55 protein-coding genes, 1 tRNA gene and 2 pseudogenes (2 of these 58 only partly in view) are annotated in these 55,844 nt (G+C 62.8%); 28 read left to right on the plus strand and 30 right to left on the minus strand.

The features are described 5' to 3' along the window. The 5 genes from ctaD to B0G77_RS08280 all read left to right on the plus strand — a co-directional run. On the plus strand, positions 1–336 hold the 3' end of the coding sequence (ctaD, locus tag B0G77_RS08265) for a cytochrome c oxidase subunit I (protein ID WP_133661689.1). Its footprint begins 1,278 nt before the window's first position; the window shows 336 of its 1,614 coding nt (coding positions 1,279–1,614); its start codon lies beyond the left edge, outside the window; it ends in the stop codon at positions 334–336. A 109-nt stretch (positions 337–445) separates the two neighbouring features. Then, entirely contained in the window at positions 446–580 is a 135-nt protein-coding gene (locus B0G77_RS44140) for a cytochrome oxidase small assembly protein (protein ID WP_243750956.1), read from the plus strand. 44 nt (positions 581–624) lie between these two features. After that, positions 625–1,248 (plus strand): cytochrome c oxidase assembly protein, encoded by a 624-nt coding sequence (locus B0G77_RS08270; protein WP_133661690.1) that lies wholly within the window; start codon positions 625–627, stop codon positions 1,246–1,248. Between the two features lie 39 nt (positions 1,249–1,287). Further along, positions 1,288–1,497: a DUF2970 domain-containing protein gene (locus B0G77_RS08275; protein WP_133661691.1), complete on the plus strand. Its 210-nt coding sequence runs from the start codon at positions 1,288–1,290 to the stop codon at positions 1,495–1,497. Between the two features lie 145 nt (positions 1,498–1,642). Further along, positions 1,643–2,500 carry a cytochrome c oxidase subunit 3 gene (locus B0G77_RS08280; protein ID WP_133661692.1) on the plus strand — a complete coding sequence of 286 codons (858 nt, stop codon included), beginning with the start codon at positions 1,643–1,645 and terminating at the stop codon, positions 2,498–2,500. Positions 2,501–2,716: 216 nt separating this feature from the next. On the opposite strand, the gene B0G77_RS08285 is transcribed toward B0G77_RS08280, so the two are convergent. Then, the gene (locus B0G77_RS08285) at positions 2,717–2,926 is read right to left on the minus strand and encodes a twin transmembrane helix small protein (RefSeq protein WP_133661693.1); all 210 of its coding nucleotides are present in this window, start codon (positions 2,924–2,926) and stop codon (positions 2,717–2,719) included. Between the two features lie 105 nt (positions 2,927–3,031). Here B0G77_RS08285 and B0G77_RS08290 point away from each other — a divergent pair, with 105 nt between their 5' ends. The 6 genes from B0G77_RS08290 (at position 3,032) to B0G77_RS08315 (ending at position 9,176) form a co-directional block, all read left to right on the plus strand. Next, a complete protein-coding gene (locus B0G77_RS08290) occupies positions 3,032–3,748 on the plus strand; it encodes an SURF1 family protein (RefSeq protein ID WP_133661694.1) in 717 nt (238 codons plus the stop codon). Positions 3,749–3,970: 222 nt separating this feature from the next. Next, the gene (locus B0G77_RS08295) at positions 3,971–4,519 is read left to right on the plus strand and encodes a cytochrome C oxidase subunit I (RefSeq protein WP_243751110.1); all 549 of its coding nucleotides are present in this window, start codon (positions 3,971–3,973) and stop codon (positions 4,517–4,519) included. A 54-nt stretch (positions 4,520–4,573) separates the two neighbouring features. Further along, positions 4,574–5,683, plus strand: coding sequence for a COX15/CtaA family protein (locus B0G77_RS08300; RefSeq protein WP_133661696.1), 1,110 nt, complete (start codon positions 4,574–4,576; stop codon positions 5,681–5,683). Between the two features lie 5 nt (positions 5,684–5,688). Beyond that, a complete protein-coding gene (cyoE, locus tag B0G77_RS08305; RefSeq protein WP_133661697.1) occupies positions 5,689–6,594 on the plus strand; it encodes a heme o synthase in 906 nt (301 codons plus the stop codon). A gap of 4 nt (positions 6,595–6,598) precedes the next feature. Next, positions 6,599–7,216 carry an SCO family protein gene (locus B0G77_RS08310; RefSeq protein WP_133661698.1) on the plus strand — a complete coding sequence of 206 codons (618 nt, stop codon included), beginning with the start codon at positions 6,599–6,601 and terminating at the stop codon, positions 7,214–7,216. 220 nt (positions 7,217–7,436) lie between these two features. Continuing rightward, positions 7,437–9,176, plus strand: a complete 1,740-nt coding sequence (locus B0G77_RS08315) for an IS1634 family transposase (RefSeq protein ID WP_133661699.1) — start codon at positions 7,437–7,439, stop codon at positions 9,174–9,176. A 70-nt stretch (positions 9,177–9,246) separates the two neighbouring features. Here the strand turns inward: B0G77_RS08315 and B0G77_RS08320 are convergent. Continuing rightward, a pseudogene (locus tag B0G77_RS08320) lies at positions 9,247–9,457 on the minus strand (YciI family protein); the annotation flags it as partial. A gap of 160 nt (positions 9,458–9,617) precedes the next feature. On the opposite strand from B0G77_RS08320, the gene B0G77_RS08325 reads away from it, so the two are divergent. The 3 genes from B0G77_RS08325 to chrA all read left to right on the plus strand — a co-directional run bounded on the left by B0G77_RS08325 (position 9,618) and on the right by chrA (position 13,847). Beyond that, entirely contained in the window at positions 9,618–11,387 is a 1,770-nt protein-coding gene (locus tag B0G77_RS08325) for a methyl-accepting chemotaxis protein (protein WP_133661700.1), read from the plus strand. Positions 11,388–11,660: 273 nt separating this feature from the next. After that, positions 11,661–12,473: a MetQ/NlpA family ABC transporter substrate-binding protein gene (locus B0G77_RS08330; RefSeq protein WP_133661701.1), complete on the plus strand. Its 813-nt coding sequence runs from the start codon at positions 11,661–11,663 to the stop codon at positions 12,471–12,473. Between the two features lie 171 nt (positions 12,474–12,644). Continuing rightward, the gene (gene chrA / locus B0G77_RS08335) at positions 12,645–13,847 is read left to right on the plus strand and encodes a chromate efflux transporter (RefSeq protein WP_133661702.1); all 1,203 of its coding nucleotides are present in this window, start codon (positions 12,645–12,647) and stop codon (positions 13,845–13,847) included. 33 nt (positions 13,848–13,880) lie between these two features. On the opposite strand, the gene B0G77_RS08340 is transcribed toward chrA, so the two are convergent. Next, positions 13,881–14,810 carry a bifunctional helix-turn-helix transcriptional regulator/GNAT family N-acetyltransferase gene (locus B0G77_RS08340; protein ID WP_133661703.1) on the minus strand — a complete coding sequence of 310 codons (930 nt, stop codon included), beginning with the start codon at positions 14,808–14,810 and terminating at the stop codon, positions 13,881–13,883. A gap of 377 nt (positions 14,811–15,187) precedes the next feature. Between B0G77_RS08340 and B0G77_RS08345 the strand changes: the two genes are divergently transcribed. The 5 genes from B0G77_RS08345 to nagE all read left to right on the plus strand — a co-directional run bounded on the left by B0G77_RS08345 (position 15,188) and on the right by nagE (position 22,570). Next, positions 15,188–15,922 carry a GntR family transcriptional regulator gene (locus tag B0G77_RS08345; RefSeq protein ID WP_133661704.1) on the plus strand — a complete coding sequence of 245 codons (735 nt, stop codon included), beginning with the start codon at positions 15,188–15,190 and terminating at the stop codon, positions 15,920–15,922. Positions 15,923–15,982: 60 nt separating this feature from the next. After that, the gene (gene nagA, locus B0G77_RS08350; protein ID WP_133661705.1) at positions 15,983–17,086 is read left to right on the plus strand and encodes an N-acetylglucosamine-6-phosphate deacetylase; all 1,104 of its coding nucleotides are present in this window, start codon (positions 15,983–15,985) and stop codon (positions 17,084–17,086) included. Continuing rightward, positions 17,070–18,086, plus strand: a complete 1,017-nt coding sequence (locus B0G77_RS08355; protein ID WP_208116405.1) for an SIS domain-containing protein — start codon at positions 17,070–17,072, stop codon at positions 18,084–18,086. Before nagA ends, B0G77_RS08355 begins: the two co-directional genes overlap by 17 nt. A 12-nt stretch (positions 18,087–18,098) precedes the next feature. Then, positions 18,099–20,684 carry a phosphoenolpyruvate--protein phosphotransferase gene (gene ptsP / locus B0G77_RS08360; protein ID WP_208116406.1) on the plus strand — a complete coding sequence of 862 codons (2,586 nt, stop codon included), beginning with the start codon at positions 18,099–18,101 and terminating at the stop codon, positions 20,682–20,684. A gap of 107 nt (positions 20,685–20,791) precedes the next feature. Beyond that, positions 20,792–22,570, plus strand: coding sequence for an N-acetylglucosamine-specific PTS transporter subunit IIBC (nagE, locus tag B0G77_RS08365; protein WP_133661707.1), 1,779 nt, complete (start codon positions 20,792–20,794; stop codon positions 22,568–22,570). Between the two features lie 95 nt (positions 22,571–22,665). On the opposite strand, the gene cydX is transcribed toward nagE, so the two are convergent. The 5 genes from cydX to rpoH form a co-directional block, all read right to left on the minus strand. Beyond that, positions 22,666–22,797: a cytochrome bd-I oxidase subunit CydX gene (gene cydX, locus B0G77_RS08370; RefSeq protein ID WP_133661708.1), complete on the minus strand. Its 132-nt coding sequence runs from the start codon at positions 22,795–22,797 to the stop codon at positions 22,666–22,668. A 61-nt stretch (positions 22,798–22,858) separates the two neighbouring features. After that, the gene (gene cydB / locus B0G77_RS08375; protein WP_133661709.1) at positions 22,859–23,995 is read right to left on the minus strand and encodes a cytochrome d ubiquinol oxidase subunit II; all 1,137 of its coding nucleotides are present in this window, start codon (positions 23,993–23,995) and stop codon (positions 22,859–22,861) included. A gap of 34 nt (positions 23,996–24,029) precedes the next feature. Beyond that, a complete protein-coding gene (locus B0G77_RS08380) occupies positions 24,030–25,622 on the minus strand; it encodes a cytochrome ubiquinol oxidase subunit I (protein WP_133661710.1) in 1,593 nt (530 codons plus the stop codon). Continuing rightward, positions 25,612–25,872: a cytochrome oxidase putative small subunit CydP gene (gene cydP, locus B0G77_RS08385; protein ID WP_133661711.1), complete on the minus strand. Its 261-nt coding sequence runs from the start codon at positions 25,870–25,872 to the stop codon at positions 25,612–25,614. The genes B0G77_RS08380 and cydP overlap by 11 nt, the downstream gene beginning before the upstream one ends. Positions 25,873–26,187: 315 nt before the next feature. Further along, positions 26,188–27,123, minus strand: coding sequence for an RNA polymerase sigma factor RpoH (gene rpoH / locus B0G77_RS08390; RefSeq protein ID WP_133661712.1), 936 nt, complete (start codon positions 27,121–27,123; stop codon positions 26,188–26,190). Between the two features lie 217 nt (positions 27,124–27,340). Between rpoH and B0G77_RS08395 the strand changes: the two are divergent. Together B0G77_RS08395 and B0G77_RS08400 are read left to right on the plus strand one after the other, a co-directional pair. Further along, positions 27,341–27,590, plus strand: a pseudogene (locus tag B0G77_RS08395) (acyloxyacyl hydrolase); the annotation flags it as partial. 49 nt (positions 27,591–27,639) lie between these two features. After that, on the plus strand, positions 27,640–28,026 hold the full coding sequence (locus tag B0G77_RS08400) for a nuclear transport factor 2 family protein (protein ID WP_133661713.1): 387 nt from the start codon (positions 27,640–27,642) through the stop codon (positions 28,024–28,026). 110 nt (positions 28,027–28,136) lie between these two features. On the opposite strand, the gene leuA is transcribed toward B0G77_RS08400, so the two are convergent. Then, positions 28,137–29,804 carry a 2-isopropylmalate synthase gene (gene leuA, locus B0G77_RS08405; protein ID WP_133661714.1) on the minus strand — a complete coding sequence of 556 codons (1,668 nt, stop codon included), beginning with the start codon at positions 29,802–29,804 and terminating at the stop codon, positions 28,137–28,139. A 509-nt stretch (positions 29,805–30,313) separates the two neighbouring features. Continuing rightward, positions 30,314–31,288 (minus strand): DNA-binding protein YbiB, encoded by a 975-nt coding sequence (ybiB, locus tag B0G77_RS08410; RefSeq protein ID WP_133661715.1) that lies wholly within the window; start codon positions 31,286–31,288, stop codon positions 30,314–30,316. Between the two features lie 282 nt (positions 31,289–31,570). Here ybiB and maiA point away from each other — a divergent pair, with 282 nt between their 5' ends. Then, entirely contained in the window at positions 31,571–32,215 is a 645-nt protein-coding gene (gene maiA / locus B0G77_RS08415) for a maleylacetoacetate isomerase (RefSeq protein ID WP_133661716.1), read from the plus strand. A gap of 93 nt (positions 32,216–32,308) precedes the next feature. Here the strand turns inward: maiA and ftsY are convergent, their stop codons facing one another. Then, a complete protein-coding gene (gene ftsY / locus B0G77_RS08420; RefSeq protein ID WP_133661717.1) occupies positions 32,309–33,514 on the minus strand; it encodes a signal recognition particle-docking protein FtsY in 1,206 nt (401 codons plus the stop codon). Positions 33,515–33,744: 230 nt separating this feature from the next. On the opposite strand from ftsY, the gene rsmD reads away from it, so the two are divergent. The 3 genes from rsmD (at position 33,745) to B0G77_RS08435 (ending at position 35,303) form a co-directional block, all read left to right on the plus strand. Continuing rightward, positions 33,745–34,362 (plus strand): 16S rRNA (guanine(966)-N(2))-methyltransferase RsmD, encoded by a 618-nt coding sequence (rsmD, locus tag B0G77_RS08425; protein ID WP_133661718.1) that lies wholly within the window; start codon positions 33,745–33,747, stop codon positions 34,360–34,362. A gap of 111 nt (positions 34,363–34,473) precedes the next feature. Next, complete coding sequence (gene coaD / locus B0G77_RS08430) at positions 34,474–34,980, plus strand: pantetheine-phosphate adenylyltransferase (protein WP_133661719.1); 507 nt, start codon at positions 34,474–34,476, stop codon at positions 34,978–34,980. A gap of 65 nt (positions 34,981–35,045) precedes the next feature. Beyond that, positions 35,046–35,303, plus strand: coding sequence for a YfhL family 4Fe-4S dicluster ferredoxin (locus tag B0G77_RS08435; protein WP_133661720.1), 258 nt, complete (start codon positions 35,046–35,048; stop codon positions 35,301–35,303). 96 nt (positions 35,304–35,399) lie between these two features. Here B0G77_RS08435 and hisC read toward each other — a convergent pair whose 3' ends face one another. From hisC to B0G77_RS08475, 8 genes are all read right to left on the minus strand, one after another. Next, positions 35,400–36,479, minus strand: a complete 1,080-nt coding sequence (gene hisC / locus B0G77_RS08440) for a histidinol-phosphate transaminase (RefSeq protein ID WP_133661721.1) — start codon at positions 36,477–36,479, stop codon at positions 35,400–35,402. 69 nt (positions 36,480–36,548) lie between these two features. Further along, positions 36,549–37,151 (minus strand): aminoacyl-tRNA hydrolase, encoded by a 603-nt coding sequence (pth, locus tag B0G77_RS08445; protein WP_133661722.1) that lies wholly within the window; start codon positions 37,149–37,151, stop codon positions 36,549–36,551. 128 nt (positions 37,152–37,279) lie between these two features. Further along, positions 37,280–37,897 (minus strand): 50S ribosomal protein L25/general stress protein Ctc, encoded by a 618-nt coding sequence (locus B0G77_RS08450; RefSeq protein WP_133661723.1) that lies wholly within the window; start codon positions 37,895–37,897, stop codon positions 37,280–37,282. Positions 37,898–38,047: 150 nt separating this feature from the next. Further along, positions 38,048–39,001 (minus strand): ribose-phosphate pyrophosphokinase, encoded by a 954-nt coding sequence (locus tag B0G77_RS08455; protein ID WP_133661724.1) that lies wholly within the window; start codon positions 38,999–39,001, stop codon positions 38,048–38,050. 45 nt (positions 39,002–39,046) lie between these two features. Then, positions 39,047–39,123: transfer RNA gene (locus B0G77_RS08460), tRNA-Gln, on the minus strand. Positions 39,124–39,175: 52 nt separating this feature from the next. Then, on the minus strand, positions 39,176–40,057 hold the full coding sequence (gene ispE, locus B0G77_RS08465; protein WP_133661725.1) for a 4-(cytidine 5'-diphospho)-2-C-methyl-D-erythritol kinase: 882 nt from the start codon (positions 40,055–40,057) through the stop codon (positions 39,176–39,178). 22 nt (positions 40,058–40,079) lie between these two features. After that, entirely contained in the window at positions 40,080–40,712 is a 633-nt protein-coding gene (gene lolB, locus B0G77_RS08470) for a lipoprotein insertase outer membrane protein LolB (protein ID WP_133661726.1), read from the minus strand. Continuing rightward, positions 40,712–42,553, minus strand: coding sequence for a tetratricopeptide repeat protein (locus B0G77_RS08475; protein ID WP_133661727.1), 1,842 nt, complete (start codon positions 42,551–42,553; stop codon positions 40,712–40,714). The genes lolB and B0G77_RS08475 overlap by 1 nt, the downstream gene beginning before the upstream one ends. Positions 42,554–42,640: 87 nt before the next feature. On the opposite strand from B0G77_RS08475, the gene mutM reads away from it, so the two are divergent. Together mutM and mutY are read left to right on the plus strand one after the other, a co-directional pair. Beyond that, a complete protein-coding gene (gene mutM, locus B0G77_RS08480; protein ID WP_133661728.1) occupies positions 42,641–43,471 on the plus strand; it encodes a bifunctional DNA-formamidopyrimidine glycosylase/DNA-(apurinic or apyrimidinic site) lyase in 831 nt (276 codons plus the stop codon). Further along, positions 43,471–44,559, plus strand: coding sequence for an A/G-specific adenine glycosylase (gene mutY, locus B0G77_RS08485; protein ID WP_208116407.1), 1,089 nt, complete (start codon positions 43,471–43,473; stop codon positions 44,557–44,559). The genes mutM and mutY overlap by 1 nt, the downstream gene beginning before the upstream one ends. Positions 44,560–44,570: 11 nt before the next feature. On the opposite strand, the gene B0G77_RS08490 is transcribed toward mutY, so the two are convergent. From B0G77_RS08490 to kdsD, 11 genes are all read right to left on the minus strand, one after another. Next, entirely contained in the window at positions 44,571–45,206 is a 636-nt protein-coding gene (locus tag B0G77_RS08490; protein WP_133661729.1) for an LON peptidase substrate-binding domain-containing protein, read from the minus strand. A 40-nt stretch (positions 45,207–45,246) separates the two neighbouring features. Then, on the minus strand, positions 45,247–46,140 hold the full coding sequence (gene rapZ / locus B0G77_RS08495) for an RNase adapter RapZ (protein ID WP_133661730.1): 894 nt from the start codon (positions 46,138–46,140) through the stop codon (positions 45,247–45,249). A gap of 86 nt (positions 46,141–46,226) precedes the next feature. Then, the gene (gene hprK, locus B0G77_RS08500; RefSeq protein ID WP_133661731.1) at positions 46,227–47,195 is read right to left on the minus strand and encodes an HPr(Ser) kinase/phosphatase; all 969 of its coding nucleotides are present in this window, start codon (positions 47,193–47,195) and stop codon (positions 46,227–46,229) included. 172 nt (positions 47,196–47,367) lie between these two features. Further along, positions 47,368–47,883, minus strand: a complete 516-nt coding sequence (locus B0G77_RS08505) for a PTS sugar transporter subunit IIA (RefSeq protein WP_133661732.1) — start codon at positions 47,881–47,883, stop codon at positions 47,368–47,370. Positions 47,884–48,135: 252 nt separating this feature from the next. Then, a complete protein-coding gene (gene raiA / locus B0G77_RS08510; protein WP_133661733.1) occupies positions 48,136–48,495 on the minus strand; it encodes a ribosome-associated translation inhibitor RaiA in 360 nt (119 codons plus the stop codon). 173 nt (positions 48,496–48,668) lie between these two features. Beyond that, a complete protein-coding gene (locus B0G77_RS08515; RefSeq protein ID WP_133661734.1) occupies positions 48,669–50,183 on the minus strand; it encodes an RNA polymerase factor sigma-54 in 1,515 nt (504 codons plus the stop codon). 192 nt (positions 50,184–50,375) lie between these two features. Continuing rightward, entirely contained in the window at positions 50,376–51,158 is a 783-nt protein-coding gene (gene lptB / locus B0G77_RS08520) for an LPS export ABC transporter ATP-binding protein (RefSeq protein WP_133661735.1), read from the minus strand. After that, a complete protein-coding gene (gene lptA, locus B0G77_RS08525; protein ID WP_133661736.1) occupies positions 51,155–51,853 on the minus strand; it encodes a lipopolysaccharide transport periplasmic protein LptA in 699 nt (232 codons plus the stop codon). The genes lptB and lptA overlap by 4 nt, the downstream gene beginning before the upstream one ends. 22 nt (positions 51,854–51,875) lie before the next feature. Then, positions 51,876–52,484 (minus strand): LPS export ABC transporter periplasmic protein LptC, encoded by a 609-nt coding sequence (gene lptC, locus B0G77_RS08530; protein WP_133661737.1) that lies wholly within the window; start codon positions 52,482–52,484, stop codon positions 51,876–51,878. Beyond that, positions 52,481–53,041, minus strand: a complete 561-nt coding sequence (locus tag B0G77_RS08535; RefSeq protein ID WP_243751111.1) for an HAD family hydrolase — start codon at positions 53,039–53,041, stop codon at positions 52,481–52,483. The genes lptC and B0G77_RS08535 overlap by 4 nt, the downstream gene beginning before the upstream one ends. Continuing rightward, positions 53,038–54,021 (minus strand): arabinose 5-phosphate isomerase KdsD, encoded by a 984-nt coding sequence (gene kdsD / locus B0G77_RS08540; protein WP_133661739.1) that lies wholly within the window; start codon positions 54,019–54,021, stop codon positions 53,038–53,040. Before kdsD ends, B0G77_RS08535 begins: the two co-directional genes overlap by 4 nt. 151 nt (positions 54,022–54,172) lie before the next feature. Between kdsD and B0G77_RS08545 the strand changes: the two genes are divergently transcribed. Further along, positions 54,173–55,844, plus strand: the 5' portion of a protein-coding gene (locus tag B0G77_RS08545; protein WP_133661740.1) for a monovalent cation:proton antiporter family protein. It continues 332 nt past the right edge of the window; the window shows 1,672 of its 2,004 coding nt (coding positions 1–1,672); its start codon is at positions 54,173–54,175; the stop codon falls past the right edge of the window.

Genomic DNA, 55,844 nt, shown 5'->3' on the forward strand with positions numbered 1-55,844 from the left:
GAGACGCGCGGCAAGATCCACTTCTGGGCGTCGATGATCTTCTTTAACCTTGCGTTCCTGCCGATGCACTTCGTCGGCCTCGCAGGTATGCCGCGTCGTTATGCGGACTATCCGGCGCAGTTCACTGACTGGAACCAGGTGATTTCGATCGGCGCGTTCGGCTTTGGCCTCGCGCAGGTGTACTTCCTGTTTGCGGTCGCGCTGCCTGCCTATCGTGGCGGTGGCGAGCTCGAGAAGGCGTCGGACAAGCCGTGGGATGGCGCGACGGGTCTCGAATGGACCGTGCCGAGCCCGGCTCCGTTCCACACGTTCGAAAACCCGCCGACGGTTGAATAATCGAAGTTAGCGGTGCCCGGTCCGGCGGCGATTCATCGACGTGCCGGACCGGGCAGACCGAAATCCAGCAGACGTACCCACGCATTTACGGAAGCAACCGAAAGTCAGCATGACCCGGAATTCACAAGAAAGACGTACACCCGAACAGATTCGTGCCGGCAACAAGCGCCTCGGCCTGATTCTGTTAGGCATCGCTGCTGTCTTTTTTGTGAGTGCAGTCATCAAGCAGTGTTTTTTTGCCTGACGGTTTGGCTTGAATCAGACCCGATGGTCTGTTGAGGAAGTTCGATGTCGCCGCAACCACCGGCCAGGGCCGACCGCGCTTTTAACCGCTCGATGCTGTTCAAGCTGGTTGTCGTGGCGTTCATGATGTTTGGGTTTGGATTCGCGCTGGTACCGATGTATCGCGCAATCTGCCAGATCACGGGCATCAACAACCTCGTGCAACGTGATGCAACGGTGCGCGAGGCGAAGAACACGCAGGTCGACATGAGCCGGACGATATCGATCGAGTTCGACGCGAACGCGCGCGGCCCGCTCGGTTTCAAGCCGGAGCAAAACAGCATGGATGTACATCCCGGCGAAGTGACGACGGTGATGTATCAGGTATCGAACGAGCAGCGCCACACGATTCAGGCGCAGGCCATTCCAAGCTACGCGCCGAAAGAAGCGACTGAGTACTTCAAGAAGATCGAATGCTTTTGTTTCACGCAGCAGACGCTCGCGGCGAATGAGACGAAACGGATGCCGGTGGTATTCGTCGTCGATCCAAAATTGCCGAAGGATGTGAAGACGATCACGTTGTCGTACACGTTCTTCGAACTGAATACACCCGCGCCGGCGACGCGTGGCACAGCAGCGGGGCAGGCGGCCAACGGCACGACCGCGGCAGCAGGCTCGAATCCCGCCTGACGGCATAGGCAGTACACCTGCAGGAAGAGGTCAGGGGTTATGGTGCAGAACGGCGGTAGTGGCAGGAAAGGCAGCTTCGGCCAGTCGATGAAGGCCGTGATGTGGTCGTTTCTCGGTGTGCGCAAGCGGCGCGATCTGGAAGCGGACGCGGCGCAACTGAACCCGCTCCACGTGATTATCGCGGCGCTGATCGGCGCGGCCATTTTCATCGGAATCCTGATTCTGATCGTGCGGGCCGTAGTGGGATAGCAGCGCGGGAATCAGGCGCTGAATGCAACAGGCAGGACGGGGCTGAAAGGCTCAGCTATAAGAGTGAAGCGGTGCGGTACCGACGCACCGTCGAAGATACAGCCGGAGCTTTCCGGAACAACTGGACTGAAGTGGAGAATCAAGAATGAGCGGTCAAAACGAGAGCCCGTACTATTTCGTACCGCATCCGTCGCGGCACCCGATCAGCGCGGCCCTTGGGCTGCTGGTCATGCTTGGGTCGCTGGCGGCATGGATCAACGGTGAGTCTTGGGCGCCCATTGGAGTGCTCGCTGGCCTGCTGTGGCTTCTCTTCACGCTGTGGCACTGGTTCGGTGACGCAATCTCCGAGTCGGAAAGCGGCATGTACGGCAAGCGGGTCGACACTTCGTACCGCTGGAGCATGAGCTGGTTCATCTTCTCCGAAGTGATGTTCTTTGGCGCGTTCTTCGGCGCATTGTTTTATGCACGCGAGATCGCGATGCATCAACTCGGCAGCCTCGACTACAAGCTGATCTGGCCGGACTTCTCGGCGGTGTGGCCGAACAACGGTCCGGCTTCACTTGTGTCGCAGTACAAGTCGATGCAGCCGTGGCCGGTGCCGACAATCAACACTGCGCTGCTGCTGTCGTCGGGCGCGACGCTGACCGTGTCGCACCATGCGCTGCGCGAAAATCATCGTGGCAAGGCGATTGCCTGGCTGGCCGCGACCCTCGTGCTCGGCGTCTCCTTCCTGTTCCTGCAGGGCTTCGAATACTTCCATGCGTATAACGAACTGAACCTGACGCTCGCGTCGGGCGTGTATGGCTCGACGTTCTTCCTGCTGACGGGCTTCCACGGTTTTCACGTGTTCCTCGGCGGCACGATGCTGGCAGTCGTGCTGGTGCGTCTGATCCGTGGTCACTTTACTGCGGAGCATCATTTCGCGTTCGAAGGCGCCGCATGGTACTGGCACTTTGTGGACGTCGTTTGGCTGGGGCTGTACGTCGTCGTCTACTGGTTGTAAGGCATACTGGATCGCTGCGTACCGGTGATTCGGTGTGCAGCGTGCCGTCTCACGTCCTGAAAGGTTCGAGCGGGACGTGCAGTGAGCGGTTCAAAGCAGGAAAGGATGCAAAAAGCAGGACGCAGAACTGATGCAGCGCCGCCCTCGACCCTGTCAGGGCGGCGTTTTCGCTTGGGAGACCCGCTCATCGCGCGGCCTTGCGAGTTTCAATGGCTTTCAGCGACCATAGGGAATGCCGGTCGACTGGATCCAGCCCATCCAGTGTGCGAACAGGATGAACAGGAACAGTGAAATCGACAGCCCCACGCGGGTCGCGAGCGACCAGACCATCCGCTTCGTCTTGCCCCGGTCGTGCATCATGAAATAGAGCGCCGAAGCCATGCTGGCGATGATGAGGACGAAAGCGATAGGAACGAGAATGTGCATGGAACCAGGTGGTAATCAGGAACGCGAACGCAAGATGATCATTATCTCACCGTGCGTTTGTCCATGCGTGCCTGTCGCAGGGCGGTTGTTGCCAGGTCGTGCGCAATGAAGATTCGCTTGCTGCCCGCGCTGCTGATTCTGATCGTCGTCGCCGTGACCGTGCGTCTCGGCTTTTGGCAGCGCGATCGCGCGCATCAAAAGGAAGCGCTGCAGGCGCACATCACGCAGTTTGAAAACGCACCGGCCCAGACGATCGGCGCCGCGCCGGTGGCGCTGAAAGATATTGAATTCCATCGCGTGCGCGCGGTCGGAAGCTTTGTGCCGAAACAGGTCGTATACCTCGACAATCGGCCGTATAACGACCAGCCGGGCTTTTACGTCGTGATGCCCTTTAAACTTCGCGACGGCGGCTACGTGCTCGTCAATCGGGGCTGGCTGCCGCGCAACATGAGCGAGCGCACGACCATCGGGCCATACGTCACGCCAAAGGGCGAAATCGAGATCGAAGGCATTGCGCGCGCGGACGCCAGCAAGGCTTATGAGCTCGGCCAAGGCGGGTCGGCCGCGCATCAGCAGATTCGCCAGAATCTCGACGTCCACGCATTTGCAGCCGAAACCGGTTTGCCGTTGCAACCGTTCGTGATCCAGCAGATCAGCGACGATGGCGACAAACTCGTGCGTGACTGGCCCACGCCGATTTCTGGCGTCGAACGCAACTATGGGTACATGTTGCAGTGGTGGGGTATGGCGGTCGCGGCGATCGCCTTCGGTCTGTACGCCGCCCGCCGCGCCGCGAGGAACGGGCACGCACCCAGCGCCTGAGCGTATCGAGCGCGGTATTTCAGGCGTTTTTCGAGCCGTTTTTCCGCCGATCTGCGGGAAAGCCGCGCAATCATTGAAAGAGGTTCAGTAGTGTCCACGCAATCTCCCCGTTCGCCGCAATCCGGCAAATCCGCTGACGCCGCCGCGTCGGCCCAAACCGCCCGCCGGAGCCAGGCCGCGAGCAGCAAAGGTTCGTGGCATCGCGGCCGCTGGACGCTACTCCTGATCGCACTTGTCTGCGCGGCGCCGGTGATCGTGTCCTACCTGACGTACTACGTCATCAAGCCGAAGGGTGGCACAACGAGCTACGGCACGCTCGTCGAACCGCAGCGTCCGATTCCCGATTCGTTCGTTGTGACCGGCGAGGACGGCAAGCCGATGAAGCTGGCGTCGCTGCGCGGCCGCTGGCTGCTGATTTCGGTCGACAGCAGCGCCTGCGACAAGGCCTGCGTCACCAAGCTGTATTTCATGCGGCAGATTCGTGTGACCCAGGCGGGCGAGCGCGAACGGCTCGTCAACGTATGGCTGCGCATGGACTCGGGCAGCGTGCCGGACGTCATCCAGCATGCCTACGGCGACACCGACATGCTGATCGCCGATCCCGCCGCAGTCGCCGCGTGGCTGCCCACGGAGAGCGGTACGAAGGTCACGGATCACATCTACATGGTCGATCCGAACGGCAACCTGATGATGCGTTTTCCCAAGGATCCCAATCCGAGCAAGATCAAGGGTGACGTCACGAAACTGCTCAAATGGTCGAGCATCGGGTGAGGCCGGGTCGGCTGGCGCCGCGCCAGCCCTGTTAATCGCGAGAAGGGTAGAGAGATGTTCGTATTGCAACTCGGCCTGATTGGCTTGTGCATTGCGCTGTTGCCGCTGTCTTACATATGGGTCAAGGCCGACGACAACAAATTCCGCAAGCTCGTCTGGGTCACGACATTCCTGACGCTCGATCTGGTGATGTTCGGCGGCTTCACACGGCTCACCGACTCCGGACTCGGCTGCCCGGACTGGCCCGGTTGCTACGGCACGTCGTCGCCGTTCATCGCGCATGCCGCGATCAGCGCCGCCTATCAGGCGATGCCGACAGGCCCGGTCAGCATGTCGAAGGCGTGGATCGAGATGATCCACCGCTATTTCGCAATGGCGATCGGCGTGCTGATCGTGGCGCAGACGGTGATTGCGTGGGCTGCGCGCTTTCGGCGCCGTCCGCTGCATGTTTCGCCGTGGTGGCCGATGTCGTTGCTCCTGTTGATCCTCGTGCAAGGTGCGTTCGGCGCATGGACGGTCACCATGAAGCTCCAGCCTGTGATCGTGACGATCCACCTGCTGCTGGGCCTCGCCCTACTCGGCGCGCTCGGCTGGCTGGCCGCGCGCCAGACGCCGCTCCCGGCGTACGAGCCCGAAGCGGCGCGCTGGCGCACGGCGGCGCTGGCCGGGCTAATCCTGCTGATCGTCCAGATTGCGCTTGGTGGATGGGTCAGCACGAATTACGCTGTACTCGCCTGTACCGAATTCCCGACCTGCAATGGCCAGTGGATCCCATCGATGGATTTCGGACATGGCTTCCACCTGTGGCGTGCCCTCGGAATGACGGGCGACGGTGACGTGATCACCCAGGACGCGCTCGTGGCCATTCACTGGACGCATCGCACCTTCGCCATGGTCGTCGTCGCGTATCTGGCCTGGTTTGCGCTGAAAATGCGCCGCTTCGAGTCGCTGCGGCGGCCGGCGAACGGCGTGCTGCTCGTGGTCGTGATCCAGTTCGTCACGGGCCTGTCGAACATCGTCCTGCAATGGCCGTTGCCCGTTGCAGTCGCCCATAACGGGGGCGCGGCAATCCTGCTGCTCTTGCTCGTTATGCTAAACTTTCGAATCGCTTATAGCCGTCCCGGCCGCGCCGTGTTGCCCGCGCGCGATGCCGCGCCAGCGTGACCCACATGGACAGCACAACTCTTCCCCAGACACCCGGTAGCCGGATCTCCCAATACATCGCGCTCACGAAGCCGCGTGTCACTCAGCTTGCCGTATTTTGTGCCGTGATCGGCATGTTCCTCTCGACGCCCGGCATGGTGCCGTGGACGGTGCTGATTGGCGGCACCATCGGCATCTGGCTGCTGGCAGGCGCTGCATTCGCGATCAACTGCCTCATGGAACAGAAAGTCGACGCGATGATGCGTCGTACCGCATGGCGTCCGTCCGCGCGCGGCGAAATCACCACCGTGCAGATCCTGACGTTCTCGGCGGTGCTCGGCGGCCTCGGCATGTGGACGCTCTACACATTCACCAACGCGCTGACGATGTGGCTCACCATCGCGACATTCGTCGGCTACGCGGTCGTCTATACGCTGCTGCTGAAACCGGCCACGCCGCAGAACATCGTGATCGGCGGGGCGTCGGGTGCGATGCCGCCGGCGCTGGGCTGGGCGGCTGTCACGGGCCATGTGCCCGGAGAAGCGTGGATCCTCGTGCTGATCATCTTCGTCTGGACGCCGCCGCATTTCTGGGCGCTCGCGCTCTATCGCCGCAAGGACTACGAAAACGCCGGCCTGCCGATGTTGCCGAACACCCACGGCGAGCAGTACACGCGGCTGCATATTCTTCTGTACACGGTGATCCTCTTCGCGGTCACGCTGATGCCGTTCATCTCGGGCATGAGCGGCTTCGTATACCTGGCGTCGGCGGTGCTGCTCGGCGCGATCTTCCTTGCGTACGCGTGGAAGATCTACCGGGAATATTCCGACGCGCTCGCGCGTAAGACCTTTCGTTACTCGATCGTTTATCTGTCGCTGCTGTTTGCAGCGCTGCTGATCGACCACTACGCACGTGCCCTGATCGGCGCGTAACACCATGCTCACATTCAGGCTTGCGCGCGCTGCGCGCCTCGCCGCGGTTGCCTGCGTGCTCGGCGGCGCGCTGTTCGTTGCGGGTTGCGGCAAACCGGCGCCTTCGTTCGATAACGTCGATATCACCGGGAACACGCAGTTCGGCAGCGACTTTTCGTTGCCCGACGCGAGCGGCAAGATACGCACGCTTGGCGATTTCAAGGGCAAGGTCGTCGTGCTGTTCTTCGGCTATACGCACTGCCCGGATGTCTGTCCGACGACGATGGCTGAACTCTCGCAGGCACTGCAGCAACTTGGACCGGAAGAAGCGAAGCGCGTGCAGGTGCTGTTTGTCACCGTCGATCCGGAGCGCGACACGCCCACATTGATGGGGCAATACGTGCCGGCGTTCAATCCAACGTTTATCGGCTTGCGTCCCGCGGACGAGGCTCAACTCGTCAAGGTGACGAAAGACTTCCGTGTGTACTACGCGAAAGTGCCGGGCAAGACGCCGGACAGCTATACGATGGATCACACCGCCGCTAGCTACGTGTTCGATCCGGACGGCAAGCTGCGGCTTTTTGCCCGCGACGGCCAGGGCGCTGCACCGTGGGTCCACGACATCAAACTGCTGCTCGACTGAGCCGCAGGTGGCCGGCGCGCAGCCCGGCCACCTCTTCTTTGCTCCGTCTTCACCGCTGGGCGTAGCGGCGGGTTTGCCGCTTAGGCCGAGCTTTGACTTCTCAAATAGCCGGAATCCGCATCAGTGCTGGGTTTCGGCTATTTTCTGGGACTATCATGTAGCCATGTAAATTAGTATTTTTATTTTGAAATTCTGCTGATATCTGCTTGAATCAGTGTTCATGTATATCGAACACGTCCCCAACCGCAACTCGCCGCCCGCCATCCTGCTGCGCGAGTCCTACCGCGACGGCAACAAGGTGAAGAAGCGCACCCTGGCCAACCTCTCGTCGCTGCCCGCCGAGGTCATCGAAGGCCTGAAGGTGCTGCTGCGCGGTGGCGTCGCAGTGCCCTCGGCCGAAGAGGCCTTCGTGATCGAGCGCAGCCTGCCGCACGGGCATGTGGCCGCGGTGCTGGGCGCGGCGCGTGCCTGCGGTGCCGGGCAGTGGTTTGCGCCTGCACCGGCCGCACTGCGCGCGGTGCTCATGGCGCTGCTGGTGGCGCGGGTGGTGTCACCCGCTTCGAAGCTCGCCACCCATCGCATGTTGCGCGACGAGACGGCGACCCACTCGTTGTCGCGCCTTCTGAACCTGGGGGACGTCGAACTCGAGCAGGCCTATGCCGCGCTCGACTGGCTGGGCGAGGCCCAGGAAGACATCGAGAAGCGCCTGGCGAGGAAGCATCTGGCCGGCAGCATGCTGGTGCTCTATGACCTCACGTCCACGTGGGTGACCGGAGACTGCTGCGAGCTTGCCGCGCGCGGCTACAGCCGCGATGGCAAGCGTGACGATCCACAGATCGTGTTCGGGCTGGTTTGCACTCCAGAAGGCTGTCCGGTGGCCGTCGAGGTGTTTGCCGGCAACACCGCCGATCCGGCTACCGTGGCTGCCCAGGTGGAGAAACTGAAGGACCGCTATGGCATCGGCAAGATCGCCTGGGTGGGCGACCGGGGCATGCTCACGCAGGCCCGCATCGACACGGTATTGCGCCCGGCGGGGCTGGACTGGGTGAGCAGCCTGCGCGCGCCGCAGGTGAGCGCGCTCGCCCAGGAGAAGGGGCCTTTCCAGCCCTCGCTCTTTGACGAGCGCAACCTGCTGGAGGTAACCAGCGAGGCGTTCCCCGGTGAGCGGCTCATCGTGTGCCGCAATCCGTTGCTGGCCGAGGAGCGGACCCGCAAACGCGAGGACTTGCTGCAGGCCACTGAAGCCGAGCTGGTGAAGATCGCCGAAGCGACCACGCGTGCCCGCAACCGCCTCAAGGGCGCCGATGCCATTGCCCTGCGCGTGGGCCGCGTCATCGACCACTACAGGATGGCCAAGCACTTCGAGCTGAGCTTCGCCGACGAGGGCTTCACGTGGACGCGCAAGGCCGATCAGATCCGGCAAGAGGCGGCGCTCGATGGCCTGTATGTGGTGCGCACCAGCGTGCCCGAACAGGACCTGCCGGCCGAAGCGGCCGTGACGGCGTACAAGGGCCTGGCGGTCGTGGAGCGCGCCTTCCGGTCGCTCAAGACAGTCGATCTGAACGTGCGCCCCATATTCCACTGGAACGCCGAGCGTGTACGGGCGCACGTCTTCCTGTGCATGCTCGCCTACTACGTCGAATGGCACATGCGCGAGACCTTGAAGCCGATGCTGTTTGACGATGAATACATCGAGCTCGCACGCGCAACCCGGCCCTCGCCCGTGGCCAAGGCACGGCGTTCTGACCAGGCAAAAGCCAAGGATGCCACGCGGCTTGGCGAGGACGGCTTGCCCGTCCATAGCTTCCGCACGCTGCTCGATGATCTGGCCACGCTCGCTTACAACGTCTGCCACACACCTCTGAACCCGGACGCAAAGATCGTGATGATCACGCGGCCTACACCCGTTCAGGAAAAGGCCTTCCGCCTGCTCAACATCAGCCCTGTCTGTACCCAGTAACCGACTCCCCCCGGCACGCGTAACCGCGGCAAATCAAAGACTTGCGCGCGCCGCGCGCTCAAAGTTCGGCTTAGGCAGACACCGGCGACCACAGTTTGAGCCCAGGTGCCAACCGGCGTCGCCTTGAATTCCACCACGTCGTATTGAGCCACCTTTTGCCGGGCGAAGGGATTGCTCGCGAGTATCGCGTCCAGTTGGGTTCGCTCGATCGCCGACGCCAGAATGATGCCGCCGTCACGCGGCACTTTCGGTCCTGCCGCAACGAACACGCCCGAGTCGAAGGTGCGCGCCTTTTCTCAATCTCCGCCTGGCAGACCAGCCGCAGCCGCTGACCGACCCGCATTGCTCAAGTCCACCCGGAATTCTGCCGTTATATCTCAGGCAATCGTTTGCGCCGACCTGGCGCGACACCGAAGAAACCACACGAAAGAGACCAATACAATGAGCAGGATGAGTCTGAATCGCAAGCTGTGGCTGTCGCTTGCGCTCGTATGGCTTGGGTTGCTGGGCGTCGGCCTGTGGAGCGCGGTCGAAACGCGCAGCACCATGCTGGCCGAGCGCAAGGCCGGCATGGTGAATCTTGTCGAGGCGGCGCAAGGCGTCGTCAACGGTTATTACGCGCTGTCGCAAAGCGGCAGGATGAGCGAACCCGACGCGCAGCGCGAAGCGCTCGCCCGTCTCGCGACGATGCGCTATGGCGAATCCGGCTATCTGTTCGTGATGGACTCGAAGCCGGTCGTCCTGATGCACCCGACCTTGCCGCAAATGAACGGCAAACCGGTCGGCGATTTCAAGGATCCGGACGGCAAGCTGCTGTATGTCGCGATCGTCGATGCTGCGAATGCAGGCGGCCGTGGCTTTGCGGAATATCGTGGCCGCCTGCCGCACAGCGAGACGGCGGTGCCGAAGATCAGCTACGTCGTGCGCTTCGCCCCGTGGGACTGGAACATCACGAGCGGCGTGTTTATCCGCGACATCGATACGACCTACTATGACACCCTGCTGGGCCACCTCGCTGTGGTGCTCGTGATCGGTGCGGTGATCTCGCTCGCGATGATCGTCATCATCCGCAATGTGCGCGGCAGCCTGGGCGGTGAGCCCGAACACGCGGCGCAGCTCGCGTCGAGCATCGCGAAGGGCGACCTGACACAGGTGATCGCGCTGCGCCCGCACGACTCGACCAGCATGATGTCAGCGATGAGCCAGATGCAGGCGCGCCTGCAACGGACCATCGCCGAGATCCGCCGGTCGGCGGAATCGATTGCGTCGGCGACAAAGCAGATTGCCGCGGGCAATGGCGACCTCTCGCAACGCACCGAACAACAGGCCGCCTCGCTGCAGGAAACGGCCGCGAGCATGGAGCAGCTCACCGCGACGGTGAAGCAGAACGCCGACAACGCACGCCAGGCGAGCGGCCTCGCGAACAGTGCCTCGGACATCGCGACGAAGGGGAACGACGTCGTCAGCCGCGTGATCGGCACGATGGGCGAGATCAACGAGAGTTCGCACAAGATCTCGGACATCATCGGCGTGATCGAAGGCATCGCGTTCCAGACGAATATCCTCGCACTGAATGCGGCGGTCGAAGCGGCTCGCGCGGGCGAGCAGGGCCGCGGCTTTGCGGTGGTGGCCGGCGAAGTTCGGAGCCTCGCCCAGCGTTCGGCGACCGCGGCGAAGGAAATCAAGCAGTTAATCGGCGATTCGGTGGAGCGCGTGAACAACGGTTCGGTGCTGGTCGAGCAGGCCGGCACGACGATGGGCGAGATCCTGCAGGCCGTGCGTCGCGTGACGGACATTATGGGCGAGATTGCAGCGGCGTCCGAAGAACAGAGCAGCGGCATCTCCCAGGTGGGTCGCGCGGTGACGCAGATGGACGAGGTCACGCAGCAGAATGCGGCGCTCGTCGAAGAAGCGGCAGCGGCCGCTGCCTCGTTGCAGGATCAGGCGGCGCGTCTGCGTGAGACGCTCAGCGCGTTTCGTGTCGACGAGCACGCGCGCCACAGGGAACCCTTTTCAGGCGCTCCGGCGAAGCCAACGAAATCGACGGCGAAACACGCTGCATTGCAGGCTTCGGGCGTGGCGGCTGCCAAACCCGCGGCTCGTCCCGTAGCACCAAAGGCGGCAGCACCGGCTCGCGCCGAACCGACCGCGCCGCCGCCAGTCGCCAACAGCCCCATTCGCGCATCCGCCGACGAGTGGACCACGTTCTGATTCCACTGTGAATCCACGGACGGCCTGCTCTCCGCAGGCCGTCCGCTGCCGCAAGCCTTACCTGCCACATCTCGCCCGGTGACCTCCGCGGCGATTCCCTGCCAGCCTTCGCGCACAGACAGCATACCGATATGCGATCGCGGTATTTCACTTCGCTGCGCGCCTATGAGACCATTTGCGGTTCAGCGGGCTGCAAAGACAGTCCCGCCGCGCCTCTCACTGAATCACCCAGCCAGAAAACCAGGCAAATCAGGCAACACAAGCGAGAAATACATGCAGCGCAGAAATATCCTCAAAGCCCTTTCCGTCGTGGCCGCCACGGCCGCGCTCGTCACCAGCTTCGGTGCACACGCCGACGACAAGGCCATCAAGGTCGGCACGATCGGCGGTCCCGATGCGCAGATCTGGTCGGTCGTCCAGAAAGCTGCGAAGCGCGATGGCCTGAACGTAAAGGTCGTCGAATTCAACGATTACGCACAACTGAACGCCGCGCTCGACGCGGGCGACCTCGATGCCAACAGCTTCCAGCACCAGCCGTATCTGGAAAGCCAGATCAAGCAGCGCGGTTACAGGATCGTCAACGTTGGTCTTACGTACATCTCGCCGCTCGGCGTCTACTCGAAGAAGCTGAAGTCCCTGAAGGATCTGCCGCAAGGTGCGAAGATCGCAGTGCCGAACGATCCGTCGAACGAAAACCGCGCGCTGCTGTTGCTGCAGTCGCAGGGCGTGATCAAGCTGAAGCCGGGTGCGGCCACGAATGGCAACAGCGCGACGCCGCTCGATGTCGCGGACAATCCGAAGAAGGTGAAGCTCTTCGAACTGGACGCGGCGCAACTGCCGCGCTCGCTGGCGGACGTCGACGCGGCCGTTACCAATACGAACTTCGCGCTGGCCGCTGGCCTGCAGCCGACGAAGGACGCGATCGCGCTCGAAGACGTGCATAGCCCTTATGCGAACCTGATCGCCGTGCGCACGCAGGACAAGGAAAAGCCATGGGTGAAGAAACTCGTCGCCGCGTATCAGTCGGAAGACGTGCGCCAGTTCATCAAGTCGGAGTTCAAGGGTTCGATGATCCCGTCGTTCTGACCGGCTGCGCACGATAGCTTGCGGTATGGACGCCATGGGAGACCGTGGCGTTTTTTTTTGACCGCGCAATCCGCGCCGTTTCGTTGTACAGACAGGCCGCGTGTCGATGGTGCGAGCGCTGCAACATTCGCGGCCGATAATCCATTACACCCGTTCGATATCGACAACCGCATGGCTTCCACGGCTCCGCCCGTTCGACTTTCCGCACCGCACATCTTCCTGATTTTTCTAAGGCTCGGGCTGACCTGCTTTGGCGGACCGGTCGCGCATATCGGCTTCTTTCGCGACGAGTTTGTCAAACGCCGCGCGTGGCTCAGTGACGAAGCTTTCGCCGACATCGTCGCGTTGTGCCAGTTCATGCCCGGACCCTCGAGCAGTCAGGTCGGAATCGCGCTCGGACTGAGGCAGGGTGGCTTGCCCGGCGCCGTCGCCGCATGGCTCGGTTTCACGTTGCCGTCGGCTGCGTTGCTGTGCGCGTTCGGCCTGGCGATGGCGCACTACGGAAACGCAGTCGGACATGGCTGGCTACAGGGCCTTCAACTCGTTGCGGTGGCCGTCGTGGCGCAGGCGCTGTGGAACATGGCGCGAACGCTTTGTCCCGATGCGCTGCGAATCACGATCGCAGCGATCGCGACCGCGCTGATGCTTGCGTTCAGTTCGCCGTTCGCACAGGTTGGCGTGCTGCTGGCCGGCGCTGTCGCCGGCTGGCTGCTGCGCGCTCACCTGCCCGAGCCGCGTGTGTCGGCGGATCAACACAGGATTGCTACACCTGCCCATTCGGCGGTCGCGCTGGTATCGTTCGTCGCGCTATTGTGCGTGCTGCCTGTGGTGGCGGCTGCGTCGGGAAGTTACGCGCTGAATCTCTTCAGCAGTTTCTTTCGCGTCGGCTCGCTTGTGTTTGGCGGTGGGCATGTGGTGCTGCCGTTGCTCGAGTCGGTTGTCGTGGGGTCAGGCTGGGTCAAGGCCGATGCGTTTATCGCCGGGTACGGCGCCGCACAGGCGGTGCCCGGACCGCTGTTCACCTTTGCGGCGTTTCTCGGCAGCGTGTCGAGCCGGCAGCCGGCAGGCGTTGCCGGCGCAGCGATCGCGGTCGTCGCGATCTTTCTGCCGTCGTTCCTGCTGGTGATCGGCGTGCTGCCATGGTGGGATAGTGTGCGCACGACGACCGGCGTCCGGTATGCGTTGATGGGGGTCAACGCGGCCGTCGTCGGGTTGCTGGCCGCAGCGTTATATTCACCGCTTTGGGTGAGCGCGATTCACAACGCAACCTGTCTTGTGCTCGCCGCGGTCGCGCTGCTCCTTCTGACGATGGCGCGTTTTCCGCCGTGGCTGGTGGTGGGAATGGCAGCGGCGCTCGGATACTTCGTGCTGTGATTTCGCGGCGCCACGCCGTACCGTCCACGGAGCCTATAACTCGCGTTCCCAACGCTCTATGGTGAGCTCGGAGCCGAAGCGTCGTTCGGGATTCGCCGCCGCGCAGGTAAAGCCACTTCGCTCGCACAGCCGGCGCGCTCCCGGAAGCGTGGCTGCCGTAGATACCGTCAGTTTCGTGTAGTCCGCCTGCGCCGCAAAGCGGGCACACTCGTCCATCAACTGCGCACCGATGCCAAGACGCCGAACATCAGGTTCGACATAGAGCAGCCGCACCCGCGCGACCGTCGCCGATACACCGGCAACCAGTGCCGACCCGACGATCGATCCGTCCAGCTCCGCAATCCAGCCTGTCTCGCGCACGGGATCGTGCTGTCGCGCAAAGTCGGCCACGACCTGCGCGAGCTGCGCCTCGAAGGTGTGGTCCCAGCCGTGTTCAAGCGCGAAAAGCTGCGCCTGGCGATGCACCAGCCAGCCGTACTCGCCCGCCTGCGGTGCGCGCAGCGTGATGACCATGTCGCGCCGGTTGCCGTGGTCGAGTAGCCGTTCGACGACGCGCATCGCCGCGATGAGTTGCTCCTGCGATGCCGGATCCAGCCGAAGCAGCACAGAGGACACCTCGTCGATGGCGGCTGCGTCGAGCGGCTCGTACGCAGCGCGGCCTAAGTCGGTAAGCGCAAGGAGCGATTGCCGCGCGTCGATGTCGGACGGGCGCCGGGAGATCAGATTGCGTCGCTCGAAGCTGGTCAACAGCCGGCTCAGGTAGCCGCTGTCCAGACCAAGGCTGCGTGTGAGCGCGGCGGCGGTGTCGGCTTCGCCGCGCGACAGTTCATGCAGCACGCGGACTTCCGTCAGTGAGAAGGCGCTCTTTTGCAGGCGCTCATGCAGGGCACCGATGTGCCTGGTATAGAAACGGTTGAAATGGCGTACGGCTTGAGCGCGTCGCAGCACCTCTGGATCAGTCAACGTCAGGCCCCCCGGCGGTATTTTTTTCTGTAGAGCAAACTGCACTATATGCGATCGCATCCCTCATACAAACACGGTTTGACACAATCTGAGGCGTATTGGTACTAAAGAGGTATTGTCATATTCACCGATTAGCATCCCCCAATGCAGACCAGTCGAGGCCTCTGGTACGCGAGAAACGGCCGTTGTACGGGTAAATCCCGATCCAGTAAGGTCTTGTCATGCAACCTTTTAATTCGATTGAATCGCCCGCTTGACAAGGCTTTGGTGGAGGTTGGGCCCATTAGTACCAGATGGTTTGACTGGTATTATGTTGGTTATATAATGGGCTCCACTTTCAACAGGCCGCGCTTTCGATTACCGACCGCCGGAGCCCCATGGAAACTCGCTGGTCCGCCTTGATGCCTGACGTGCGCAACGTCACGCCGCTCTACCTGCAACTCGCGCGCAATCTCGCGACAGCGATCCATTGCGGCGTCTGGTCGGCCGGCGAGGCGTTGCCGTCGGAGCGCACGCTGTCGGATGCGATCGGCGTCTCACGGATCACCGCACGCAAGGCGATCGAACTGCTGGTCGAGCAGGGCTTGATCCGGCGCGCCCGGGGCGCGGGCAGTTTCATTACGCCGCGCGTCGAAGATCCGCTATCCCGCCTCACGGGCTTCACGAAAAAGATGGAGCAGCGCGGCTTCCGGCCGGATTCGGTCTGGCTCGAGCGCGAGATCCGCGCGGCCAACCGCGACGAAATCGTTCACCTCGGGTTGTCACCGGGCGCGCCGGTGGCGAGCCTGCGGCGGCTGCGGCGCGCGGACGGCATCGTGATGGCGGTCGAACATTCGGCGCTGCCCGCATCGATCGTGCCGGACCCGCAGGCGATTGGCCTCTCGCTGTACAGCTATCTGGAGCAGCGCGGCATGGCCGTGGTCCGCGCGCTGCAGCACTTTCGCGCGGTCAACGCGACGAGCGAGATTGCGGGCCTGATGGACATCGAGCCGCGCACGGCGCTGCTTGTCATCACGCGCATCGGCTACAGCGCCGACCAGCGCGCGATCGAACTGACCGACACCTATTGCCGCGACGACTACTACGACTTCGTCGCCGAATTGCGGCAGTAGGGCGGAACGCTGGATAGCAGGATCAGTCCTGGACGCCTCACGCATCATCAGAGAAGACACATGCTGACCGGAAACATACTGACTACCGAAGGCTGGATCCACGGCACGATCGAGTTCGCAAACGGGCGGATTACGTCGCTCACGGGCGAGCGGGTCGATCCTGCGACGAACAACGATCCCTACCTCCTGCCGGGCTTCATCGACCTGCACGTGCATGGCGGCGGCGGCTCCGACGTCATGGAGGGGGGCGATGCGATTGAAACCATCACCCGCACGCACGCACGCTACGGTACGACGAGCCTGCTCGCCACCACGATGACCGCGCCGCGCGACGAACTGATGCGCGTCGTCGCAGGTCTCGGCGAGCTGGCCCGCGTGCGCACGCCGGGCGGTGCACGCGTGCTTGGCGTGCATCTCGAGGGACCGTATATCAACCCGGGCAAACTGGGCGCGCAGCCCGACGCCGCGGTCTCGGCGGTGCTCGACGAAGTGCTCAAGTATCTGTCGATCGCGCCGATTCGCGTGGTGACGCTCGCGCCGGAAATCTCCGGGCACATGGACATCATCTCCGAGATGGCGGCGCGCGGCGTGCGCGTGCAGCTGGGCCATTCGCTCGGCACGTACGACGACGCGGTCGCCGCCCTCAAGCACGGTGCCTGTGGCTTCACGCATCTGTTCAACGCCATGTCGGCGCTGCATCACCGCAATCCTGGGCTCGTCGGCGCGGCGCTCGCGCACGCCGAATTCGCCGAAATCATTCCTGATCTGCTGCATGTGCATCCGGGTGCGATCCGCGCTGCGATCCGCGCGATTCCGCGCCTGTATGTGGTGACCGACAGCACGTCGGCCACCGGCATGCCCGACGGCGAATACCGCCTCGGCAGCCAGCATGTCACGAAGTGCCTTGGGGGCGTGCGTCTCGCCGACGGCACGCTCGCCGGCAGCACCCTGACGATGGATCAGGCGCTGCGCAACCTCGTCTCGCTCGGCCTGCCAATGGCCGACGTATCAAACCGTTTGTCGCGCTATGCCGCCGACTACCTCGGCATCGAAGACCGTGGCCGCATCGCGCGCGGCGCGTGGGCTGACGTCGTCGTGTTTGATCGTGAACTGACCTTGAGCGCGACTTACGTCGAAGGAGAATCGATTGTCGAATATGCTTAACGAGGCGCTGGCGTCCGCTGAAGTGGTCGCCGCGCAACTCGCCGATATGTCGTGTGTCGAAGCGCTCGCGGGGAAGCTTGCCGAAGAGCCGCGCCATGTCGCGCTGACCGTGGCGCGCGGCAGCTCGGATCACGCGGCCAGTTATTTCGCCAGCCTCACGATGAGCCGCCTCGGGGTGCCGGTCGCGTCACTGCCGATGTCGGTCGCGACGCTGCAACAGGCGCCGCTGAAAGTGCAGGGCCAGCTGGCCCTGGCGTTTTCGCAGTCGGGCAAGAGCCCGGATCTGGTCGGCACGATGATCGCGCTGCGCGACGCGGGGGCGCTGACGGTGGCCGCGGTGAATGCGCCGTCGTCGCCGCTTGCCGATGCGTGCGAGTTTCATCTGCCGCTCGTCGCCGGTCCTGAATTGAGTGTGGCCGCGACCAAAAGCTATATCGCGATGCTGTCGCTGTCTGCGCAACTGGTCGCGCACTGGCAGCGTGACGATGCCTTGCTCGCGGCGCTGCGCTCGCTGCCCGACGTGTTGCGCAAGGCAGGCACGCTCGACTGGTCGAAGGCCGTCGACGAATTGCGCGGCGTCGAGCGCATGATCGTGATCGGTCGTGGTCTCGGTCTCGCGATCGCGCAGGAAGCCGCGCTCAAGCTGAAGGAAACTTCCGGCATCCAGGCCGAAGCGTTTTCGAGCGCGGAAGTGCGTCATGGTCCGATGGAACTAATCGATCGCGACTACCCGCTGCTCGTTTTCGCGCCCCGCGGACCCGAGCAGGCTGGCCTGATCCAGCTCGCGAGCGACATGGAAGCGCGTGGTGCACGCGTGCTGCTAGCCGCACCGGACGACGTGCCGCAAGCGTCCTTGCCGCTCGTGTCCACCGATCATCCGGCGCTCGATCCGATCGCCGCGATTCTTTCCTTTTATGTGATGGCTGCCGGCCTCGCCGCTGCACGCGGACGCAATCCGGATACCCCGCGCCATCTGAATAAAGTCACCGAAACTCACTGAACGAGAAATCAGATGCGACGTGTTGAGGAGCCCCGCTTGATGAGCCATTCCCACGGCGATATTGTTCTGCTCGCGCCATTGACTGGCCCGGTCGTACCGCTCGCCGACGTGCCCGATCCTGTGTTTTCGGGCGGCATGTTCGGCGATGGAATCGGCATTGATCCGTTGACCGGCCAGCTCGTGGCGCCCTGCGACGGCGTGGTGACGCATCTCGCGCGCACGGGTCACGCATTGACGCTCGCGACGACTGAAGGCGCGGAAATCCTGCTGCACATCGGCATCGATACCGTCGAGCTGAGCGGCAAGGGTTTCACGCCGAAAGTCGCGCAGGGCGCATCGGTTCGTGCTGGCGATTTGTTGATCGAATTCGATCTGGACTACATAGCATCCGCGGCGCCGAGTCTTGTGTCGGTCATCGCGATCGCGAACTCCGAAGCGTTCGAGATTGTCGAGCGTCCGGCAAACGGCATGCTGAAGGCCGGCGAAAGCCCGCTCTTCACGCTGCGCGCACGCGGGGGTGCGGCGGCTGAAGCGTCGCGCCAGGCGACCTACGTAACCGAGGAAGCGCGTCAGCTGGTGACGCTGAAACATCCCGGCGGCTTGCACGCACGGCCTGCTGCGCGTGCCCGCGAAGCAGCGCGGGGCCTCGATGCGCGCGTCGAAGTCCGCTATGAAGGACGCAAAGCGGCGATCGAAAGCGTCGTTGGTTTGCTGGGCCTTGGCGCTGGCGAAGGGGCCACGATCGAGATCCTCGGCGTAGGTACACAGGCAGAAGCGGCGGTCGAGGCGGTCGCGCGTGAATTGCTGCGTGAGGCACACGGTGAAGCCGAAGAGAGGCCGGCGCGGCAAAGCTCACCCGCTCCAGAGCAGGTGATGCGTGCTGTCGGCGAGCCGCTCGCGCCGAATACGCTCGCGGGCGTGTGCGCCGCGCCCGGCATCGCCGTTGGCAAGATCGTTCGTTGGGATGATGCGGATATCGATCCGCCCGAAGCCGCAAGCGGCACGTGCGCCGCCGAAAGCCGCCTGCTTGACAAGGCGATTGCGTCTGTCGACGCAGACCTCGGTTCGACGGTTCGCGACGCGTCGCAACGCGGTGCGCACGGCGAAGCGGGCATTTTCGCGGTGCATCGCGTGCTGCTCGAAGACCCCACGCTGCTCGACGCCGCGCGCGATCTGATCAGCCTCGGCAAGAGCGCGGGCTTCGCGTGGCGCTCGGCGATCCGCGCGCAGATTGACGTGCTCACGAACATCCAGGACGAACTCCTCGCCGAACGCGCTGCGGATCTTCGCGATATCGAGAAGCGCGTGCTGCGTGCGCTTGGGTATTCGAATCAGGTGGGTCGCGAGTTGCCTGACGAAGCCGTGCTCGTTGCAGAGGAGTTCACGCCGTCGGATCTGTCATCGCTCGATCGTGCGCGTGTGACCGCCCTTTTGATGGCACGCGGTGGCGCAACCTCGCATGCAGCGATTATCGCGCGGCAGATCGGCATTCCGGCGCTTGTCGCCGTGGGCGATGCGCTGTTTGCGATTGCGGACGGCACGCAGGTGGTCGTCGATGCGAGCGCGGGCCGGCTTGAACATGCGCCGACGGCGCTCGATGTCGAACGCGCGCGTACGGAGCGCGAGCGTCTGGCCGGCGTGCGTGAAGCGAATCGCCGCACGTCGCAACAGGCTGCCTCGACCAGTGATGGCCGCGCGATCGAAGTCGCCGCGAACATCGCGACGCTCGACGATGCGAAGACCGCCGTCGAAAACGGCGCCGACTCGGTGGGCCTCTTGCGCACCGAACTGCTTTTCATCCACCGTCAGGCGGCGCCGACCGTCGATGAACATCGCCAGAGCTATCAGACGATCGTGGAAGCACTGGGCGGCCGTACGGCGATCATCCGCACGCTCGACGTCGGCGCAGACAAGGAAGTCGACTACCTGACGCTGCCGCCCGAACCGAATCCGGCGCTGGGCCTGCGCGGCATCCGTCTTGCCCAGGTGCGTCCCGACCTGCTCGACGACCAGTTGCGCGGCCTGCTCGCCGTGCAGCCGCTGGGTGCCGTGCGGATCCTGCTGCCGATGGTGACCGATTCCGGCGAACTGGTTCGACTGCGTAAGCGCATCGACGAACTGGCGCGTGAAGCGGGCCGCACAGGCGCGATCGAAGTCGGCGTGATGATAGAAGTGCCGTCGGCGGCGCTGCTCGCGGACCAGCTGTCGCAGCACGCGGACTTCCTGTCGATCGGGACCAACGACCTGACGCAATACACGCTCGCGATGGATCGCTGCCAGGCCGATCTCGCCGCGCAGGCGGATGGACTGCATCCGGCTGTGCTGCGTCTCATCGATACAACCGTCAAAGGTGCGGCAAAGCACGGCAAGTGGGTTGGCGTATGCGGTGCGCTTGCTGGCGATCCGCTGGCCGTGCCCCTGCTGGTCGGCCTTGGCGTCACCGAGCTGTCGGTGGATCCGGTCTCTGTGCCGGGCATCAAGGCGCGGGTGCGCAAACTCGATTATCAGCTGTGCCGTCAGCGCGCCCAGGACATCCTGGCGCTCGATTCGGCGCAGGCGGTAAGAGCCGTGAGCCGCGAAGTCTGGCCGCAGGACTGAACCCGGGTCCACCCGCGCGCCCGCAATGACGTAAAGCAACGACGTAGGCAACGACGTAGTCAACCGCTACGACCACATATCAACGACGATAAGGATTGGAGATATCAATGGATGGGAATCCGTTTCTGAAGATTCAGCGCCTCGGACGGGCGCTGATGCTGCCGATTGCAGTACTGCCGGTCGCTGGCCTGCTGCTGCGTCTCGGCCAGCCCGATGTATTCAACATTAAGATGATCGCCGATGCTGGCGGCGCGATTTTTGACAACCTGCCGCTGCTGTTTGCAATCGGCGTGGCAGTCGGCTTCGCGAAGGACAACAACGGCGTGGCGGCGCTCGCAGGGGCGATCGGCTATCTCATCCAGATCGCGGTGATGAAGGACATCAACGACAAGCTCAACATGGGCGTGCTGTCGGGGATCGTCGCCGGTATCGTTGCGGGCCTGCTTTACAACCGGTACAAGGACATCAAGCTGCCCGATTACCTCGCATTCTTCGGAGGGAAACGCTTCGTGCCGATTGCCACCGGGGTGGTGTGTCTGGCGACAGGCATCGTGTTCGGCTACGTGTGGCAGCCCGTGCAGGCCGTCATCGATCTGGCCGGGCACTGGCTCACGACGGCAGGCGCGATCGGCACCTTCGTGTTCGGCGTGCTGAACCGCCTGCTGCTGGTCACCGGTCTGCATCACATCCTGAATTCGCTCGCATGGTTCGTGTTCGGCAACTTCACGCCGCCGGGCGGCGCAGCGGTGACGGGCGACCTGCATCGCTTCTTCGCCGGCGACCCGACTGCGGGCGGCTTCATGACGGGCTTCTTCCCGGTCATGATGTTCGGCCTGCCCGCGGCCTGCCTCGCGATGTTCCACGAAGCACCGAAGGAGCGCCGTGCAGTGGTTGGCGGCCTGCTGTTCTCGATGGCGCTCACGTCTTTCCTGACGGGCGTGACGGAGCCGATTGAATTCAGTTTCATGTTCCTCGCACCGGTGCTGTATGTGATCCACGCTTTGCTGACCGGGGTGTCGCTCGCGATCTGCTCGGCGCTTGGCATTCACCTTGGCTTCACGTTCTCGGCCGGCGCGATCGACTATGTGCTGAACTACGGCTTGTCGACCCGCGGCTGGTGGGCGATTCCGATCGGCATCGTGTACGCGGTGGTGTACTACGGTCTGTTCCGCATCTTCATCGGCAAGTTCAACATGGCGACGCCGGGCCGCGAACCGGCAAACGGCGATGCACAGATCGACGCGCCCGCAGCGGGCGGCTACGTCGCGCCGGTGACCGGAGTTGCGGCGACGCGTGCGCAGCGGTACATCGCAGCACTGGGCGGCGCGTCGAACCTGACGCTCGTCGATGCCTGCACGACGCGTCTGCGTCTGTCGGTGGTGGATTCGGGCAAGGTGTCCGAAGCGGATCTGAAGACGATCGGCGCGCGGGGCGTACTCAAGCGCGACGCAACCAACGTGCAAGTGATCATCGGGCCGGAAGCCGACATGATCGCAGACGAAATCCGTACGGCGATCGATCAGGGAAATGCGGTCGGAACGAAACCGGCTGCGACTACTCCGGCAGCTCCGGTTGCCAGCGCGCCGGTGGCAGCGGTAGGGGCATCGGCGGGCGGACCGCTGGATCCGGATCCTGTGCGCTGGCTCGCCGTGTTCGGCGGCGCGAGCAACGTCAGCTCGCTCGATGCGGTGGCTGCGACACGTCTGCGCATCGTGGTGCGGGACCCGTCGACGGTGGATCGTCAGTTGCTGTCGGGGCTGGATGTCGCGTGGGTGTCGGCGGATACCTTCCACATCGTCGTGGGGCAGGCTGCTGCGCGCTACGCGCAGCAAATGTCGGCTCGTTTGCCGACAGCATCGGGTGGAGCGACGCCCCAGCCGGCCTGATGGGTGAGCACCTGTCGGTGTGAATGAAAAAAGAGCGGCGCCTTGGGGCGCCTCTCTTTCGCTTACCGCGTGAATCGCCGTCAGTGACGCGTTCTTCAGTCCTGACGCTGTCTGAACGCCGCACCGCTACCTGTAGTGCCGGTTCGCCGCGATTCGAGCCACATCACGTTGATGATGCCGAACGCGAGTGCCACACCTACTCCGAGTATCCAGCTGAAATACCACATCTCATGCTCCTTTGAATCTGTATCGGTCGGCGCTGCCCGAAGGGCCGGCGCCGCCTGAAGGTCAGTACATCGAATGGCTGTTTTCCGCGAGCGCGGCGGCGGTGACCTTGCCCCGCATCACGCGATACACCCAGGCTGTATAGAGCAGGATGATCGGCAGGAAAATGATGACGGCGACCAGCATGATCTGCAACGTCATCTGGCTCGAGGTCGAATCCCAGACGGTGAGGCTGCTGCGCCCGTCGAGCGACGACGGCATGATGAACGGAAACATTGAAAATCCCGCCGTCAGGATCACGCCTACCACCATCAGCCCGCTCGAGATGAACGCCGTCTTTTCGAACCTTGACCCGGCGAGTAGCAATGCCAGCACGCCGCCAAGCACACCCACGAGCGGCGCCGCGATCATCCACGGATACGTCGAGTAGTTGGTGAGCCAGAGGCCCGGTGCGCCCAGCACGGTTTTCAGAAGCGGATTGGCGACGGTATCGAGCGGCGCGGCGTCAACGATCTGATAGCCGCCGATCATCGTGGCCACCAGCACGCCGGCAATCAGGAATAGTGCGACGGCGACGAGCGATGCGACCCGCAGCGCCACCGATGCACGGCGCGCGACGATGCCGTCCGTCTTCATCTTCACGAACGCCGCGCCATGGGCTGCGAGCATCGACATGCTGACAAGCCCGCACAGCAACGCGAACGGATTGAGCAGGCCGAAGAAGCTGCCGTGATAGGTGACGCGCAGATCGGTATCGAACGAGAACGGTACGCCTTGCAGCAGATTGCCGAACGCGATGCCGATGACGAGCGGTGGCACGAAGCCGCCGATGAACAGACCCCAGTCCCACGCGGTGCGCCAGCGCGGATTGTCACGTTTGCCGCGATAGTCGAAACCGACTGGCCGGAAAAACAGCGAGAACAGCACGAGCAGCATCGCGAAATAGAAGCCCGAGAACGATGCGGCATAGACGAGCGGCCATGCTGCAAACATCGCACCGCCTGCCGTCACGAACCAGACCTGGTTGCCTTCCCACGTCGCGCCGACCGTATTGACGATGATGCGTCGTTCTTCGTCGCTCTTGCCGATGAAGGGCAACAGGATGCAGGCGCCCATGTCGAAGCCATCGGTGAGCGCGAAGCCGATCATCAGGGTGCCGATCAGCACCCACCAGATCACCTTGAGCGTTGCGTAGTCCATAGTGTTCTTTCCCGTAAAGGAGACTGGTTGCGGCTCACGCGACCGTATTGGCAGGCAGCGCCGCGGCGCGCGCATCCTGCTCGTGGTGATAGCGTCCGGTATGAAGCGACGACGGTCCGAGGCGCGCGTACTTGAACATCAGCATGATTTCGATGACGAAGAGCCCGGTGTAGAACACCACGAAACCGGCAAGGCTCAGGTACAGGTCGCCCGGCTCAAGGCTCGATGCAGCCAGCGTGGTCGGCAGGATGCCGGCGATGCTCCACGGCTGGCGGCCCATTTCAGCGACGATCCAGCCGAATTCAGCTGCGATCCACGGCAGGGGAATCGCCCACACGGCCCAGCGCAGGAACCAGCGGCGCTTGTCGAGCAGCAAGGTGCGTTGCGCGCAGAACCAGAACGCAAGCACGAAGGTCGCGAGGAACAGCAGGCCGAGACCTACCATCAGGCGAAACGAGAAGAACAACGGCAGGACTGGCGGAATGGTCCTCTTCGCTGCCAGGGCAATCTGTTGCGGTGTCGCGTCAGTGACGTTCGCCGTGAACTGCTTGAGCAGCAAGCCGTAGCCAAGATCGTCCTTGTGCGCAGCGAAGGCTGCGCGGTCTTCGTCGGTAGCGTCGTTTTCCCTGAGTTTTTGCAGCGCGCTATACGCAATCATGCCGTTCTTGATGCGCGCCTCGTTGAGCACCATCAGGTCTCTGAGCCCTACGACCGGTTCGTCGAGCGAGCGGGTCGCGATGATGCCGAGCGCGTAGGGAACGCGGATCGCATAGTCGGTGCGCTCTTCCTGCTGGTTGGGAATGCCAAAGATGGTGAATGGTGCGGGCGCAGGAGCGGTCTCCCATTCCGATTCGATTGCCGCGAGTTTGACCTGCTGCACTTCACCGGTGCGATAGCCGGATTCGTCGCCAAGCACAATCACGCACAGCGTCGACGCGAGACCAAAACCCGCGGCGATCGCAAACGAACGCAGTGCAAATTCGGTATCGCGACGCTTCAGCAGATACCACGACGACACGCCGAGCACGAACATCGCCGCCGTCACATAGCCTGCTGACACGGTGTGCACGAACTTCACCTGCGCGACCGGGTTGAACAACACCGCAAAGATGCTGGTGAGTTCCATGCGCATTGTTTCGTAGTTGAACTCAGCGCCAACGGGATTGTTCATCCAGCCGTTCGCGACGAGGATCCACAGCGCCGAGAGGTTCGAACCCAGTGCGACGCAAAAGGTGACGATCAGATGCTGCACCTTCGACAAACGCTTCCAACCGAAGAAGAACAGCCCGACGAAGGTCGATTCGAGAAAGAATGCCATCAGCCCTTCGACGGCTAACGGCACGCCGAAGATATCGCCGACGTAGTGTGAGTAGTACGACCAGTTGGTGCCGAACTGGAATTCGAGCGTGAGACCGGTTGCGACGCCCATCGCGAAATTGATCCCGAAGAGCTTGCCCCAGAACTGGGTCATGTCCTTGTAGATCTGTTTGCCGGTCATGACGTAGACCGACTCCATGATGACGAGCAGCCACGACAGGCCGAGCGTCAAGGGGACGAAAAGGAAGTGATAGAGCGCCGTGACGGCGAACTGTAGGCGCGAGAGATCGACGACTTCGCTAGCGGGCATGCGGATCACCTTGGGACGGATGCGAGGCAGGGATGGCGAACAGCGCCTGCGCAACTTGCGCGGGCGGCATCGACATGTGATCCGCCTGCGGATGATTGAAGAATGCGTATTTGATGATCATCAGCAGCGCGAACTTGATCGCGAGCACGATGACGATGTCGCGTGCAAAGGTCGGGCCGCGCGCCCACGCGGCGCAGCGCGCGCGCAGGCGCCGGGGGGAGGGACTCCTGTGGTTCAACGTTATGGTCATGATCGTTCGATACGGCTCCATGTGAGGGACACCGGTCGGGCCGCTCGATGCAGCCAGGCGAATGCATAACGGAATTCTAGGAGCGGGATAGTCCGCGCGTGAGTTCGGCGCTGCGGCATAGGGTCGCGAGGAGGAACCCGCGAAACCAGTATCACCGCGGGGTTTGCTCTACGTCAACAAAAAGGCATTCAGGCGAATCGGAAACGACCCGCAAACAGAACGCGATGCCAACAAAAAAGCCCTGCGATCTTTCGATCGCAGGGCCCGGGTGCCTGCTTGCTGCACCGGACGGGCCGGCAGCAGCGGGATTGCCTGTTATGCGTACTCGTTCAACGCACTACGCATTTTCTTCATTGCGCTCGCCTCGATCTGGCGGATGCGTTCTGCCGATACACCGAACTCGTCGGCCAGTTCGTGCAGCGTCGAGCCACCCGAACCGTCGTCCTCGACCTGCAGCCAGCGTGCCTCGATGATGCGGCGGCTACGCGCGTCGAGCGATTCGAGCGCGCTGGCGATGCCGTCGCTTTGCAGCCTGTCGCGCTGACGTGCGGCGAGTACGGCTGTCGGCTCATTGTGCGAATCGGCGAGCCACGCGATCGGCGAGTAAGCCTCTTCGCCATCCTCGACCTGGCCCTCCAGCGCGATATCGCCGCCCGACAGACGCGTTTCCATTTCGGCCACTTCTTCGCGCTTGACGTTCAGCTCGTTGGCAAGACCTTCGATTTCCTCAGGCGTAAATGCCTGGAAGCCTTGCTTGTGGCTGCGCAGGTTGAAGAACAGCTTGCGCTGCGCCTTGGTTGTCGCGACCTTCACCATGCGCCAGTTGCGCAGGATGTACTCGTGAATCTCAGCCTTGATCCAGTGCATCGCATATGACACGAGACGCACGTTCTGCGTCGGATCGAAGCGCTTCACGGCCTTCATCAGACCGATATTGCCTTCCTGGATCAGGTCTGCATGCGGCAGGCCGTAGCCGAGGTAGTTGCGCGCGATCGATACGACGAGGCGCAGATGCGACAGGACAAGACGGCGCGCAGACTCGAGATTGTTCTGCTCGCGGAATTCAGTGGCGAACTGGCGTTCTTCCGCCGGCGTCAGCATCGGAATCCGGTTAACGGCCTGGATGTAGGCGTCGATATTGCCCAACTGGCCGGGCAGCAGCGAAAAATGCGCGAGCGCCAGTGCACCTGCCGGAGCGGCCTTAGCCGACGACGGGCTCAGAGTACTCGGAAGGGTCAATGCGTTGCTCACGTATAAAACTCCTCAGAAACAGGAAGCCAGAAACGACTTCTCGGTGGATGTTAGCACTCCGGTAAGGAGACTGCTAATACTTAGAAGCGGTAGGGTCATCGAAGTTCCGTAAAAACTATTGGAACGTCACCTCTAATAGTTTTGTAGGCTAACTCTACAAACCCTGCTGCCCCCCGCACACTTTACTGGGTGCCGTCGCCTGGAAGGGCTGGATGACTCCGGCACGGTCCGGCCGTTCGTCGAGGCAGGGGCCGGTGTGCAACTGCTGACGAGTACGGCCATCTCCGAATCGCACAGGATGTCGACGGCATTCCAGTTCGCCAACATGGTCGGCATCGGGGGCGCAGTTCGGCTGTCGCCAGCAGTACCTTGCGGGCCTCCGGTTTCAGCATGTATCGAACGGCGGTATCAAAGAGCCGAATCCTGGTATAAATTTCAGCCAGCTATATCTGCAATACAACTTCTGATGATCGGGGCTGCCGGCAGCGGTGCCCTGCGATGCAAAGGGGCTGAGCGATGGCGGCAGCAAAAGTGATCGAGGCGATTCGGGGACTGGAGCGTGACCGCTTTCGCGCGATGGTCGACGGAAACGGAGAACTGCTCGACGCGTTGCTGTCGGACAGCGTGATCTACGTTCATACGAACGGCAAGCGTGAGTCGAAGCAGCAGTTCATCGACGCGATTACGGCCGGGCGTCGTCGTTACCGGCAGATCGAGATCCAGTCCCAGGAAGTGCTGACGGTGGGAAGCGAAACCTGCGTGGTCACGGGCCGCGCGCTGATCGAGATGGAAGCGAACAATGGCGCACTGCTCTTTCCGATCGCCTACACGGCGGTTCAGACCCAGGAAGCCGGGCAGTGGCGGCTGATCGCATGGCAGGCGACGCGTTGCGCGCTCGAGTGACCCGATGGTTTCGGGGCTCGCCAGTCCGCCTCGTGAGCGGGCTGTGCACGTCGGCGTCATGTTTCGACGCTGGCGTTAAAGCGATCGCCTGCCGGCGGTTCTCCTGACCTCTATGCGGCGGCGCGCCGCTCCACCGGCTTCCAGACCGCGCGATTGACACCACTTACGAGCGCATCGACGGCCGCCGTCGCGACATCCTCACTGACCCCTACGCCATAACGAACGGGCCGCTCGCCGACTCGGCAGCCGACGAACACCGCCGTGCGGCCGTCCGCGGTGCGCAGGCATTCGTATGACGTGATCTCGACCGGATGTCGGGCCGCGGTAGCCACGGCGTGCGCGGCTGCACGCGCGTGGTCTTCGCCTGCCTCGTGGCCTTCAGTGTGCGTTTCGTCCGGTTCCGGCACTTTCAACTCGCGGTTTTCCCAGCGCACGGTGGTTTTGTTGACGCGCACTGCGGGGCCGTCGGTCTCGAAGTACTCGCGGGCGAAAAGAGCGCAGACGGCGTCGCCTGTCACTTCTTCGCCGGATTGATCCGCGACTGCCTGCACCGCATGACTGAACTCGATCTGCACGCGGCGCGGCGGCGTGAAGCCCATGCCGCGCTCGAGAAGATACGTCGCGCCGCCCTTGCCGGACTGGCTGTTCACGCGGATCACGGCGTCGTAGCTGCGGCCAAGATCGGCCGGATCGACGGGCAGGTACGGCACTTCCCAGACCGCGTCCGGCGACAGCTGCGCGAAGCCTTTGCGGATCGCATCCTGATGCGAGCCCGAGAAGGCGGTGAACACCAGGTCGCCCGCGTAGGGGTGACGCGGATGCACCGGAATCTGGTTGCAGCGCTCGACGACACGACGCACCGCGTCGATATCGGAGAAATCGAGGCCCGGATCGACGCCCTGCGTATAGAGATTCATCGCGAGCGTGACGAGGTCGACGTTTCCGGTGCGCTCGCCGTTGCCGAAGAGACACCCTTCGACGCGGTCCGCGCCGGCCATCAGCGCGAGTTCTGCGGCGGCCACGGCGGTGCCGCGGTCGTTATGCGGATGGATCGACAGCACGATGCTGTCGCGGTAGCCGAGGTTGCGGTCCATCCATTCGATCTGGTCGGCGAACACGTTCGGCGTCGCGGCTTCGACCGTGGCCGGCAGATTGATGATCATTTTGTGATCGCGCGTCGGGCGCCAGGTTTGGGCGACCGCGTCGCACACTTCGCGGGCGAAGGTCAGCTCGGTCATGCTGAAAGTTTCCGGCGAATACTGGTAGATCCAGTGCGTCTGCGGGCGTGCGTCGGCGTATTCGCGGATGATCCGCGTGCCCGCCACGGCCAGCGCCTTTACCTCATCCTTCGACTGGTTGAACACGATCTTGCGGAACGACGGGCAAATCGCGTTGTACAGGTGCACGATCGCGCGCGGCACGCCTTCGAGTGCCTCGAAGGTGCGGGCGATCAGCTCTTCGCGCGACTGTACGAGCACCTCGATCGTGACGTCGTCGGGAATGCGCTTTTCGCCGATCAGGCGACGAACGAAATCGAAGTCGGTCTGCGAAGCCGACGGAAAGCCGACTTCGATTTCCTTGAAGCCGATGGCCACCAGTGTCTCGAAGAATTCGAGCTTCTGCTCGATGCTCATCGGTTCGATCAACGACTGGTTGCCGTCGCGCAGATCGGTGCTCATCCAGACAGGCGCGCGTTCGATCGTGCGACCCGGCCATTTTCGGCCGGTCAGCCGGACTGCGGGGAAGGGGCGATATTTTTCAGCAGGGTTGTGCAACATGGTGAGCCTCGTTCGTTTTGTCGTGTGCGAATGGATGTGGCGTCGAGCGGCTGGCGGGTTGCCACAGATGCACGGTCCGCCAGCCGGGGGCTAGCGGTAGCAACGAACGGGCGCGAACGAAGAACGTCATGGCGATGATGACGCTGGTGACGATCATGGCTTGTGCCCATGCGACGTGCATTTTGACCCTCGCGATTCGTCCGAACGGTAAACGGACGAACACAGACGACTTACAGGTTGTGAAGGGAACTACGGGGTTGGGGTGAAGCTGGAACTGCCGGAACTGCTCTGAGGACCGCGCGAATTGCCGATGCGCGGCGCTACGTCTGACTTACGCTAGACGTAGCGATAGGGGCCGCGGTAGGCGGCCGAAGGTAATTCGGAGGGTGTTCGGAAAGGAGCGCATCGGCAGAATGTATGCCAGTGCGGCGGGATGTGTCAACCGGCGATCTGGCGGCGAGCCCACGTCGGGGCAGCGCCAGATTCCCCGAACCGGCCGCGCAACCGCGTCAGGCGGCGCGTCTGGCGATATCGACGATCAGTTCCACCTGTCGCGCGATTGCCGACGGCACAGGCGCGTCGCCGCACAGGACTGCGTCGATCCAGGCAGCCGTCGTGGCGGCGTCGCGTCCTTCCGGCAGTTCGACTTCCGGTGCGTCCGACGACGAGCGCTCGGCGGCTACGACCGTTTCGCAAATTCCGTCGTGCAGCCAGTCGACCTGGACCTGGCGACGTGTATCAGCGACCGCCTCGCCTTCGGTGCCACGGGCGAGCAACGCACCGCCCGCTGCTGCCTCAGGGTGCGCCTTGAACAGTTGCGTGAGGCTCTCGCGATAGGGCGGATGCGTGTAGTTCACGAGGCGCAGTCCGTGCGGCGTGAACGGCTGGAGGATCTTGACCAGGGTATGCGTCGAATTGCGTACGCCCATCCGGCGGCGCAGCGCGAGCAGGCGCGCGAGCTTCGGTGCGAGGGTCGCGATCGGCGAGAACGCCAGGCGGCGCGCGGTGAGCGCTGCTTCGATATCGGCGTGTGTCTGCACCGATGAAATGCCGAGGTGCGTAAAGATTTCGGCGCTCGTTACCCGGCCGGGATCTTCGGTCACGCCGTGCACCAGCACCGGCACGCCTTCGCGGGCGAGCAGGAGCGCGAGTAGCGGCACGAGATTCGGTTGCTTGCGCGCGCCGTTGTAGCTCGGTATCGACACGGCCTGAAACGCATCGTGCTGCACGCGGATCGGCTCGAACGAAGTCTGCGCGGCCGCGAGCATCGCGGCGAGTTCGTCCCCGGTTTCGCCTTTGACGCGATAGGCCAGCAGCACCGCGCCGAGTTCGAGGTCGGATACGCGGCCGTCGAGCATCGCGGTGTAAAGCGCGTGGGTGTCGTCGGAAGATAGCGCGCGGGCGCCATTCGGCCCCCGGCCAATTTCCTTGATGAAGCGGGCGCACGGGAAGGCGGCGAGAGCGGTGTCGGTAGCGTCGGTCATCGGCTTGAGGCGTAGAGGCGTGCTTGCCCGATTGCGAGGGCTGCGACGTCAATTCAGCGGAACGGTTTTGTAAGTCATTCAGTATCGCATCAACCGCGATCCCGCAAGGTGGCGGTGTGCGCGCGTTACACTCACCTTTTTGCCGCCACGCATGTGGCGCTCACCAGAAAAACGGGGAACAGGATGAGTTACGTGTTTGCGCCGAAGCCGGTTGCGGCGGCGCCGGACTCGGCGAGTTCAGTGTGCGCGTCGTCTGAGGCGGGCGAGTGGGGGACAGGAAGCATGAAGCTTTATAGTTATTTTCGTAGCTCGGCGTCGTATCGCGTGCGCATCGCGTTGAACCTGAAGAACCTGTCGTACGACTACGTGCCAGTTCATCTGGTGCGAGGTGGCGGCGAGCAGCTATCGCCTGAGTACCGCAAGCTGAATCCTGATGCGGTCGTGCCGACGCTCGTCGACGGTGACGACGTCATCACGCAGTCGCTGGCGATCATCGACTGGATCGAAGAAACGCGTCCCGAGCCGCCGCTTTTGCCGTCTACGGCCTCCGATCGCGCGTATGTCCGTTCGGTCGCGCTGCAGATCGCGTGCGAAATTCATCCGCTCAATAATCTACGGGTGCTCAGATACCTGAAGCGCACGCTCGGAGTGAGCGATGAAGCGAAGGACGCGTGGTACCGGCACTGGATCGAAGCGGGTTTTGCAACGCTCGAGGCTCATCTCGTGAGCGATGGACGCGCGGGCAAGCTGTGTTTCGGCGACACTCCGACGCTTGCCGATGCGTGTCTGGTGCCGCAGGTGTTCAACGCTCATCGCTTCAAGATCGACACCGCGCCGTTTCCGACGATTCATCGTATCTACGAGTACGCGATGCAGATTGACGCTTTCCAGCGCGCGGCGCCCGAGCAGCAGCCGGATGCGGAGTGAGTAGCGGACGTACTGTCTTGCTGCAGACGTGACAAGGGGCGGCCAGCGGACGCCCCTTGTTTACTCCGATCCAGCCCGGAATGTGCGCGGACTTTACGCGCCCAGCAATGCGTCGGAGAATTCCTCCGCATTGAACGGCTGCAGGTCTTCGACCTTCTCTCCAATGCCGATGAAGTACACGGGCACCGGACGTTGCCTCGCGATCGCGGCCAGAATCCCGCCCTTCGCCGTGCCGTCGAGTTTCGTGATGATGAGGCCGGTCAGGCCGAGCGCGTCGTCGAACGCCTTCACCTGGGCGAGCGCGTTCTGTCCGGTGTTGCCGTCGATCACGAGCAGGACTTCGTGCGGTGCACCGTCCATGGCCTTGCCGATCACGCGCTTTACCTTGCGCAACTCTTCCATCAGATGCAGTTGCGTCGGCAGACGGCCAGCCGTGTCGGCCATCAGCACGTCGATCTTGCGCGCACGCGCCGCGCCGACCGCGTCGAAAATGACCGCTGCCGGATCGCCGCTTTCCTGCGAGACGACCGTCACGTTGTTGCGCTGCCCCCAGATCGCGAGCTGCTCGCGCGCGGCTGCGCGGAAAGTATCGCCGGCGGCAAGCAGCACCGACTGGTCGAACCGCTGCAGATGTTTCGCGAGCTTGCCGATGCTGGTGGTCTTGCCGGCGCCGTTGACGCCCGCAATCATCATCACGAGCGGTTGCGCCCGGCCGAGCATCATCGATTTCTCGAGCGGTTTCAGCAGATCGATCAGCAGCGAGCGCAGCGCGGCTTTCACCTGTTGCGGATCGGTAAGCCGTTCGGCGCGGACCTTTTCGCGCAGCGTTTCAAGCAGGAACTCGGTCGCATCGACACCCGCATCCGACATTAGCAGTGCGGTTTCGAGCTCTTCATACAATTCGTCGTCGATCTTCGCACCGACGAAGATGCCCGTGAGGTTCGAACTTGTCTTCGACAGGCCGGATTTCAGGCGCGTCAGCCACGATTGCTTTGCGGAAGGCTCCGGCGCGGGCGGCGGGACGATTTCGACGGTTTCGATGGCGTTGTCGTCTGCCGGTAGCGGCGCAGGCGTGAGAGCGGCCGGTGCTGTCTGCGACGCAGCGGCCGTGGCGGGCTGAGTTGTGGGAGACGGCGCCTGTACGGTCGGCGCAACGGGCGCAGGGGCCGGGCGCAAGATTGCAGGCGCCTCCGGCACGAGCGGCATTTCATCCGGTCCTGTTTCTTCCTCGACCGGAGATTCCTGCGGCGCGGTCTCGGAGGTTTTCGAGCCCTTGAATCGTTTGAAAAAGCTGAACATGATCTGGCTTGGTGAGAGAGCGCGCGCCGATGTCCGCGCCCCGTCGGTCTGGCGGCAGCGGCAGGCAGCGTAGCAATGCGGGATGCAAGGCGCTGGAAGCCGGTCATTTTATCAGGCGTGTCCGGCCGCGTCGTTGCAGGCGTCGGCACGATGCGGCGCAGGCGTGTGGTAACGTTGGCGCTCTGGCCCGCACCTGGCGCGGGCAATCCGTTCAGCGACCCGATTTCCGTATGTCCCGTTCTTCCCCTTCCCGCGCGCACGGCGCGTCCTCCGGCCGTAGTAAGGCGCCACACGCGATCCGCATAATCGGGGGCGACTGGAAGCGTACGCCGCTGCCTGTGCTCGACCTTGACGGTCTGCGTCCGACGCCCGATCGCGTGCGCGAAACGCTCTTTAACTGGCTGGGTCAGCGGCTCGATGGCCAACGCTGTCTTGATCTCTTTGCAGGCAGTGGGGCGCTCGGCTTCGAGGCCGCGTCGCGCGGCGCGGCGCGCGTGGTGATGGTTGAGCGCAATGCGCGTGCGGCCGGGCAATTGCGCGCGAACCAGGCGAAGCTGGCTGCGAAGGCGATCGAAATCGCCGAAGCCGACGCGCTCCGTCTGGCCGCGAGTCTCGCGCCGGGATCATTCGACGTGGTATTTCTCGACCCGCCGTTCGACTCCGATCTGCTCGAGCGCTCGCTGGCGCTGGCTGCGCCGCTCGTCACCGCCGACGGTTTTCTCTACGTTGAAGCCGGTGACGCGCTCGATATCGCACAGACGGAAGCGCTGGCTGGCTGGAGCATCGTCCGGCAAGGCAAGACGGGGGCGGTCCACTTTCATTTGCTGCAGCGCGAAAATGAGGAATAATGCGCGTTCCATAACAAGCGCCGGACGGCTGCCGTCACGCGCGCAACCGTCGCTGGACGTGCCCGGTGGGCATGGATCCACCCGTTTGTGTGATCAGAGAGGAGAAGTCTCATGGTAGTCGCCGTGTACCCGGGCACGTTCGACCCGCTGACGCGCGGTCACGAAGATCTCGTTCGGCGGGCGTCGAGCATTTTCGATACGCTGGTCGTCGGCGTCGCCGACAGCCGCAACAAGAAGCCGTTCTTTACGCTCGAAGAACGCCTCGACATCGCTCATGAAGTGCTTGGTCATTATCCGAATGTGCAGGTGATGAGCTTCAAGGGCCTCCTGAAAGACTTCGTGCGCACCAACAACGCGCGGGTGATCGTGCGGGGCCTGCGCGCCGTGTCGGACTTCGAATATGAGTTCCAGATGGCCGGCATGAACCGCTATTTGCTGCCTGACGTCGAAACGATGTTCATGACGCCGTCCGATCAGTATCAGTTCATCTCGGGCACGATCGTCCGCGAGATCGCGCAGCTTGGCGGCGATGTCAGCAAGTTCGTGTTCCCGTCGGTCGAGAAATGGCTGAAGGAAAAGGTCGCGGCCCTCGAGCAGGATTCAGCGGGACAGCCGTAAGCGGCGTAAACTATCCGTTGGTGGAATGACTGTCGGCTGCGCGCCGGCGTGAAGTGAGAAGAAGTATGGCCTTGATGATTACCGATGAGTGCATCAATTGCGACGTCTGCGAGCCGGAGTGCCCGAACGACGCGATTTCGATGGGCCCGGAAATCTATGTGATCGATCCGAAGAAATGCACCGAGTGCGTCGGGCATTTCGACGAGCCGCAGTGTCAGCAGGTGTGTCCCGTCGAGTGTATTCCGCGCGATCCGCAGCATATGGAGACGCCGGACGGATTGATGGCGAAATATCACGCTTTGCAGGCGGCGAAGAGTGCCTGATCGCCAGATCAATCGCTTCGCTATCTGGACGTAAAAAAAACCGGGCGACTTCGCCCGGTTTTCATTTTTACCTGGCTGCAGCAGTGCTACTCACCCTCATCCCACATATCCGCCCAGTATGTCGCGAAGGGCGTTGAGCAAAGCGTCGCATTCGGCATCGGTGCCGATCGAAATGCGCAGATGTTGGTCGATGCGCAGCGCCGTGAAGTGCCGCACGAAGATCTCCTTCTCGCGTAGTTGCGTCGCGAGCGTCGCAGCATCGTAGCCCTCGTGTCGCGCGAATACGAAGTTCGCTGCAGAAGGCACCACCTCGAAGCCCAACGCCGTCAGTTTTGCCGACAACCGCTCGCGGCTCGCGACGACCTTATCGCAGCTGTCGCGGAACCACGCGTCGTCTTTGTAGGCAGCGGTGGCTGCAGCCTGCGCCAGGCGGTCGAGCGGGTACGAGTTGAAGCTGTCCTTCACGCGGTTGAGCGCTTCGATCAGTGCGGCGTTACCGAACGCGAAACCCACACGCATGCCGGCCAGCGAGCGCGCCTTCGATACCGTCTGCACGACCAGCAGATTCGGATATCGATCGATCAGCCCGATCGCCGACCCGGTGCCGAAGTCGACATAGGCTTCATCCACCACCACGACCGACTCCGTGTTGCGCTCGAGCAGCCGCTCGATATCGGCAAGCGGCAGCGCGCGACCCGTCGGTGCATTCGGATTCGGGAACAGCACGCCGCCGTTAGGCGCGGCATACTCGTCGAGATGAATCGCGAAGGCTTCGTCGAGCGCAACGGTCCGGTATTCGACTTCGTAAAGCCGTGCATAAGTCGGATAGAAGCTGTACGTGATGTCGGGAAAGAGGATCGGATGCGCGTGCTTCAGCAGCGCCTGAAAGACGTGCGCGAGCACTTCGTCCGAACCGTTGCCGACGAATACCTGTTCCGCCCGGATGCCGTGATGCGCGGCAACGGTCTCGCGCAGCTGGCGAGCCGACGGATCCGGATAGCGTCGCAGAGCATCGGCCGTTTCGCCGAGCTCGCGGCGGATCGCATCAACCACGCGCGGCGACGGCGGGTACGGATTTTCATTGGTATTCAGCTTGACCGGATGCGCGAGCGTGGGCTGTTCGCCCGGCACATACGGCGTCAACCGATGAACGATGTCACTCCAGAAACGGCTCAAACCGACCTCCTGTCGATGGCTGCGCGGTGTGGATGAATGGCGCTGCTTCGGCTGCTTCCACGACGTCTGTTACGCGTTGCGATGCAGTTGCATCATGGCACGTTCGAGTTCGCCCTTGACGACCAGCGGCATCACGGCGAGCGAACGTTCGATCGACGCGTCGATCACATCCTGCTCCTCCCTGCGCGGCGGCTTGAGTACGAAGTTCGCCACATCAGGTTTCGCGCCGGCTCGAGCGCTCTCGGGAATAAGATCGCGTGGATGACCGATACCGATCCGCAACCTCCAGTACTGCTGGGTCGACAGATGCGCGGAGACGTCCTTCAGCCCATTATGGCCACCGCTGCCGCCGCCGAGCTTCAGCTTGACGACGCCAGGCGAGAGATCGAGTTCATCGTGCGCGACGAGGATCTGGTCGGGCAGGATCTTGAAGAAATGCGCAGCCGCGACGACCGATTGCCCTGAGCGGTTCATATAAGTCTGCGGTTCGAGCAGATGCACTTCTTCGCCAAAGAGACGAGCCTTGGCATAGAAGCCGTGAAAGCGCCGCTCGTCGCGCAGCGCCGTGCCCGCCTCACGCGCGAGTTGATCGACCAGCCAGAAGCCGGCATTGTGGCGCGTCGCGGTGTATTCGGCGCCCGGATTACCGAGTCCGACGATCAGCTTGATCATGTGTGGATGAGGGCCCACATACTGCCGGACCAGAAGAGTCGAAAAAAAACCCGCCGGGGCGAACCGCGGCGGGTGACGTCGTCCGTTCCATAGAAACGGATCGAGAGGATTGCTCGCTTATTGTGCGATCAAGCAGCCGGCGTTTCACCTTCGCCTGCAGCAGCGGCTTCGTCAGCCACGGCGCCAGCCGGAACCGTCGCCGATGCGATCACCGGGTTTTCTGCTTCGACGTGTGCAACCAGGGCGACACCCGCCGGCAGCACGATGTCCTTCGCATGCATTATCTGACCGGCTTCGATCTTCGCCAGGTCGACTTCAAGGAACTCAGGAAGCGCGGACGGCAGGCACTCGATTTCGATTTCGTTCACGACGTGCGAGATGATCGCGCCCGACAGCTTCACTGCCGGGTTCGTTTCCTGGTTCATGAAGTGCAGCGGCACCTTGGTGTGCAGCTTCTTCTTCGCGTCGACGCGCTGGAAGTCCACGTGCAGTACGAGCTGACGGAACGGGTGGTATTGCACGTCGCGCAGCAGAACCTGTTGCGACTTGCCTGCCACTTCCAGATCGAGGATCGACGAGTGGAAAACTTCTTTCTTCAGCGCGTGCCACAGCGCGTTGTGATCGAGTTCGATCAGTTGCGGTTGTGCGTCGGCGCCATATACGATTCCCGGCGTCTTGCCGGTAATACGCAGGCGGCGGCTCGCACCCGTACCTTGCAGACTACGCTCGAAAGCGACTACTTTCATCTTGTTTCTCCAATGCACTGCCCGCGACCAGGCAGTAAAAATGGGGCCTTCACGCAATGAGCGCAGGCCCCAGAGCTAGCGGCACGAACCTTCGTCCGTTCGTGCCGATTGAGCAAAAGCGCAGCAAGCTGCGCCTTCGCAAATTCCTGATTATTCCGCGAACAGCGACATCACTGAGTCGCCGCGACGGATACGCGAGAACGTTTCGGCGAGCAGGCCAGCGCTCGTTAGCGAACGGATCTTCGAGCAGGAGCGGGCTTCTTCGCCGAGCGGAATCGTGTCGGTGACGACGAGTTCGTCGAGCGCGGAGTTGGCGATGCGCTCGCCGGCACCGCCTGACAGCACCGGGTGCGTAGCGTAGGCGAACACCTGCTTCGCGCCGCGCTCTTTTAACACCTGCGCCGCCTTGCAAAGCGTGCCCGCGGTGTCGACCATGTCGTCCATGATCACGCAGGTACGGCCTTCGACTTCACCGATGATGTTCATCACTTCCGCGACGTTCGCCTTCGGACGACGCTTGTCGATGATGGCGAGATCGCAGTTCAGCTGCTTCGCAAGTGCGCGGGCGCGAACGACACCGCCGACGTCCGGCGAGACGACCAGCAGGTTCTCGTAGTTCTGCTTGCGCAGATCGCCGAGCAGCACGGGCGTCGCGTAGATGTTGTCGACCGGGATGTCGAAGAAGCCCTGAATCTGGTCGGCGTGCAGATCCATCGTAATGATCCGTTCGACGCCAGCGATTTCCAGCATGTTCGCCACGACTTTCGCCGAGATGGCGACGCGCGCCGAACGCGGGCGTCGATCCTGACGTGCGTACCCGAAATAGGGGATGGCTGCAGTGATCCGGCCGGCAGATGCACGCTTGAGCGCGTCGACCATGATCATCAGTTCCATCAGGTTGTCGTTCGTCGGCGCGCAGGTGGACTGCAGGACGAAAACATCCTTGCCGCGTACGTTTTCCTGAATTTCGACCTGGATCTCACCGTCGGAGAAACGGCTGGCCATTGCCTTGCCAAGTGGAATACCGAGGATTTTGACGACTTCCTGCGCAAGCGCGGGATTCGCGTTGCCAGTAAAAACCATCAGGCCGTCATGGCTGCTCATCATGCACCTGCTTCAGGCTGGGGGGCGAGAGAATGCGAGAATATTTGGCAGGGGAGGAAGGACTCGAACCCTCGAATGCCGGAATCAAAATCCGGTGCCTTAACCAACTTGGCGACTCCCCTACACTAACTTTGAGCTTCACCGGATGAGTAGGACCACCCGATGATGCAAAACCTATGCCGCGAAATCGAAGAGTGGATGCTTATCCAGGCTGGCAGTTACTGCACTATTCCACTCGGCTGGCAGTTTGGCTTGCGCCGCTTCTGCTTCACCCATGCTGCGAAACGCTGCAAAAACGCTTGCACCCGATCCTGTCATCCGCGCCGGTGCGATGTTATGAAACCATCCAAGCACCCGCGCAACTTCCGCGTATTTTCCGGCGACAACAGATTGCATGTCATTCTGGCCAAAACTGTCAGGCCATTCTGCGCTGCAACTTTGCTGTGCAAGAAAGTCCATAATTGTGAGGGGTTTCGTATCTCTTGTCAACGCTTTTTCGGAAAAAATCGCTGCAGTGGGAACGTGAACCTTTGGCGTCACAATCAGGAAACAACGCGGCGGCAATTGTACCTGCCGAAGTGCTTCTCCGACACCCTCCGCAAACGCATTTTTTCCAAAGACGAAAAACGGGACGTCGGCGCCCAGCTTCAATGCGAGCGCCTGCAATTCTGTGCGCTGCAAATCGAGCTTCCACAGACGGTTCAACGCAAGCAACGTCGTTGCCGCATCCGAGCTGCCGCCACCGAGGCCTGCGCCCATCGGCAGGCGCTTGTCGATTTCGATGTCGACTCCCGCACGGGTGCCTGTATGGGCCTTCAGCAGCATCGCAGCGCGCACCGTGAGGTCGCTTTCAGCGGGCACGTCTGCGATTTCGGTCTTGCGCACGATGCGGTCATCGTCGCGCAGTGTGAAATGCAGTGTGTCGCCCCAGTCGAGCAGTTGAAACACGGTCTGCAGCGCGTGATAGCCGTCCGGCCGGCGGCCGGTGATGTGCAGGAAGAGGTTGAGCTTGGCCGGTGCGAGGCAGTCTCGCAGCGAATGGTTTGTTTCGATCATGAGTCTGGATGAATTGCGCGGCTTACTGGTCCAACACGAGCTTGATGTCGAGCGGCGGATTCTCCCGGCTCAGGTTGACACGCTTCACGCCGGTGGCGGGCGCGTCGGCATAGGCCAGATAGTCGATTGTCCAGCCGTCCTGCTGGATCTGCTTGAGGCGGTCGCCCTGCTGTGGATCGGTTTCTGTCTTCGCGCGCGACGTGGGCGCCGCCGACGGTTGCAGCCAGTACCGCAGTCCTTCGACCGGCAGCGCGAAACCGAGTGCGTTCTGCATTAGCGTCGAGACGTTGTCAGCGGTAAGCGGCTGACGATTCGGTAGTTCGAGCGTGGCGGAAGCCGTCGACGACGTCACGATGGCCAGCGTCTGGCCGAGCGGATTGCGCAGTTCGAGGTTGACGGTGTCGCCCGTTTCCTGCCACTGAAAATTGCCGTATGCGTTGCGCTGCTGGCCGTTCTGGTCGACGTACTGAACCGAGAAGCGGCCGTGGTATGCGCGGCTCGTCTGCGCCGTGACGGCCGTCGCGGCGTTCGACGTCGACGGGCCTTCCGGCTTGACCGACGCGCAGCCGGCGAGAGCCACACAGGCCGCAGCCGCGAAACCGAGCGCCGCGCGACGCGGCGCTATCGTGAGACGGGTAGAGCGGGAAATGCGCATCAGAGATCGTCGACCTGAAACCGTTTGAGCGTTTTGACGAGCGTATCGTTGTCGGGTTCAAGCTTTCGCGCATCGCGCCATGCCTCGCGCGCCTTCTCCTGGTCGCCGGATTTCCACAACACTTCGCCAAGGTGCGCGCCGATTTCCGCATTCGGTTGCATCTGGTAAGCCTGACGCAGCAGCTTGATCGCATCCTTCGTATCGCCCAGGCGGTACTTGACCCAACCGACACTGTCCATGATGAACGCGTCGTCCGGTGCCAGCGAGGCGGCCTTCTCGATCAGCTTGTCGGCTTCCTGCAGGCGCTGGTTACGATCCGCGAGCGAATAGCCGAGCGCGTTGTAAGCCTGCGGGTTGTCCGGCTGCGTGCGCATCAGCTTGCGCAACTGCGTTTCCATCACATCGAAATGGCCGTTCTTTTCGGCGGCCATCGCGTAGTCGTACGCAAGGTCGGGATCCTCGGGGAAATCCGCCGACGCCTGGGCGAGGCGCGCCTCGGCTTCCGCATACCGCTTCGAATCGAACAGGATCGCAGCGTCCGTGCGCGCGATGATCGACTGATCGCGTGGATCCGGCGCCTGGAGGCTCGCGAGCAGCTTGCGTGCATCGTCGGGCTTGCCCTGCTTCTCGAGCAACTGCGCGCGTGTGATCTGCGCGGGAATGTATTGCTGGCTTGCGGGCGAGATGCGATTCAGCCAATCGCTTGCAGCAGTCTCGTTCTTTTGCTCGAGCGACAGCTGTGCGAGATAGATGTACGCCTGGCCCGGATCCGCGCCAGGCGTCTTGCCGGCCTGTTTCGCGTATTGCGTCAGATAGGTCTGGGCGTCGGTGAAGTTTTTCTGCTGGATCTTGATCAGCGCAAGCGCCATCAGCGGCGTCAGGTCGTTCGGGTTGTCGCGACGCATGGCCTCAAACTGCTTCTGCGCGTCGTCGAGACGGTCGCTCGCGAGATACATCTGCGCGAGCGCCAGGCGAGCATCGTGCGACTTCGGATTCTGCTGCACGTACTTTTCGAGCGACGCAATGCCTTCCTTGCGTTCTTCCGGGCCCATTTGCGACAACATCAGCGCCGCGGGAAGATAGTCAGGCTTTAGCGTGAGCGCCTGTTCGAGCGATTTGCGCGCACCCGGCGCGTCGTCGGAGACGAGTTGCTGTCGGGCAATCGCAAGCTGCGCTTCGGGTCGCCCGAGATCGTTCTTCAGCAGATCCTGCAGCACATGCAGGCCGCCGATCCGGTTCGGCCCGCGCGACAACAGCAGTTGCAGCGCCAGGATAGCGTTGCCGCGGTTGTCCGCAGGTACCCTTGCGAGTTCTTTTGCCAGGAGCGGCGAGGCTTCGTCCGGTTTGCCCGACAGCACGAGCAGTGACGCATCCAACTGCGCCGCGCGCTCCGAACCCGGCGCATACTGCTGCCACAATTGCGCGGCGGCGAGGGCGTCGGCCGGGCTCTGGGCGCCGAGCGCAATTTCCGTCGCACGCTGCGCCATGCGCGGGTCGTGCGTGTCCCGGGCGAGCGCGAGGTACGTCTGATAGGCAGGCGCCGGTTGGTCGCGCTGTAGCGCGACCTCTGCCGCCAGCACCTGGAAGACGATCTGACTCGACAGCGGGATGTTGGGCAGATCCTTTTGCTCGTCGGCCGAAGGCGCGCCCAACGCGTCCGTCATGGAGACGGAGTTGTCGTCCGCATCCGGAGACGGGTCCTGCGCGTGCGCGGGCACGGCGACGAGCGCCCATGCCGCGACTACCGCCGCTCCCAGCACGCGCTGGATGGAGACAGCGCGCGGCACGCGGGAGACGGTGGCCGGACGCTTCGAAAACAGCTTTGCGAAGGACAAGTTCATGGAAATCCGATCGATGTTTCAGTCGATTGTAACGCGCTCGCTACAATAAGCGCACAACCGCCCACGCAAGTTACAGACCAGTCAGACATGCCAGAGTTGCCGGAAGTTGAGGTTACCCGAAGGGGAATCGAACCGTATGTTGCAGGACGCCGCGTCGAGCGCGTCGATGTGCGCACACCCGCGCTGCGCTGGCCGATCCCCGCAGGTCTCGCGAAGACCCTGCGCGGCCGCGTGATTCGCCAGGTCGAGCGACGCGGCAAGTACCTGCTTTTCGAAATCGACGAAGGCTGGTTCATTGTCCACCTCGGGATGACAGGCACGCTGCGCGTGCTGCGCAACGTGCCGCAGCCGCCGGCCGCTGCGAAGCACGATCACGTCGACTGGATCTTCGACGAATTTATCCTGCGCTATCGCGATCCGCGGCGTTTCGGCGCAGTCCTGTGGCATCCTCGCGAAGCGGGCGACGTGCTCGATCATCCGCTGCTCGCGAGCCTCGGCGCCGAGCCTTTCACGCCGGCGTTTTCCGGGGCGCTGATGCATCGCGAGACGCGCGGCCGGAAGATTTCGGTGAAGCAGGTGCTGCTCGCGGGCGAGATCGTGGTCGGCGTAGGCAACATTTACGCCTCCGAGAGCCTGTTTCGCGCCGGCATCCGGCCGACCACCGCCGCCGGCCGCATTTCACTCGTGCGCTACGACCTGCTGGCGGATGCCGTGCGCCTGACGCTTGCGGCCGCGATCGAAAAGGGCGGCAGCACGTTGCGTGACTTCGTCGGCAGCGACGGCGAAAGCGGGTACTTCCAGCTCGACTATTTCGTCTATGATCGCGCGGGGCTGCCGTGCCGCGTCTGCGGAACGCCGATCAAACAGATCGTGCAGGGGCAGCGTTCCACTTACTATTGCCCGACCTGCCAGCGCTGATGTCCTCTCTACATTCTTCTTCTTCGTTGTCCGGATTTTCCGCGCGGCTGATTGTCTGGCAGCGCGAGCACGGCCGTCACGACCTACCCTGGCAGAACACACGCGATCCGTATCGCATCTGGCTGTCCGAGATCATGCTGCAGCAGACGCAGGTGTTGACGGTGATCCCGTATTACGCGCGGTTTCTCGCACGTTTTCCTGATGTCACCGCGCTCGCGGCAGCGCCGCTCGATGACGTGATGGCGCTCTGGGCAGGCCTCGGTTACTACTCGCGCGCGCGCAATCTGCATCGTTGTGCGCAGGCGGTGGTCGAGACACATGGCGGCGTATTCCCGTCGACAGTCGATGCGCTCGCCGAACTGCCCGGCATCGGCCGTTCGACGGCAGCAGCCATCGCTTCGTTTGCATTCGGCGCGCGTGCAACGATTCTCGATGGCAATGTGAAACGGGTGCTGGCGCGCGTGTTCGGCGTCGAAGGATTTCCGGGCGAAAAGCGTGTCGAGAACGCAATGTGGACGCTGGCTGAATCGCTGTTGCCTGCAAATGCAACCGACGATGACGTGAGCGCCTACACGCAGGGGCTGATGGATCTCGGCGCCACGCTATGCGTACGTGGCAAGCCGGATTGCGTACGCTGTCCGTTCGCCGTCGACTGCGTGGCGAACGTAACGGGACGTCAGCGCGAACTGCCGGCGGCACGTCCGAAGAAGACCGTGCCGACACGTCGTACGTGGATGCTGGTCTTGCGCGACGGCGACGCAATCATGCTTGCGAAGCGGCCGCCGTCGGGCATCTGGGGTGGCCTGTGGAGCCTGCCGGAGGCTGCGGATGAGAGTGCGCTTGCCGAACGTGCGCGTGCCTATGGCGCGACGGGTAGCGTATCCGCGCTAGCGCCGTTGACCCATACGTTCACGCATTTCCGGCTCGATATCGAACCGTGTATCGTGGAACTGGGCGAGGCGCCGTCTGCGCAGACGAATGCTGGCGACGACGAAACCGTGTGGGTCGCACTGTGCGACATCGATGGGTATGGCGTACCTGCACCGGTGCGCAAACTGCTGGACGGATTGCAGGGTTCACTGCTCTAGACGCCAACGCGTCAGAGCAGTTGATGCTGTTGCATGTAGTGATGAACCACATCGATACGCGCACCAGCGTCCTGCAGTTCCATCAGTTTTTGCCGCGCACGTAGTGCAATCGGCAGCACTTCCGCGAGACGGTTCGATACCCAGGATGGATCGTCGAGTCTGAACGGTTCGGCGAACGGCAGACTTTCAGGATCGCGCTCACGAATCGTCGCGATGATGCGTTCGAGTACTTCCGAGCAGGCGCCGAATTTCTCGAGATGCTCGGTGCCTTCGAGCGGAATGTCGTCGCTAATCGGTTCGGCCATACCGAGCAGCAAGCCGTCGGATTGCGCGCGATACGACAGCAGCCTGAAGCGTCGGGTCCCGCGTGCGCGGATCAGCAACATGCCGAACGCTTCGACATCGCATTGCTCGATTTCCGCGAGGCAGCCGATCGTTTCGGGAACCGAAGGCTCATCGGGCTTTGCTACTTCCGCACCGCTTTTCAGCAGGCAAACACCGAATGACCTTTTCTCGCGGAGACATTCGCTCGCCATGTCCAGATAGCGTGCTTCGAAAATCTTGAGCGGTAGCAGGCCGTCGGGAAACAGCACTGTATGCAGCGGGAAGAGCGGCAAATCAGCAAGCACGGCAGGAGTAGAGGACATGGCGCAACGCTTGAAGGTTAAGGCCGCGCAATACGGCCGGTTAAGCCACCAGCTTCGATGATTCGCCGACGTCGAGCGGCGCATCGCGGTGCCGCACGATTACGTTCGATTCGCCTGCGAGACGCGCGGCAAGCGTCTCCGCAATGAACACCGAGCGATGCTGGCCGCCCGTGCAACCAATTGCGACAGTCAGGTAGCTGCGGTTGTCGTCACGGAAATGCGGCAGCCATCTGGCAAGGAATGCGTGGATGTCGTCGATCATCTGTTGAACGACGGGCAGCGCGCCGAGAAAATCGATCACGGGTTTGTCGAGACCGGTGAGCGGGCGCAGTTGATGGTCGTAGTACGGATTCGGCAGCGTACGCACATCGAAGACAAAGTCGGCATCGAGCGGCACACCGCGTTTGAAGCCGAACGATTCGAACATCAGTGTGAGCCCTGCGCGCTCCTGTTCGATGAAACGCTTCACCCATGCGCGGAGAACGTTTGCGCGCAGGTTGCTGGTATCGATCTGGTGGCCGAATTCGGCAAGACCCGCGACAAGTTCGCGTTCGCGCTCGATCGCTTCTTCGAGCGAGTGCAGGAGCCCCACGTCGGCATCGTGCGACGGCGAGCCCGACAGCGGATGACGCCGGCGCGTCTCGGAAAAACGCTGGATCAGGGATTGCGTACTCGCGTTCAGGAATAGCACGCGCACATCGTGCTGACGGGAGAGATCGCGGATCATTTCGGGCATTTCGTCGAGCGAGGCGCTGGAACGCGCGTCGATCGCGACGGCGAGGCGCTCCTGGCCGTTTTCCGCGAGATACCCGGCGAGTTGCGGCAAAAAGCGTGGCGGGAGATTGTCGACGCAGTAATAGCCCGCGTCTTCGAGCGCGTTCAGTGCAACAGACTTGCCGGAGCCGGAGATGCCGGTGATCAGGATAATGCGCATGAGGTCGTGAAATCCGTTCGTTTCATCATAGCATCCGCTTTGCGTGCCTGCGCCACCATGCCTCGATGCGTGCAGCAGAGATCACGTCAGATCAGCTTGCCGGGAAACTGGCTGTCCGGATCCTGCATCGCCAGACGCTGGCGGTCCATGAAGTCGCGCAACGTATCGATGCCGCGCAGTTGCAGGATCGTGTTGCGGACCGCGGCTTCGACCAGCACCGCGAGATTTCGCCCGGCTGCCACCTGAATCGTGACCTTGCTGATCGGCAGGCCGAGCACATCGACGGTCTGGCTTTCGAGCGGCAGGCGCTGGAATTCGCCATCGGGACGGCGCACGAGCTGGACGATCAGCTTCAGCTTCATTTTCCGACGCACGGCCGTTTCACCGAAGATCGTCTTGATGTCGAGGAGGCCGAGGCCGCGCACTTCGAGCAGATTCTGCAGGAGCGGCGGGCAGCGTCCTTCGACGAAATCCGGGCCGAGACGGACGAAATCCACCGCGTCGTCGGCCACGAGGCCGTGGCCGCGGCTGATCAGTTCAAGACCGAGTTCGCTCTTGCCGAGGCCCGAGTCGCCGGTGAGCAGCACCCCCATGCCGAGAATGTCGAGGAACACCCCGTGCAGCGTCGCGCGCGGCGCGAGTATGCGCGACATGTAGAGGCGCAGGCTGTCGATGACGGCGGCGGCCGACATGGGAGTGGTGAAGAGCGGGGTCGACGAGCGGGTGCAGCGCAGCACCAGTTCCGGGGGCGCGGCGACGCCGCCTGCGACCACCAGGAAAGGCGGCTCGAGGGCGATGAGCTCCGCCATGTGGCGCGAGCGGTCGTCATCGGCCTGGCGCTGGTAATAGTCGATTTCGGCATCGCCGAGCACCTGGATCCGGTTCGGATGGATCAGGTTCAGGTGGCCGACGAGGTCGGCACTCGAGGTCGCATTCGCCACCGTTTCTGCTGAAAAACCACGCTCCCAGCCTTCATGCCCGGTCAGCCAGCTGAGTTTCAGCGAGGCGGCGTTGTCGTCGAAAATGCTTTGGGCGTTGATGCTGGACGTATCCATGAGTCCGTGACTCCGTTATGTGCCGCTGGCCCCGCGCGCCGGGTCTTGCACTTCGCTTCACAGCGGGCTTCGCATCTGTTTCTTTTACCGCCCGGGCCTGGCCGGCGCACGCCAGTGCCGGTGCCGGTATAAACCTCGTGCAGTGAGCGCCGCCGTCAAAACCGTCAATACATCAAGGTTGCCACTGAGTGAGCAGGCGATGCAACGCCTCGCGGTCCTCTTCCGTATGCAGCCGCTCGCGGGCTTCACGATCGGACAGCAGTTGCGCGATTTCCGACAGGATCTCCAGATGCTGCTGGGTGGCCTGTTCCGGCACTAGCAGGAAGATCAGCAGCGAAACCGGCTGACCGTCGGGCGATTCGAAGGGAATGGGGTCGGCGAGGCGCACGAACGCGGCGAGCGGCTGCTTCAGGCCCTTGATCCGCCCGTGCGGAATCGCGACGCCTTCGCCAAGCCCCGTCGATCCGAGGCGCTCGCGCGCAAACAGATTGTCAGTGACCGTGCTGCGGGCAATGCCGTTCTGGTTCTCGAAGATCAGGCCCGCTTGCTCGAAGACGCGTTTCTTGCTGGTGACGGCGAGGCCGAGGACGACGTTCTCGAGGGGAAGATATTTGGCTAAACGATTCATGTTGACAGGCGGAAACGTGGCCTGGATTCTCCTCGCCGTAGCGGATGGGTGGCGTTCCATGTTCGAAAGATGCTTACGGCGATGTGCGGCGCAGACCAAAAGCGCAGGACTACCGCTGAATGACCCCGATAGTAACCGGAACATTATAGAACAGGGTGGACACGGATGGTGCGGCGCGCCATCGATGAAACAGCGCCTTCCAGGAGGGGATGCACATGCCGCCCGGGCAGGCTGTGACAAGCCGGACGCCTAATGAAAAACCGCCCGTATCCGGGCGGCTTGGCGGGGGTAAAGGAACCCTTCTAATGTTCCTTATTGCGGCGGCACTTCGATTTGCGGTGCCAGCGGTTGGTACTTGATCGCTTCATGCTGATGGCCCTGCAGGCGATCCTTGTGACGAATGACTTGTCTGTCCAGCTTGTCTATCATCAGGTCGATTGCGGCGTACAGGTCGCCATCCGCGCTCTCGACGAAAATGTCCTTGCCCTTTAGATGCAGGTTAATTTCAACCTTTTGCCGCTTTTCCTTTTCCTTGTGGTTGTCGACCGAGAGGACCACACTGCCATCGATTACCTGATCGAAATGTCTTAGCACCCTATCCAGTTTGGTGATCACGTATTCGCGCAACGCAGGCGTTACTTCGAGATGGTGTCCACTGATCTTCAGATTCATAGTGCTTCTCCATGCTAGTGGCCGCATTGACGTGCATGGATGCGACAACGCCGGTCGAACTATCGGCTCGCCTTCCAGTCCCCCCGGGTGACTTGTGCAGACGGGTCGCATCGGCCGGCCATTGGCGCCAATGGCGTCGCGGCCGGTAAATGCCAGCTGCAGTATGCGACTGGCTACAGAGACTTGCGCAGGTTAACCGCGGGGATTTTCAGCGCTTCCCGGTACTTCGCGACGGTACGTCGCGCCACGACGAAGCCCTGTTCCGCCAGCAGTTCGGCTATGCGGCTGTCTGAAAGAGGAGATTTGGGGTCTTCTGCTCCTATCAGTTGTTTGATGAGTGCGCGGATCGCGGTAGATGAAGCAGCGCCACCCGTGTCAGTTGAAACGTGTGATCCAAAGAAGTACTTAAATTCAAGCGTCCCGAACGGGGTGAGCATGTACTTGCCGGTTGTCACACGCGAGACAGTCGACTCGTGTAAACCCAGCGTATCAGCTATTTCCCGCAAAACCAAGGGGCGCATGGCAATTTCACCGTGCGCAAAGAAGCTCTTTTGACGCTCGACAATGGCCTGCGCAACTCTCAGGATTGTCTCGAACCTTTGCTGGATATTCTTGATCAGCCAGCGCGCTTCCTGCAGTTGTTGACGCAGCGAACCACTGCCAGGGTCTCCCCGACTGTTACGCAGAATATTGGCGTACAGGTGGTTGATACGCAGCTTCGGCACCACTTCCGGATTGAGTTCGGCGACCCAGCCCTGCGCCGTGCGCTTCACCATGATGTCCGGCACGACGTAGTCTGCCTCGGCCTTGCCGTAAGCGGCGCCCGGGAACGGTTCGAGCGAGCGGATCAAGGCGTGGGCGTCGCGCAGGTCGTCGTCGCTGGCCTTCAGGTGCTTGCGCAGACGCGTGAAATCGCGCGCCGCGAGCAGTTCCAGGTAGTGGGCCACGATCTCGAGCGCAAGCGTGCGCGTCGGCGACGATTCGAGCCGTAAAAGTTGCAGCTTCAGACACTCCGACGCAGAGCGGGCGCCGACGCCAGCCGGATCGAAGCTGTGCAGCAGCGCGAGCGCCGCGTTCAGTTCGTCCAGATCGACTTCCAGTTCTTCCGGCAGGTCCGCCAGCACTTCTTCGAGCGTGGCGGCCAGATAGCCGTCGTCGTCGAGCGATTCGATCAGGAAGGTGATGAGCGCGCGGTCGCGCTGGCCGGCCTGGGTGACGCGCAACTGCGCCATCAGGTGGTCGCGCAGGCTGGTGCTCGATTCGTGGATCTGCAAAGGCGGCAGGTCGTCATCATCCGAGGCGATGCCCGAGCGGCCGTAGTCGTCCAGATTCCACTGGCTGGCGTCGCCGTTGCTGTCGGCGGCAAGACCGTTGTATTCGTCGACGCCCTGCGGCTCGGCGTTCTCCGCGCGCTCACTCGTGGTCGACGTGGAGGGCGTAGCATTGCCCATCTGCTCCTGCGTGGGCGCGTTACCCGGCGCCTGCGCGATCAGGGAGCCGTCCGCGGCCACGCGCAGCGGGCTCGCAATCCAGTCGTCCTCGTTTTCGAGGAGCGGATTCTGGGCGATCGCCATTGAGACCTCCTGCTGCAGCTCAAGCGTAGACAACTGCAGCAGCCGGATGGACTGCTGTAGTTGCGGGGTCAGCGCAAGATGCTGCGACAGGCGGAGTTGGAGGCTGGCTTTCATGGCAAGTTGAGATTCATTGTAGAGAGTTTGCCACGAGCGCGATACCTTGCAACAGTCGCAAATAAGCCTGTTACACGGTTTCGGGGTTGGCGGGCGCATATGATGCAACCCGTCAGATTGACCGATATTGCGGTAGCACAGGGCTCGCAGCCCACACAAGGTTGTGGGTGCCGCAGCGTGCCCTTGCTGCGGTTACATGCGGAAGTGCTCGCCCAGATAGACGCGCCGCACGCTTTCGTTTTCGATGATATCGCCAGGCGCGCCGGCGGCTAGCACGCTGCCGTCGCTGATAATGTACGCGTGGTCACAAATGCCGAGCGTTTCACGCACATTGTGGTCGGTGATCAGCACGCCGATATTGCGCTGCTTGAGAAACTTCACGATCTTCTGGATTTCCAGAACAGCGATCGGATCGACGCCCGCGAACGGCTCGTCGAGCAGAATGAAGCTCGGATTGGTCGCGAGCGCGCGCGCGATTTCGACGCGCCGCCGTTCGCCGCCCGACAGCGACAGCGCCGGATTTTCGCGCAGATGCGCGATCTGCAATTCGTCCAGCAGGGCTTCGGTGCGCGTGGCGATTGCGTCTTTCGAGAGCCGCTTGCCGTCGTCTTCGTGCTGCAGTTCGAGCACCGCGCGAATATTTTCCTCGACGGTGAGCTTGCGGAACACGGATGCTTCCTGCGGCAGATACGACAGCCCGAGCGACGCGCGCTTGTGGATCGGCAGCAGGCTGATCGACCTGCCGTCGAGTTCGATTTGCCCAGCATCGAGCGGCACGAGTCCGACGATCATGTAAAACGACGTGGTCTTGCCCGCGCCGTTCGGGCCCAGCAATCCGACGACTTCGCCGCTTTTCACGTCGAGCGAAACGTCTTTCACGACCGTGCGGGAACCGTAGCGCTTTTTCAGGTTACGGACGTTGAGCGAACTGCTGGTGCCAGCCGGCTTGCGATTGGGGAGGGCGGGAGCATTCATGGCCTGGTGGTTTCCTGCCCTTGCTGGGACTGCCCGTCAGTGCGGATCTGCGTGGATGGCGCAAGTGTCGCCGATGCGCCGTTCAGGGGGGCGACACCGCCGTTACGCGGCGACAACATGGCGCGCACCCGGCCGGCCGGGTTGCCCGGGCCGGCGACGTCCTTGCCGGCTTTCGCCGTATAGAAGTCGTTCTGACCGTCGTACGTGATCACGCTGCCATGCACTTCATCCATCAACGTCGAGAGGCCTTGCAGGCGGCGCACGGTCGCGCGCGTCGTCAGCGTGGTCAGGTCCTGCTTGCCGTCGTAGTCGATGCGCTCAGCCGTGCCCTCGACATATTCGTCGACGCCTTCGCGCTTCTGGCGGAAATAGGCGAGGTTATTGCCCGTCGACGTGCCCGTCGCGTACTGGTAGCCCTGCGGGTCCTGGTGCACTTCGACACGATCGGCCTTGATGACGATCGTGCCTTTGGTCGCCACGACGTGCCCGGTGAAAATGTTCACCTGCTTCAGGTCGTCGTAGGTCATGTTGTCCGCTTCAATGTTGAGCGGTTTGTCCTTGTCGGCACGCTCGGCATGCGCGAACGGCGCGAAGCCGGCAAGCGACAGTGCCATGAGCAGTGCGGCCAGGCCGGCGCGGTGCGCGGACGGCGTACTTCGACGGCCGGTGTCAAGACGAGGGAACGATTCGTTCATGCAGAGTCATGCCTGGAATGGATTACCCGGGTTGCCTGAGCGAGCCGCCCGCGCTGTCGGACGCGGCGATCGCGCCACGCACATTGCCGAACAGCTGCATGACCCGGGATACGTTGTTGTAGTTCATGCCGCTGGCCGTCATGACGGACAGGCCGCGCTGAAGTTTAACCGGCTTTTCGGTCTCGATCACATCGTCATTGACCAGCACGCGGAAATGCTCCGAGTCGGCCTGCATGGCCGGGTCGCCGTTGCCGGCGGCGCGCAGGATCCGCGCGTTGTCGTACATGTTGACGATGGACGCGTCGGCGTTCACCGTCCCGCGTTCTCCGGTCGCCGTGACGATCGGCTTGCCCGGCTGGAACGCGCGGATGGCGGGATTGGTGAGATCGCTGTTTTCGTCGTCTTCGTAGTGCACGAGGTGCGTCGCGGTCAGGCGATATTGCGTCGCGCCGGACTGGTCGAGCTCGGACACCGAGAAGTTGTCGGCGAAATAGTCTGGTGTGTGCGACTTCCCGTGCGGCGCGCCTTCGTTCGGAGGAGGCAATGTCGCCTGCAGCAGCCAGTATGTGATACCGGCGAGCGCTGCCATTGTGACGAGCGGAATCAGCGAGGTCAGGCGGAACCGGTTCATCCGACAAGGCCCCGCTGCTCGCCGCTGCACGCCGCGGCGAGCAACGCGTCGTAGCGGTGCTGCGCGCGCAGCAGCGCGTCGCACACTTCACGCACGGCGCCGTGGCCGCCGCGCGCTTCGCTCACCCAGTGGGCGCGTGCGATCACTTCCGGATGCGAATTGGCGGGCGCCGCCGCGAAGCCGACCTTCAGCATCACGGCGAGGTCGACCCAGTCGTCGCCCATGTAGCCGCAGACGTCGGCCGTGAGCCCCGTCTGCTGGAGCAGGTCGGCGAATGCGGCGGGTTTGTTTTCGATCCCCTGGTACAGATGCGTGATCTTCAGTTCCTTGGCGCGCGCCGCGACGATGCCCGATTTGCGGCCGGTGATGATCGCCGTGTCGATGCCGGCTTCGCGCAACAGCTTCGCGCCGTGGCCGTCCATCGAGTTGAACGCCTTCATCGTGTCGCCTTCGGCCGTGAACATCAGGCTGCCGTCGGTCAGCACGCCGTCGACGTCGAAAATCATCAGCTTGACGCGGCTCGCGCGTTCAGTGGCGGTAAGCGGGGCGGCCATCAGATCACCTTCTTCGAGAACAGGTCGTGCATGTTGAGCGCGCCGATGAGCTTGCCCGTTTCATCGACGACCAGCATCTGATTGATCCGATGCCGCTCCATCAGTTCCACCGCCTCGACCGCCAGATGGTCCGGACCGATCGTGCGCGGGCCTTTAGTCATCACGTCCGCGATCGGCAGTTCGCGAAAGTCGCCCGTCCGTTCCAGCACACGGCGCAGGTCGCCATCGGTGAAAATGCCCCTGACGCGGTCGTTCGTATCGACGATCGCCGTCATGCCCATGCGCTTCGCCGTGAGCTGGAAGAGCGCGTCGCGCACGGTGACTTCGAGCCTGACCTTCGGGATCTCGTCGCCGCTGCGCATCACGTCGCGTACATAAGTCAGGAGACGCCGGCCGAGCGAGCCGCCCGGATGCGACCGGGCGAAGTCATCGGCGCCGAAGCCCCGGGCGTCGAGCACCGCGACCGCGAGCGCATCGCCGAGCGCGAGCGCGGCGGTGGTGCTGGCGGTCGGCGCGAGGTTCAGCGGACAGGCTTCCTTACTGACGCCGGCGTTCAGATGCACATCGGAAAGCTGCGCCAGACTCGAAGCCGGCCGCCCGGTGATGGCGATCAGCTTCGCGCCGAGGCGCTTGATGAGCGGCAGGATCGCGATGAGTTCTTCGGATTCGCCTGAATTGGACATCGCGACGAAGACGTCGTCAGCGGTGACCATGCCGAGGTCGCCGTGGCTTGCTTCGGCCGGATGTACGAAGAACGCGGGCGTGCCCGTGCTCGCGAGCGTGGCCGCGAGCTTGCGGGCGATATGCCCGGATTTGCCGATGCCGGAGACGACGACGCGCCCGCGGCAGCTAAGGATGAAGTCGATCGCCTCGACAAAACCGTCGTCGAGTTGATTGCGAAGCGTGCGCACGGCGTCCGCTTCGATGTCGAGCACGTCGCGAGCGAGCGCGAGTGCCCGGTCGCCATTGATTTTCGCTATCATTCGCGGAGTATAGCAAAGGCGTTTGTTCGCCGCGCCGGGCCAGACCTTCCCGGCCGTTGCCTTCACAGGCCCCATAACCTTGTCGCACGGGCGTTTTCCCGCGACGGTTCCGCTGACGAACGAGGACGCTTCCGTCGATGCGCGTTTCCCAATGATTTCCCCGCTCGAAATGACGCTCTTCCTGCTGCTGGCTTCAGTGGCGGGGGTCGTTCTGTTCCGGTATCTGAACCTGCCGCCGATGCTCGGGTATCTGACGGTAGGCAGCGTCGTCGGTCCGCACGCGTTCGGGATCGTGCCGGATTCGGCGGGCGCGCAGAATCTGGCCGAATTCGGCGTCGTGTTCCTGATGTTCTCGATCGGGCTGGAGTTTTCGCTCTCGAAGCTGCGCACGATGAGCCGGGTCGTGTTCGGCCTCGGCCTGCTGCAGGTGCTAGGCACGATTGCCGTCGCGCTCGCGCTCGGCTACGTGGTGGAACGCTGGGTGCACATCACGTGGGAGGCGAGCGTTGCGCTGGGCGGTGCGCTGGCGATGTCGTCGACGGCTATCGTCAGCAAGATGCTCGCGGAGCGCCTCGAAATCGAGACAGCACATGGCCGCAACATTTTCGGCGTGCTGCTGTTCCAGGATCTGGCAGTGGTGCCTCTCCTCATCATCATCGCGGCATTCGGCAGCGACTCGACCCACCTCGTCGAGGCGCTCGGTCTCGCGTCGATCAAGATCGTCGTCGCGCTGTCGGTGCTGCTGATCGTCGGCCAGCGTTTCATGACGCGCTGGTTCAATGTGGTGGCGCGGCGGCGCTCGCAGGAACTGTTCATCCTGAACCTGCTGCTCGTCACGCTCGGTTGCGCATTCATCACCGACAGGTTCGGCCTGTCGCTCGCGCTCGGCGCGTTCATTGCCGGCATGTTGATCGCCGAGACGCCTTACCGCCACCAGGTCGAAGAGGACATCAAGCCGTTTCGCGACGTGCTGCTCGGCCTCTTCTTCGTGACCACCGGCATGCTGCTGAACCCGCGCGTGATCTGGGAGCATCCGTTCATCGTGCTCGGCTTCCTGCTCGGGCCGGTGCTGCTGAAGGCGGTGATGATCACCGCGCTATCGCGGCTTTTTGGCGCATCGGCGGGTGTCGCGATGCGCACCGGCATCGGTCTTGCGCAGGCGGGCGAGTTCGGCTTCGTGCTGCTGAACCTGATTCTCGACAAGCATCTCGTCGATCCGACGTTGTTGCAGGCCATTCTTGCCGCCATGCTGCTGTCGATGCTGGCCGCGCCGTTCCTGATCCAGAACGCGGATCGCATCGTGCTGAGGCTATCGTCGACAGAATGGATGCAGCAATCCTTGCAGATGACGCGCATCGCGACGCAGAGCCTGAAGCAGAGCGGCCACGTGATCATCTGCGGTTACGGCCGTGCCGGGCAGAACCTCGCGCGCATGCTTGAACAGGAAGGTCTTTCGTACGTCGCGCTCGACCTCGACCCCGATCGCGTAGCGGCTGCCGCGGCGGCCGGCGAGTCGGTGGTGTTCGGCGATGCCGGGCGGCGCGAGTCGTTGCTGGCGGCCGGTATCCATCGTTGCGCGACGGTGGCGATCACCTACGCGAACACGCCGTCCGCGCTGCGCGTGCTGCATAACATCCACGAACTCGAACCGACGCTGCCCGTGATCGTGCGCACCGTCGACGATGCCGAGCTCGAGAAACTGCTTGCAGCGGGCGCGACCGAAGTGATCCCGGAGATTATCGAAGGCAGCCTGATGCTGGCATCGCACACGCTCGTGCTGATGGGCGTGCCGATGCGGCGCGTCGTGCGGCGCGTCGAGGAAA

This window comes from Paraburkholderia sp. BL10I2N1, from assembly GCF_004361815.1.
GTDB lineage: Bacteria > Pseudomonadota > Gammaproteobacteria > Burkholderiales > Burkholderiaceae > Paraburkholderia.

Coding starts and splice junctions, on each gene's coding strand:
- lptC (WP_133661737.1), bottom strand. CDS start 52,484: ATGAACCGGTTCCGCCTGACCTCGCTGATTCCGCTCGTCACAATGGCA.
- ispE (WP_133661725.1), bottom strand. CDS start 40,057: ATGATCGAAACAAACCATTCGCTGCGAGACTGCCTCGCACCGGCCAAG.
- B0G77_RS44140 (WP_243750956.1), top strand. CDS start 446: ATGACCCGGAATTCACAAGAAAGACGTACACCCGAACAGATTCGTGCC.
- pth (WP_133661722.1), bottom strand. CDS start 37,151: ATGATCAAGCTGATCGTCGGACTCGGTAATCCGGGCGCCGAATACACC.
- B0G77_RS08435 (WP_133661720.1), top strand. CDS start 35,046: ATGGCCTTGATGATTACCGATGAGTGCATCAATTGCGACGTCTGCGAG.
- maiA (WP_133661716.1), top strand. CDS start 31,571: ATGAAGCTTTATAGTTATTTTCGTAGCTCGGCGTCGTATCGCGTGCGC.
- B0G77_RS08400 (WP_133661713.1), top strand. CDS start 27,640: ATGGCGGCAGCAAAAGTGATCGAGGCGATTCGGGGACTGGAGCGTGAC.
- B0G77_RS08490 (WP_133661729.1), bottom strand. CDS start 45,206: ATGTCCTCTACTCCTGCCGTGCTTGCTGATTTGCCGCTCTTCCCGCTG.
- B0G77_RS08300 (WP_133661696.1), top strand. CDS start 4,574: ATGTTCGTATTGCAACTCGGCCTGATTGGCTTGTGCATTGCGCTGTTG.
- B0G77_RS08270 (WP_133661690.1), top strand. CDS start 625: ATGTCGCCGCAACCACCGGCCAGGGCCGACCGCGCTTTTAACCGCTCG.
- B0G77_RS08380 (WP_133661710.1), bottom strand. CDS start 25,622: ATGCCCGCTAGCGAAGTCGTCGATCTCTCGCGCCTACAGTTCGCCGTC.
- B0G77_RS08505 (WP_133661732.1), bottom strand. CDS start 47,883: ATGGAACGCCACCCATCCGCTACGGCGAGGAGAATCCAGGCCACGTTT.
- ftsY (WP_133661717.1), bottom strand. CDS start 33,514: ATGTTCAGCTTTTTCAAACGATTCAAGGGCTCGAAAACCTCCGAGACC.
- kdsD (WP_133661739.1), bottom strand. CDS start 54,021: ATGATAGCGAAAATCAATGGCGACCGGGCACTCGCGCTCGCTCGCGAC.
- lolB (WP_133661726.1), bottom strand. CDS start 40,712: ATGCGCATTTCCCGCTCTACCCGTCTCACGATAGCGCCGCGTCGCGCG.
- B0G77_RS08280 (WP_133661692.1), top strand. CDS start 1,643: ATGAGCGGTCAAAACGAGAGCCCGTACTATTTCGTACCGCATCCGTCG.
- hprK (WP_133661731.1), bottom strand. CDS start 47,195: ATGGATACGTCCAGCATCAACGCCCAAAGCATTTTCGACGACAACGCC.
- B0G77_RS08455 (WP_133661724.1), bottom strand. CDS start 39,001: ATGAGCAGCCATGACGGCCTGATGGTTTTTACTGGCAACGCGAATCCC.
- B0G77_RS08290 (WP_133661694.1), top strand. CDS start 3,032: ATGAAGATTCGCTTGCTGCCCGCGCTGCTGATTCTGATCGTCGTCGCC.
- mutM (WP_133661728.1), top strand. CDS start 42,641: ATGCCAGAGTTGCCGGAAGTTGAGGTTACCCGAAGGGGAATCGAACCG.
- cydX (WP_133661708.1), bottom strand. CDS start 22,797: ATGTGGTATTTCAGCTGGATACTCGGAGTAGGTGTGGCACTCGCGTTC.
- cydB (WP_133661709.1), bottom strand. CDS start 23,995: ATGGACTACGCAACGCTCAAGGTGATCTGGTGGGTGCTGATCGGCACC.
- B0G77_RS08515 (WP_133661734.1), bottom strand. CDS start 50,183: ATGAAAGCCAGCCTCCAACTCCGCCTGTCGCAGCATCTTGCGCTGACC.
- B0G77_RS08275 (WP_133661691.1), top strand. CDS start 1,288: ATGGTGCAGAACGGCGGTAGTGGCAGGAAAGGCAGCTTCGGCCAGTCG.
- mutY (WP_208116407.1), top strand. CDS start 43,471: ATGTCCTCTCTACATTCTTCTTCTTCGTTGTCCGGATTTTCCGCGCGG.
- chrA (WP_133661702.1), top strand. CDS start 12,645: ATGGCTTCCACGGCTCCGCCCGTTCGACTTTCCGCACCGCACATCTTC.
- coaD (WP_133661719.1), top strand. CDS start 34,474: ATGGTAGTCGCCGTGTACCCGGGCACGTTCGACCCGCTGACGCGCGGT.
- nagE (WP_133661707.1), top strand. CDS start 20,792: ATGGATGGGAATCCGTTTCTGAAGATTCAGCGCCTCGGACGGGCGCTG.
- cyoE (WP_133661697.1), top strand. CDS start 5,689: ATGGACAGCACAACTCTTCCCCAGACACCCGGTAGCCGGATCTCCCAA.
- lptA (WP_133661736.1), bottom strand. CDS start 51,853: ATGAACGAATCGTTCCCTCGTCTTGACACCGGCCGTCGAAGTACGCCG.
- ybiB (WP_133661715.1), bottom strand. CDS start 31,288: ATGACCGACGCTACCGACACCGCTCTCGCCGCCTTCCCGTGCGCCCGC.
- B0G77_RS08325 (WP_133661700.1), top strand. CDS start 9,618: ATGAGCAGGATGAGTCTGAATCGCAAGCTGTGGCTGTCGCTTGCGCTC.
- ptsP (WP_208116406.1), top strand. CDS start 18,099: ATGCGACGTGTTGAGGAGCCCCGCTTGATGAGCCATTCCCACGGCGAT.
- B0G77_RS08475 (WP_133661727.1), bottom strand. CDS start 42,553: ATGAACTTGTCCTTCGCAAAGCTGTTTTCGAAGCGTCCGGCCACCGTC.
- cydP (WP_133661711.1), bottom strand. CDS start 25,872: ATGACCATAACGTTGAACCACAGGAGTCCCTCCCCCCGGCGCCTGCGC.
- B0G77_RS08285 (WP_133661693.1), bottom strand. CDS start 2,926: ATGCACATTCTCGTTCCTATCGCTTTCGTCCTCATCATCGCCAGCATG.
- B0G77_RS08450 (WP_133661723.1), bottom strand. CDS start 37,897: ATGAAAGTAGTCGCTTTCGAGCGTAGTCTGCAAGGTACGGGTGCGAGC.
- leuA (WP_133661714.1), bottom strand. CDS start 29,804: ATGTTGCACAACCCTGCTGAAAAATATCGCCCCTTCCCCGCAGTCCGG.
- rsmD (WP_133661718.1), top strand. CDS start 33,745: ATGTCCCGTTCTTCCCCTTCCCGCGCGCACGGCGCGTCCTCCGGCCGT.
- B0G77_RS08310 (WP_133661698.1), top strand. CDS start 6,599: ATGCTCACATTCAGGCTTGCGCGCGCTGCGCGCCTCGCCGCGGTTGCC.
- rapZ (WP_133661730.1), bottom strand. CDS start 46,140: ATGCGCATTATCCTGATCACCGGCATCTCCGGCTCCGGCAAGTCTGTT.
- B0G77_RS08330 (WP_133661701.1), top strand. CDS start 11,661: ATGCAGCGCAGAAATATCCTCAAAGCCCTTTCCGTCGTGGCCGCCACG.
- raiA (WP_133661733.1), bottom strand. CDS start 48,495: ATGAATCTGAAGATCAGTGGACACCATCTCGAAGTAACGCCTGCGTTG.
- lptB (WP_133661735.1), bottom strand. CDS start 51,158: ATGAATGCTCCCGCCCTCCCCAATCGCAAGCCGGCTGGCACCAGCAGT.
- B0G77_RS08345 (WP_133661704.1), top strand. CDS start 15,188: ATGGAAACTCGCTGGTCCGCCTTGATGCCTGACGTGCGCAACGTCACG.
- B0G77_RS08315 (WP_133661699.1), top strand. CDS start 7,437: ATGTATATCGAACACGTCCCCAACCGCAACTCGCCGCCCGCCATCCTG.
- nagA (WP_133661705.1), top strand. CDS start 15,983: ATGCTGACCGGAAACATACTGACTACCGAAGGCTGGATCCACGGCACG.